Raw genomic sequence first — 42,705 nt, 5'->3', positions numbered from 1 at the left:
AGTCGAGAACGCTTGGGGAGCTCAGAATACAAATGATATCTCGACTGTCGCTCGATATGGAATGTGGGGCTGCGTTAATCAAATACTTACACAAAAATGCTAGTTCGAGCGAGAGTCGAGAACGCTTGGGGGCTTCACAATACAAATGGTATCTCGACTGTCGCTCGATATTGAATGTGGGGTTGCTTTAATCAAATACGTACCAAACATGCCAGTTCGAGCGGGAGTCGAGAACGCTTGAAGAGCTCAGAAAATGCATGATATCTCGACTGTCGCTCGATATTAAAAAAGGTTGTTTTAATCAAATACTTACACAAAAATGCTAGTTCGAGCGGGAGTCGAGAACGCTTAGGGGCTTAACAATACAAATGATATCTCGACTGCCGCTCGATATGAAATGTAGGAGGTTCTCTTTCAAACACTTAACTACCTGCCAGTTCGAGCGGGAGTCGAGAACGCTTATAAAAAACTAATTATTCTATAATTCTTTTAGGTACGTAATCCATAGATACAAATGCACTTGATGTATCATTTTGACATATTGAAAGCAGCCTTAATTTATCATAATCTCCACTAGCTAAGGCCAACTTCTTTTTTGAAGACCATTTTTTTATTCTTCTTTCAAAAGATTTGGCTTGAAAAACATCATTGAATTCTTGACTAAAAATTAAAGCTAAAGGTCTTCTTTTGTATGTAAATGCACTTTTATTTAAACCTTGTTGATGCTCTGTTAATCGCCTATCTAAGTTATTTGTAAATCCAGTGTATAGTTTACCGTAATGACATTTTAAGATATAGACATAAAATTGATAATACATAATGGTAACTTATGAAAATTTTTAATTAAAACATACGAACTTTTTAGATATCTCGACTCCCGCTCGATATTGAAATAAAGGGTGTTTTAATCAAATACGTCCCAAAAATGCTAGTTCGAGCGGGAGTCGAGAACGCCTTAGAGTTCAGAATACAAATGATATCTCGACTGTCGCTCGATATGGAATGTGGGAGGCTCTCTTTCTAATACTTAACCACCTGCCAGTTCGAGCGGGAGTCGAGAACGCTTGGAGAGCTCAGAATACAAATGGTATCTCGACTGTCGCTCGATATGGAATGTGGGACTGCTTTAATCAAATACTTACACAAAAATGCCAGTTCGAGCGGGAGTCGAGAACGCTTGGAGGGCTCAGAATACAAATGGTATCTCGACTGCCGCTCGATATGGAAATAGTGGTTTATCTTGAGCTCTGCTAAAAGACTCGGTATGTCAATAAAAATTGATTTAACCGCTCGCGCCAATGGGGTATGTTAAGCTGAAATGTGTTGGCCATTTTTGTACTATCTAATACGCCATAAGCAGGTCTTTTTGCTAGGGTTGGGTAATTAGACGTGCTGATTTTTTTTATATTTATACTTACTTTCAGGTGTTTAAAAATCTCAGTAGCAAAGTCAAACCAGGTGCAAACGCCCGAATTGCTAAAATGATATAGCCCATACAGTTTAGTATCACGCCTAATAATTTTTAGTACTACATCTGCCAAGTCTAGGGCATACGTAGGACTCCCCGCTTGGTCATTAACAACATTTATTTGATCCCCTTCTTTAGATACGCTTAACATGGTTTTTACAAAATTATTCCCATATTCTGAATACAGCCAAGACGTCCTTATGATAAAATATTTGTGAAGGGTCTTTATAATTTCTAATTCTCCTGCTCTTTTTGATTTGCCATAAACATTAATAGGGTTTGTTTTATCCGCTTCTGTATAGGGTTTCTGCTTTTTGCCATCAAAAACATAATCGGTAGATATGTGCATCAATGTTGTATGGTATTGTTTACATACGCTAGCAAGATTAGCCACTCCTTCAGCGTTTACGGCATAAGCCTTTTCTGGGTCAGATTCGGCTTTATCCACATGCGTATAAGCGGCGCAATTAATACAATACTCAAAGTGGTTTTCTCGAAAGGTGTTTTTGATGGACTGTAGATCGGTAATATCTAAAGTTTTTGAGCTGCAATATTGTATTGAAACTTCAGGAAAATTAGCTTCAATTTCTTTTATACACTGTGCTAATTGACTGTCTTTTCCAGTAACTAATACCGAAATCATAATACTAAATCTTTAAATTTTGGCAAGTTCAAATCTTTTTCAGAAAGCTTATAGTCCTTATTTATTTGCTTCCATTTTATGTCTAGTTTTGAATCGTTATAAATGATACCTCTTTCACTTTTTTTATTGTAATAATTATCACATTTATAGCTAAAAATAGTATCATTTTCTAAAACTAAAAAGCCATGGGCAAAACCTCTAGGAATAAACAATTGCCTTTTATTTTCTTCCGATAATTCTATTGAAAAATGATTACCAAAAGTTCTGGAGTTTGGTCTTAAATCTACAACGACATCCTGAACACGTCCTTTAATCACTCTAACTAATTTGGCCTGAGCATTTTCTCCCTCTTGAAAGTGTAATCCCCTTAATACACCTTTGGCGGATTTTGATACATTATCTTGCACAAAATTATTCTGAATACCTGTTCGTTGAGAAAATTCATTTTGATTAAAACTCTCATAAAAGTAGCCTCTTTCATCTTCGAAAATTTTAGGCTGAATAATAAAACAATCTTCTATGAGTGTGGGGTTTACTATCATTCTTAATTATTAACAAGGCTAAGTAAATGTTTACCATAACCGCTTTTTACAAGTGGCTCTGCCAATTTTCTTAGTTGGGTTTCATTAATGTATTTCATTTCAAAAGCAGCTTCTTCAATAGCACCAATTTTAAGTCCTTGTCGTTCTTCTATGACTTCAACAAATTGAGAGGCCTGCAAAAGGGATTTAAATGTTCCTGTGTCTAGCCAGGCGGTCCCTTTATCTAATATGCTTACTTTTAGTTTTCCCTCTCTCAAATAGGCTTTGTTTACATCTGTTATCTCTAACTCGCCTCTATAACTGGGCTTAATGTTTTTTGCTATTTCAATAATGGTATTGTCATAAAAATAAATGCCTGGTATGGCAAAATTAGATTTTGGAACTTTAGGTTTTTCCTCAATAGATATTGCTTTAAAATCATCATCAAACTCAACAACGCCGTACCTTTTTGGGTCGTTGACATGGTAGGCGTATACAATACCACCATCAGGATTATTGTTCTGTTGCAATAAATTAGCTAAACCTGTGCCATAAAAAATATTATCTCCAAGTATTAGAGCCACCTTATCATTTCCTATAAATTTTTCTCCTATTATAAAGGCTTCTGCCAAACCGTTTGGTGCATCTTGAACTGCATATTGAAATTTACATCCTAACGAACTTCCATCTCCTAGAAGTTTTTCGAAAAGTGGCAAATCTTGTGGTGTGGAAATAATTAATATCTCTCTAATACCCGACCGCATTAAGGTAGACAGCGGGTAGTAAATCATTGGTTTGTCGTAAATAGGCATCAATTGTTTACTTACCGCTAATGTAAGCGGGTACAAACGTGTTCCAGAACCTCCTGCTAGAATTATGCCTTTCATTTACGGTTTATATTTTTTCAAAAACCATGTAATTGTCTTCTCAATCCCGGTTTCAAAATTCTCTTCAGCCTGCCAGCCTAATTCATTTTCAATTTTAGAAGCATCGATAGCATATCTAAAATCATGTCCTGACCTATCTTTAACAAACGTAATTTGATTTTTGTAGGATTCATCTTTTGGCCTTAATCTATCTAAGATACTACAAATTTTATTGGCTATGTATAAATTATCTCGTTCATTTTTACCGCCTATATTATACGTTTCTCCAGACTTACCCTTGTGAAAAGCTAAGTCAATACCCTTGCAATGGTCTAAAACGTAAAGCCAATCGCGAATGTTTTTTCCGTCTCCATAAATAGGTATTTCTTCTCCTTTTAATGCTTTTCTAATAATGGTTGGGATTAATTTTTCATCGTGTTGTTTTGGGCCGTAGTTATTGCTGCAATTGGTGGTTACGACATTTATCCCGTAAGTATGAAAATAACTGCGTACAATAAAATCCGAGGCTGCTTTTGATGCACTATAGGGGCTGTTAGGCGCATAGGGCGTGGTTTCTGAAAACAGCCCTTTTTCTCCCAAAGACCCATAAACCTCATCTGTAGAAATATGATGAAACCTGTTGTTCTGCTTTCCTTTTTTGAATTGAAAAGGGGCTTTTATCCAATGGTGTTTTGCAGCATCTATAAGATTAAACGTACCCGTAATATTGGTGTCTATAAAAGCGCTAGGGTTGTTTATTGAATTGTCGACATGAGACTCCGCCGCAAAATGAATGACACCACAAAAATCATGTGTTTCAAATAGACTATTTACGAGCTTTTTATCGCATATATCGCCTTTAATAAAACTATAGTTTGCGTTGTTTGTTAATGTTTCTAAATTAGAAAGCGCCCCTGCATAGGTAAGCTTGTCTAAATTTACTATACTATAATTAGGGTATCTCTTTAATAGGTGTCCTATAAAGTTAGACCCTACAAACCCTAATCCTCCTGTAACTAAAAGTTTCAATACCTGTATTTATTATATAGCACCTTCTTTTTTAAGATACTTGCCTATCCTTAAAAATACAAAAACTAATCCCGATAAAAAGAAAAATAATACTGGAATCCAAAAAACGGCTTTCTTATACCAAGTATCCATCGAATACGATCTTGCTGGGAATTTTGATAGTACAGATACAATATTTTTTTGAGTTGCTTTTTTCATTTTTAAAGCTCTTCGTTGCTCTTCAAGTCCTAATTTTTGTTTGATTAAATTGGCTTCGTTTACAATTAGGTTGTTTTTTTGAGCATCTGCCATAAAAAGGTTTGTTCCTGCTCCAGGAGTAGATTCTTTATTTGATTCTTTTATTCTTATTTCTAAATATTTATTAACTAAAGTGTTTATTTCTGTTTTCTGTTCTAATAAAACCGCATCTTCACTAATAAGATTGCCTTGATTAGCTTCTAAAACACGCTTTAAGTAGTCATTGTCTGCTAATGCAATTGGTAGTTTTTGATTAATATTTTGAGGTATATTTTGACTTGAAGTGAAAATGGTCAGTTGATGTGTATTAAAATCAAAGCCTCTTGCCGAGTCGATATAATCTTCATAATTTGCATCAAGTCTAGATATAGAATCTAAATTTTGCTTGTACTCAGAAAACATTAATGCTGTGGTAATTGGATTGATATCTGGCGCTATAGAAAACCCTTCTAGTTTTGCAGCCTCTGAAACTGAAATACCTAATAATTCTGCTAGTTGTAAAGAATCTTTTAAGGTTGAGGCCAGTTGGTTTAAATTATTTACATTTTCATAAACTTGATAGCCAGAACTAAAATTTGTCTGTATATACATGTTAGCACCATAAATCTTTGCTGAAGATTTATCTAAAAAAAGGCCCATAACAAAACCTAATACAAGGGCTACAGCATAAAATTTTGCGCGCTTATAAAAATGGGCAACTATTAAGATTAAAATACTAAAAAAACTTGTAAAAATTGAAGCTATAAAATTGAAAAAGCGCTGAAACACACGAGCAATCATTTTAAACAATTGTCCTAAATCTACTTCTTCGTTGGTATTTATATTTGTTTTGTTTTCGTTATTTTTACTCATTACTTTTGGTATCGCATTATGTATTTATAAAATTTTAGACCATTAAAAAATAGTCCTAAGAGCAATAGCCCTAAAAGCGGGAGTATTATTTTAAATTTCTTATACCAAATATTTTCCAAAAGTCCTTTTTCTTTGAAAGCCGCAATAATATCAAATAACTGATCGTCAGTAACCAACTCTTTTCTAATATCACTTAATTGATTGAGTATTTTTAATTCTTGATTTAAAAGCACATCTTCTTTGGTATCTGTTTTTTCAATTTGTAATCCAAAAGTGTTTTCAAACCTAGTAGATATATTATTTTTATCAGCTTCTTTTTGTAAAACGTCCAGATAAGTAGCTTTTAGTTTTTGTGTTTCTAGAAGCGAACTTTTTAAATTTTCTTCTTCTAATAAAAGAACACTATCGCGCTTTCTCTTTTTAATTTCAGAATACTTATTCTGTAAAGATGTTTTTAATCCTTCTTCTAGTTTTTTGAATATCTTGTAATCTTTAGAACGTGCTTTTAATAAATAAATTCCTGCATTGTAAATATTTCTATCTTCTATATAATCTTCAAATTCAATTTTTCCTTTTGTAACACTGTCTAAAGGCTTTAAAAAGGCATCAAAATCTTGTATTTGCTCATTTTTGGATTCTGGTCCTATTTCTATATCAAAACTTAAAATAGATTCTGCTTCTGCTTGGGTGACATTAAATTGAGAGCTTAATTCCTCAAGGTCTTCGAGCTTAATAAGCGAGTTATAATAATCTACATTATTAATTAACTCGTACTTTGAATCAAAATATGGTTTTACAAACATCTCAGCAAAATAGACTTTGTCCTTACGCTTGTCCAAGACATATCCTAATACAAGGGCAACTATTGCAACAATACTTATAATTTTAATATTAGAAAATATATCCTTTAAAAAATAAACAAATATCAAGCCTATGGCTGTAAATATTGATTTTATAAAATTGAAAAACCGCTGAAACAAGTTCCCAATCATTTTAAATAATTGCCCTAAATCTACTTCTTCGTTTTGCGGTGTGTGTTTTAAATTTTTGCTCATAACCTATGGATTAAAAATTTGTTCTACTATTTTTTTTGTTATCACATATGTCGGCTTTACACCAGTTGTTCCTAAACCGCCTGAGGCTAAGGTACTTCCTGTTTCAAGAGGATTATCGCTTGCGTAATACGCATAACGCACTTTTACATCTTCATTAATACTTCCTCTTACTTTGGCCGCCGCTTGTATGGCCTTTTGGTAATGTGCGCCTTCCATTTCTAGCCCAATAACATTCCATGTCGATTTTTTAAAGAATTTTAATATTTCTTTATTTTGTAATGATGTGCCCAAAACGGTAATCATGGCACCTTCATAAACAGCAACCCCACAATCTACCATATCTGTTTTACTTAATTCATTTTTAAATGGATAATTGTCTGCTGTGCCCTCAAAAATATGAGCCGAAGGAATCATGACGTCACCTTTACCGCCTTGTAAAATACCTGCTTTGCCCATTATGGATATAGACTTTACATCTAAATGCACTTTTTCTCCTTTTACAGAAACTGGCTTTAATAGCTCGTCCATGGTTTCATAAGCTTGCTCACCAAAAGCGTAGTCCATGACTATAATTACAGCTTTTTCTTCTACTTTATCAACGTTATATTCTAAACTCGTTTTACTGAAATCTATTTTATCTGTATCAAAAATCTGTACATTTATATTTGTTCCAGAAGTATCTTTAATATAAAGCATTCCATTTTTAAACGCTGTCGTCTCTACCTTTTTTTGCATCTCAGCGTTCTGGGATTGACTTAAATCTTCGTAAATATCAAAGATATCTTTCTTTACTTTAGGTGTTTTTATCGCCATCTCGGCAAATAAAGAATTCATGACACTATGCATATTAGCGCTGATTACATGGATAGGTCTTGCTAATAAATTATTCTTTTTTAGGACAGACTTAATATTATCTGCCCAAATTTCGCCATGAATATGATGTCCAAGACGCTCTCTAAGAACAGGGCTAAATGTTACTGTTCTTTTGTTATTATTTACAGTTTCTTCAATAGCTAATTTACCTAACCAATACACTATACTTAAAAAGCGCTCGGGCTGGTTTCCTGTTGCAAAATCTCCATAAGTCTGCACTATTTCATTAAACGTTCTTCCTAAAATATTCGCTGTATGAGTAATTGCAATTTCGCGTTCTTTTGGGGTTAACTTTTTATTCTTAGTAACTGCAGCCTCTAACTTTGCCCAGTCGCGGATTGTTGTGCCTTTATCTTCAATTAATACGCGTTTACTTATTTTATGAGATTCTACGAATAAGAATGTAAGGTGTGTTAAAATATCATAGATTTCTGAACGTCCACGTGTAATTTCTATATTCATTTGCTCCTCGTCAATGCGGTAGCAATTTCGTCTTCGTTTTGGTGGAATTATCGCTTTAAAATGCGAGTCTCCATAACCCTCATCACTAGTTAAATTGATAAATGTACACTCTTCAATACCTTGAGGGAGTCTGTCAATAACATATAAAAGCCCTTCTAGTTCTGCTTTTTCATCAGCAATAGACCCATAAATTTCTGGTCTTAAAAGCAATAAAGCTTCACGAAGTGTTTCACCAGAAACACCCATAGGCTTATAAAAGCCACGGTTAAACAGATGACGCATGGTTATGTACATACGCTCAATAGCGTTAGAACTTTGTTGCGCTCTTGTTCTTTTATGTGTGTTTTTTGTGTTATTCATACTCGGATCTAGCCTGCAAATATAAACTATTTCACGAATTTCCCTTCATGTAAAACATCGGCAATTTTGCGGTCGTTCCCTAATCTTGGGATTTTATTTTGCCCTCCTAATTTGCCAATAGATTTCATGTAATTTTTAAATCCTTCTGTTTTAATTATTGAAATTTTTAAAGGCTGAAGAATATTCCCAACGATTAAGTCTTTGTAATAGCTGTTTTGATTTTGAAGGGATTTGTCAATAATCTCAGTAAAAACTTCTATACTTGGTGGTTCAGTCCCAAATTCAACTAACCATTCGTGGTAAGGCAAGCCTTCTTCTGGATTGATTTGTGGTGCTACTGTAAATTCGTTTATAGACGCACCTGTTTGAGATAGCGCCTCGTTCATGGCCTGCTCTACTTCTTTTCCTATAACATGCTCTCCAAAAGCAGAAATAAAATGTTTAATGCGTCCAGAAACAATAACGCGATACGGTTCTGTACTCGTAAATTGAACCGTGTCACCAATATTGTAAGCCCAAAGTCCTGCGTTTGATGAGATAATCATAACATAGTTGATTCCAACTTTTATATCCTTAATGGTAATACGTATGGGGTTGTCTTCAAAAAAATGTTCAGCCTCAATAAATTCGTAAAAAATACCAGAGTTCAGCTGTAATAGCATACCTTTTTCATTCTGTTTGTCTTGAAAAGCAAAAAACCCTTCACTAGCTGGATACAACTCGATACTATCGACTTTTCTGCCTATAAGATTTTCAAACTTTGCACGGTAAGGTTCGTAATTGACGCCTCCAAAAATGAAGAGATTGAAGTTTTTGAAAATATCTCCGACTTTTTTATCTGTCTTTTCAATAAGCTTTTCAAAATACATTTGCACCCATGAGGGAATACCAGAAATTATTGTCATATTTTCAGGTAAGGTTTCTTGGACAATAGCATCAACTTTAGTTTCCCAATCTTCAATACAATTAGTTTCCCAGCTTGGCAATCTGTTTTTTTGTAAATATTTTGGCACGTAATGCGCTACAATTCCCGAAAGTCGACCAAGTTGAATGCCTTTCTGCTCCTTTAAAATAGGACTGCCTTGAAGAAATATCATCTTACCATCTACAAACCTCGTTTTTCCTGTTTCATTGATATACATTAAAATTGCATTCCTAGCCGCTTCAACATGACTTGGCATACTCTCACTTGTAATCGGGATATATTTTGCACCAGAGGTTGTTCCTGATGTTTTTGCAAAATAGATAGGCTTGCCTTTCCAAAGTACATTTTCTTTGCCTTCAACAACTCTATCAACGTAGGGCTTTAAGGCTTCGTAATCTCTTACAGGAACTCGTTTTATAAAATCTTCATGAGTATTAATACTTATAAAATCATGGTCTTTTCCAAAGGTTGTTCCTGCGGCATCTACGATGAGTTTCTGAAATACTTTTTCTTGGGTCTCAACAGGGTTTGAAGCCCACTTTTTTATTTGCCATGCTACAAAGCTGGCAAATGGTTTTGCTAAAATTGATTTTAAAGATGCCATTATTGAAAATCAATAAAGTTTGTAGGGTTAATTGGATAGCCTTTACTCCAAAGCTCAAAGTGCAAATGAGGTCCAGTACTTAACTCGCCTGTATTTCCTGATAGAGCAATCACTTCACCTGCTTTTACCAAATCGCCCTGCGCTTTTGTTACGGAGCCATTGTGCTTATATACAGAAATTAGCTCATTGTTATGTTCTAAAATTATAACATAACCTGTTGAAACAGTCCACTCTGCAAAAATAACGATACCGTCTGCAGTTGCTTTTACGGGTGTAGTTTCAGGAATTACAACATCGACTGCAAAATGCTTTTCTTCAATATTATAACCTTCTGAAATTGTTCCGTTTACTGGTGGAAATAGTACAAAATTTGAACTATTGGTCTCCGAGTCAAATAAGTTGTATTTATCCTCTTTATCCGCTTTTGCTCTAAGCAGAGAGTCTTCTTTATTCGGAAAAACAGTTTCTATATCTTCTGCTTTTGCAGCTGCTATGATTGAGTCTTTATTAAATTCTGCGCTGGTTATATCTCCTGTAAGTACCTTTTTTATTGAAGCATAGTAGCGGTGATTAAATAATAACTGTTGCTGCAAAGAATCAGCTTTATAGGTCAGCTCCGTTGCTTTTTTCTTTAGTGACGTTGAAGAATACCCTGGTATGTACTCTCGTAATGGCGTGTAAGCGATTAAAATCGTAGTAAAACTGACCAAGACAATTCCTGATAATGCTAGTAAAACAAACACATTAAGGCGATTTAGTTTAATAGCATAACGCTCCTCAAAGGTATCTTCGTTTAATACGACTAAACGGTATTTGTGAAGTAACTTTTTTTTAAATTGTTTTTTCTTTTTTTCTTTTTGGGTCATAGGTTAAACAAAAGTAAATAAAAACGAGGTATAAGAGACTGTTATTAAATCCTAAAATTATAGCAATAACGTTGTAATTAAAGTTTAATTACTAACTTTGTAGTCTAATTTAATTATTATGATTTTAAATATTATTCCTTTAGTTGTAGGTCCTTGGCAATGGGTTATTATTGGATTAGCCATTATTCTATTGTTTGGTGGAAAGAAAATTCCTGAATTAATGAAAGGCTTGGGTAGTGGTATAAAAGAATTTAAAGACGCAAGTAAAGACAATTCTAAAGAAGAAAAAGAATAAAATTTCTTTTGATATAAAACAAAAAAGCCAACTCAATAAGTTGGCTTTTTTGTTTTATTGTTTTTAGATAAGTTATAAATTATTTAATCTTAATCGATTTTATAATCGCCTCAAGCTCAAAAACATACTCTCGCTTATCCAAAGATGGCGCGTAAACGTAACCTTCTGCTACTAAATACCTATTGTTAACCTTGTCTTCAATGGCATAATTTACAAAAGGCCCTGCCATATATGCGCCTTCGACCTCCCAAACGCCGCGAGTTTCAAAAGCTTTTTTATTGTCTATAATCGCTTCATAGATTGATGGTGAGTAAGCATCTTCTGTTTTCATGATAATGTCTTCTTCTCCGGGTATCCCTTCGGCAAGCATTTTATCACGCATGTTAACAATATCAATAACTGTGCTGTCATTTTTTCGTATAGAATCTAAAGGATAGCTATAGAACACCAAGTCCATCGTCATGCTGTTGGTTAAACTTTTTCTTACCCAGTAAAAATCGTCTTCACTTTTGGCAATTCTATATGCTGAAGGAATATCTATCGTAAAGCCTAAAGCGTTTTCCATAGCTTCATCTTTAAGTAAGGACTTATTAATGCGTCTCAGTTTTTCAAATACCTCACGCTTGGTAAAAGCATCAATAATTTTTGCAGAATTCTCAGTTATTTGATCTACAATATCTTGATCAGTTTTTCCCTTTACCACAACAACAGTTTGCGGCTTGGCATACACGTTTTCTTTGACAACAATACCTGTGCTATCCGTTTTTTCAAGCTTTAAAATAATTCTGCTTTTTGTTGCAAACCCACTAAAAACAGGTGTTGGTATTTGTTTTAACGAAAACATTGGCTCGTCCTGTGGTAAGCCTTTAGCTGGAGCTGCCAATGTGCGCCTAACAGCTTCACCAACCTTATCTTCCCAAAGGATATTATCAACAACTACAGAAATAGAATTAATATTTCCTGAAGATTCCGTCAGATAACGGACGTTATCTTTTTTGTCATTACAACTAAGTATTAATAGCAAACAAAAAAAGGATAGTAATCTTTTCATTTTTCTTAAATTTTGAATTGGTTTATTGGGACACCACAAGAGTCATTCCAATTTTTAGTTTATTACTCCTAATATCGTTCCAATCTTTTAAATTCTGAAGAGAAACACCAGAAAATTTTTGAGCAATACTCCAAAGAGAATCTCCAGACTTCACTTTATAAGTCTTTTTTCCAGCAGTACTCACCGCTTTTTTAGTCGATGATTTTGAGCTAGAAGAAGGCATTGCGGTTGGATTCCTTGGATAAATAGTGAGTCGTTGTCCGATTTTGAGATTATGACTCCGTAGACCATTCCAGCGTTTTATGCTGCTTACACGTACGCCATATTTACGAGCAATTTTACCTAAATAATCACCGCTACGTACCCGATACCTTACTTTTGTGTCATTTTCAAAAAATTGAGGCAAGGGTTTTTCGCGTTTATCAAACTCGGCTTTAGCAAAGGCATATATTTTATCTTCATTAGCCACAAAACTTCCAATTGCATATCGGGGCAAACGCAATGTATAATTTTTACCTTCAACAAGAGGAATAATGTCTAACTTATAGGATGGATTTAAGTACTGTAATTCTTCAATATTTACATCTGTAACTTCAGCGACTTGGTCTAAAGTAATCATCTGTTTTACACGAATAGTATCGGTCTCTATATACTGATGTTTTGGGCGCTCTGGCTTAAAACCGTGTTCGTGGGCATATTCAAAAATATACATGGTAGCTAAAAAAGCTGGTAAGTATCCTGCTGTTTCACGTGGGAGGTTTTGTCGTATGTTCCAATAATTAGTGTAACCTCCAGAACGACGAATGGCTTTGGACACATTTCCTGGTCCCGAATTATAAGATGCTAATGCCAAATCCCAATCGCCAAAAATCTTATACAATCTGGCTAAGTACTTTGCTGCGGCATCGGTGGATTTTATAGGATCGCGACGTTCGTCGACATAACTACTTACATTAAGCCCATACTCCTTTCCTGTACCAAACATAAATTGCCATAAACCCGTTGCACCAACTCGTGAACGTGCTCTTGGCTTTAAGGCAGACTCTACGATAGCGAGATATTTGACCTCAAGCGGAATATCTTCTTTGTCTAAGGCTTCTTCAAACATGGGGAAGTAAAAATGACTTAAGCCCATAAGGCGTTCCATAGAAGTCCTCCTGTTTTTTAAATAACGCTTTATAACACTTTCTAAAGATGGATTATATTCCACATTAAAAGGCGTTCTGGCATTTAAGCGTTCTAACCTTGCTTTTAAAGTGTCGGTGGATAATTCTGGATAGTCTACGGGTTTGTAGTCCAGCTCTTGTACAGATTTGTAAATCGTATCAAATAACGAATTACTGTACAATTCTTCGAGCCACTTTTTATCTAGCTTGGCTGCCATTTCATTATCTAAAAGTGAGTCTATTTTAGTCGAATCTACAACAGCAGTGATTTTTTTATCGTTTCCTGTTTGTCCATCAACTGTAGTGGGTCTGGTTGGCTTATAATACGTCTGCCCCTCAATAATGGTATCAACAACGTCTGTTTTTGCTTTTTTAAAATCTTTTTCGGTGACACGTTTTTTATTTATTTTAGAAATAGAATCCTGAGCAAAAAGACAAGCGCTAAAAAGCACAACTAAAGTAAATAAAAGATGATTTTTAAAACGCATAAATCTATAATTGTAACAATGCTAACGAAAAGCAGCGTTAAAATCGTGTTTTAATTCGAAAAATAATAGAAATCTATTCTAAAATAGCTGCAATCCCGGGCAATGTTTTTCCTTCTAAACTTTCCAACATTGCTCCACCGCCTGTACTGACATAGCTTACTTTATTTTCAAAACCAAATTGCTTTACTGCTGCTACAGAGTCACCACCTCCAACAAGTGAAAACGCACCATTTTTAGTAGCTTCTGCAATAGAGTTTCCTAACTCAATGGTTCCTTTGGCAAAGGTTTCCATTTCAAAAACACCTAAAGGCCCATTCCATAAAATGGTTTTGCACTGCATCACCACATCGTGAAAGTTTGCTTTAGATTTTGGTCCTGCATCTAGACCTTGCCAACCGTCTGGTATCATTGTAACATCCACAACTTGTGTTTCTGCATCGTTACTAAATGCATTAGCAGCCAACACATCTACAGGCAAGTGTATTTTTACATTTTTAGCCTCGGCTTGCTTTAGTATTTCTAGTGCCAATTTCATTTTATCGTCCTCACAAATAGAGTCTCCTATACTTCCGCCTTGGGCTTTAATAAAGGTAAAGGTCATTCCTCCGCCTATAATCAGATGGTCTACTTTATCAAGAATATTTTCTATAATGGTAATTTTTGAAGAGACTTTTGCACCACCAAGTACAGCAAGTACAGGTTTTTCTCCAGTTTTCAAGACTTTATCAATACTTTCTATTTCTTGAGCCAACAGATTTCCAAAACATTTGTTTTCAGGGAAAAACTCTGCGACTACAGTCGTTGAGGCGTGAGCGCGATGTGCTGTGCCAAAGGCATCGTTAACATAAATATCTCCTAGTTTTGAAAGCTTTTCTGCAAAAGCTTTATCTCCTGCTTTTTCTTCATCATGAAAACGTAAATTCTCAAGCAATAAGATTTCTCCTGGCTCTAAACTGCTTGCTAGCTCTTCAACCTCATCACCAATACAATCATTAGCAACTTTAACTTCAACACCAATAATATCCTCAACCGAACTTACGATATGACGTAAAGAAAATTCATCCTGAATACCTTTTGGACGCCCCAAATGAGACATCAAAACACAACTACCGCCATTTTCTAATATTTTGATTATAGTTGGTTTAGCAGATTGGATTCGCGTTGCATCAGTTACTTGGAAATTTTTATCCAAAGGCACATTAAAATCTACACGGATTAGGGCTTGTTTATCTTTAAAATTGAAGTCGTTTATTGTTTTCATCTTAAATATTTATGTCTCACAAATATAAGTCCATAATATATGTCTTACAAACACTAAATGTGTGCATTTTTGAAAAAGAAATACAATACTGAAATCTCTAAAAAGTAAAGTTTTGAAACGATAAAATATTGCATAGATTTGCTTATATGCAATTTTCAGAAATCTTAGGACAAAGTCATATAAAATCGCACTTAACCAAGAGCGCAGATGCAGGTCGTATTCCGCACGCGCAGTTATTTGTTGGCCCAGAAGGTTCGGGCACTTTACCAATGGCAATTGCTTATGCTCAATATGTATTGTGTAAGAATATAAACTCTGAAAATACAGATGGAAATCAAGCTTGCAACTTAAAGTTTAAAAACTTATCGCATCCTGATTTGCATTTTGCCTTTCCTGTAACTACGAATGATAAGATAAAACGTCATCCGGTTTCTAAACATTTTTTAGAAGAATGGCGGCAGTTGATTGCACAACAACCTTATGGTAATTTATTTGACTGGTACAAAATGCTTGGCGTAGATAATAAACAAGGCCAAATTGGTGTTGACGAAGCTCAAGATATTGTAAAGTCCTTGAGTTTAAAAGCTTACGAAGGTGGTTATAAAGTCATGCTAATTTGGATGGCAGAAAAGATGAATACTGCTGCATCAAACAAGCTTCTGAAGCTTATTGAAGAGCCACCAGAAAAGACCATATTTATACTAATTGCTGAAGATGAAGAACAAATTATTGGTACCATTCGTTCCCGTTGCCAAGTCTTAGGTTTTCCAAGATTACCAGAGGTTATAATTGCTGAAGCTTTGGTAAAAAAATATAATATTGAACAAGGTGTTGCCGATAAGATAGCCCAACAATCTAATGGAAATTTTAATAAAGCTTGTGATCTTATCTATCACGATAGTGAGGACATTGAGTTCGAAAAATGGTTTATCGCTTGGGTACGCTCTGCGTTTAAAGCTAAAGGTAATAAATCTGTTATTAGAGAACTTATTGCATGGTCTGAGGGTATTGCCAAAACAGGGCGGGAAACTCAAAAACAATTTTTACATTTCTGTATTAACTATTTTAGACAAGCCATGCTCCTCAATTATAAAGCTAATGAATTGGTGTATCTAGAACCAAAATCCGAAAGCTTTAAACTAGAAAAATTCGCACCTTTTGTTCACGATAGTAATATCATGGAGATTACAGAAGAATTGCAAAATGCTATTTATCATATTGAACGCAACGGAAATTCTAAAATAATCCTGACCGATTTATCTATTAAATTGACGAGGTTATTGCATAAAAAAAGCCAAGCAAAGGCTTGACTTTTAAATGTTTATGTTTTATTTCTTATTTTTCTTCTGTCGCTTCTTCTTCTTCTGCGTTATACTCAGCATTAAGAGCTTCAATAACAATTTTTGTAAGATCACTTGATTCTTGTCCATACATAACACTACCAGCTTCGTTTTTCCCTAAGATAAATGCATAGCCGTTTTTCTTGCCGTAATCTGTAACAAAAGCCTTAACCTTACTAACTACAGAGTCAATTTCTTTATTAAAACCTTGTTGAAGGACTTGTTGGTCTTGTTGAAATTGTTGCGTGAGCTGCTGGTTTCTCTGTCCAAGTTCGTTATACTTTTCTTGGGCTTTCTTTTGAGACATTTTGTTAGAAGCTAACTGAAAAGCTTTGACCTCAACCTGAAAATCTCTGTTAATACTATCCATTCTTTTAGTGAATGCTTCGTTACGTACTTTGTAACGTTCTTCAATATCCATTTTCATTTCGTATTTATCAATAACCTCTCCGTTATCTATAAAACTTATTTTCTGTTGTTGTTGGCAAGAAGAAAATAACACAACAATAGCTAGTACTCTAAATATGTTTTTCATAATTATTTTGAAATTAAATTTTGGCAAATGTATAAAAGTTAAGGAGTATATTTCACTTTTTATTTAGTATTGATATTATTTATCATAACAATTTTTAATATAATTTTTGTTAATTGAAAATGAACCGTTATTGTTTGCTTTAAATTAACGATAAAAAATTACCTTTCCATGGTATCTTTATATAAAAATGACGCTCTTAAAACGCTTTATTTTGCGTTTTGGTGCTTTTTAAAGATATAAATCAGAGAGGAATACTCTCCTGAACGCTTTGCTTTAAAATTAGAACTCAATCCAATCCAAAATGCCTTAATCGGATTCATAAAACCACGCTTGTATTTTTCTGAAAGTAAACTGACATAAAACGAATCAAAAATCATTGGTAGTGTTTTTTGAAAATCAAAACTAAAAGTTTCAACCAAATTTTTAATTCCATCTTGAGAGAAGTGCCACAAATGTCTCGGTACATCATAAGCTGCCCAAGACGATTTATAATACTTTGCGTCGTAACTTTTATAATTAGGTACAGCGATAACTAAATGTCCTTTTGGTTTTAATAAACGATTAAAAATTTCAATATGCTCCTCTAAATTAGGCAGGTGTTCTAAAACATGCCAAAGCGTTATAACATCAAAACTATTGGGTTCAAATTCTAATAGTTTTGAGGTATCAAAAACTGAATTATTAGTTTTTGTATTTGCAGTTTTACGAGCATCAGCGTTTGGCTCTATTCCTGAAACATTCCAATTATTTTCTTTTGCAATCTTTAAAAAATCGCCTGTTCCACACCCTACATCAAGTAGGTTTCTTTTATTAGATAAAAAAGAATTTATCAAGTTTAGTTTGCGTTTTAAAGCAATCTTTCTAATTAAATGATAGACTTGCTCCAAAAGATTTCTTTTGGTATCTGTATGAGAAATGTAGTCTTCACTTTTGTAATATTCTTGTAACTTCTCTGAATCTGGTTGCGGAAAAGTTTCGAGGATATCATTGTATTGATTGTAAACCAAATCAAATTCTTCTCCTGAAACGGAGTAATCTTTTAAGGTAATAAATGTTTGAGGTTTAACCATGGTTTTGAGTTGCTTCAAATCTAGATATTAATTTTAAAAATCTGGGGCTGTTGTCGCGTTGAATAAAAACTGGAACTAAATGTAAAATAGTATTTAGAATTAATAACCAAAACATATTATGGCTAGTCATAAAACAAAAAGCAATTCCTAAAAAATGAACAAATAAAAGTGCGTTGGCGAACTCTGCTTCTCGTGTATGCTTTTCTCTTTTTTTTAATCTTTCAATGTTTTTTAAAACCCTTCCATTAGATTTATCACTAATACGATTCCAACCCATAAATCTTAGAAACCATCTAAAAACATTCACGCCAAAGTAAGTGTAAACCTTTCCATTATTCTCGTAAGGTTTTATATTATAATAGCTACTGTCATATTTCAATTTTAACCAAGGCAATGTAATAGCATACCAAAACATGAGAACAAAATGTAGGTCAAAAGCAAACAAAAAACTGTTAACAGTAAATCGTTTTTCAACCTGTAAGAACCCATAGATAGCTAAAAAGGAAACCCAAAGGGTTGCAATTGGCCAAAGGGATGTTTTGATAAAATTATTCATTTTGAATTTAGTTGTTCCACGTGGAACATCAATAATCTATCTTCCCATGTAAACCAATAAAACTGAAATGTCTGCTGGTGAAACACCACTAATCCTTGAAGCCTGAGAAACCGTTACAGGTTGTATTTCATTTAATTTTCCTCGCGCCTCTAAACTCATGGATTGTAGTTTTGAATAATCGAAATTAGGAGGAATCTTCACATTTTCTAAACGCTGAAGCTTATCTGCGTTGTTCTTTTCCTTTTCGATATACCCCGCATATTTAACTTGTATTTCTGCCTGCTCCAATACTTCTGTGCCTAGATTATTTTCTAAAACATATCTGTTTACAGATTCTACTTTTCGCATGTCATCAATTGTAATATTTGGCCTAGCAAAGAGCTTAAACATTTTATCTTGTTGCTTCACTTTTGCGGAATTCTTCTCTTCTAAAACAGGGTTAATTTCGTCTGGCTTTACACTTGTATCTTTAAAAAACTGAACAAAATTATCTGACTTAGATTGCTTCTCTTCCATGCGCTTAAGACGTTTTTCGGAAGCTAAGCCGAGCTCATGTCCTTTTGGCGTTAACCTAAAATCTGCATTATCCTGTCTAAGTAAAGTTCTATATTCGGCTCTTGATGTAAACATGCGGTAAGGCTCTTCTGTTCCCTTTGTAATTAAGTCGTCTATTAAAACACCTATATACGCTTCATCTCTCCTTAAGGTAAATTCTTCTTGTTCTTGCACCTGAAGACTAGCGTTAATACCTGCCATCAAGCCCTGAGAAGCCGCTTCTTCATAACCTGTTGTGCCGTTAATTTGACCTGCAAAGAACAGTCCGTTGATTAGCTTAGTTTCTAAAGTGTGCTTTAATTGCGTCGGCGGAAAATAGTCGTATTCTATAGCGTAGCCTGGTCTGAAAAATTTTACATTCTCAAAACCAGCAACAGAACGTAAGGCTTTAAATTGCACATCTTCTGGAAGAGACGTTGAGAATCCATTAACATAGACTTCAACGGTATTCCAGCCTTCAGGTTCTACAAATAATTGGTGTCTGTCCTTATCAGCAAAACGGTTAATCTTATCTTCTATAGATGGGCAATATCGCGGGCCAACACTCTTGATTCTTCCATTAAACATTGGCGACCTGTCAAAACCTTCACGAAGTAAATCATGAACCTCTTGACTTGTATGTGTCATGTGGCAAGAACGTTGATTTTGAAGCGGCGTCGTAGTGTCTAAATATGAAAATTTATCAGGATTACTGTCGCCAGGCTGTTCAATCATTTTAGAAAAATCTAAAGACCGTCCATCAACTCTTGGCGGCGTCCCGGTCTTCATTCTTCCAGAGTCAAAGCCTAAATCAACAAGTTGTTCCGTAATTCCCGTAGCGGCTCTTTCACCTGCTCTACCACCACCAAAATTCTTTTCGCCTATATGTATTAAACCATTTAAAAAAGTACCGTTGGTTAAAACAACCGTCTTCGCTTTTATTTCAATTCCTAGAGATGTTTTTACACCTACTACTTTGCCTTTTTCAACTATAAGGCTAGACACCATTTCTTGATAAAAATCTAAATTCTTGGTCTTCTCTAAAAGCAAACGCCAATCTTCTGCAAAACGCATACGGTCACTTTGCACTCGTGGGCTCCACATAGCGGGACCTTTAGATTTGTTTAGCATCTTAAACTGAATTGCAGAAGTATCAGAAACAATTCCGCTATATCCTCCTAGCGCATCAATTTCTCTTACGATTTGCCCTTTTGCAATTCCACCCATAGCTGGATTGCAAGACATCTGTGCAATGTTCTGAAGATTCATTGTAATCAATAATGTTTGGCTTCCCATATTGGCAGCAGCAGCAGCAGCTTCACTACCCGCATGACCAGCGCCAACAACTATAACATCATAAACAGCATTAAACATATACTATATCTGTTAGTGTTCCACGTGGAACATTTTTAGGTTTAAATTTTTTAAGTTTGCAAATATACGCTGAAAATGTGATAATTATAACCGATGGCTTAGGTAGTAGTCTTCTTTTGAGCGCATGATTGTAGCGTCGCGATCGGACTTGTCTTTATAACCACAGTAATGTAAAACGCCGTGAGCCATAACTCTTAATAGCTCATCTAAAAAATCTACTTCATAATCTTTAGCGTTATCTCTAACCCTATCAACGGATATGTATATGTCTCCGTGTAGCTCTTTTCCTCCAGAATAATCGAAACTGATAATATCCGTAAACGTATCGTGATTGAGAAATTCAACGTTTATTTTATGAAGGTATTCATCAGAACAAAAGATGTAATTAATCTCGCCTTCCTTGTAATTTTCTTCTTCGATTAAGTTGGAAATCCAAGTGGCTGTTTGATCTTCAGAATTGAGCTTAAAATCGACCTCGTAGTTAAAACTAATCATTGGAGTTTTTAAAATAATCTTGGAGTTTCTTTTTGAATTGAGAACGTAAAGGTAAAGCTTGTCTGTTTAATATTTCTAGGGTATTAAAATAGTCTTTGGCTTTGATAATCTGACTTTTTGAATTGGTGTTATACTCTTTTCTATTCGTTTTAGATTCACGTTTTTCATCTTCACCTTGAGTAAAAGTAGCATTTTCCAATTTAAGTAATTGGTGTTGTAAATCCATCATTTTTTGGAGTGTTTGATTTGTAAATCCTTTATTAATTAAATCTAGCTCCACGTCTTCCATCTGCTTTATTAAATCACCTGCGTTGCCTTGACTACCCTCTTTGCCAATTTTATCTTGCAGGGCTTGCCTTAAGCGTTGCTGTTGCTGATATATCTTATAAAGCTCTCTGTTAAACTCTTCATTTCCGCCTTCTCCATAACCTTCTTTTTTATTATCTCCTTCATCGTTTGTTTCCTTACCGTTTTTGCCATTCTGTCCGTTTTTGCCTTCAGACCCTTTGCTTTCTTTTCCATTGTTACCCTGTTGTCCTTCTCCACCATTCTCTCCCTGCTCTCCTTCTTTACCCTTATTTCCTAGCTCCCCTTCTTTTCCTTCTTGTCCTGGCTTTTTTGCTTTTTCACCTTTTTCTCCTTCTTCGCCTTCTTTTTTACCTGGCTTTTCCCCTTCTTTAAGTTTCTCCATAGCCTCCTCCATCTTTTTATTGAGTTCTTCTTGACTCATTATAATATCTTGAAGTTGCATTTCTCCTTCGCCTCCTTGACCGGGCTCCATGTTCATAGACATTTCCATATTATCAAGGATGTTACTTAACATATCTGAAAGTGTATTTGTCGCGGTTATAGTGTATTGTTGTGATGAGACACCTTGATATATTCTATTTTCGGTAAGTTGTCCTAAGCTTTTATCGATATTAAAATACACATCAGTGATTTGAGCATTTATTTTTTCTGAGATCTTAGGGTTTCTCAAAGACAAAGCAAAAAGACTGTCGTCTACATGTTGAAAATGCTCTTTTAGATTACTTTGCTTTACAATGTATTTACCATATTGATTGTGATTAATGCCAATCTCATTAAATCGATTCATTAGACCTTCTTGATCAAAGGAAAACAAAATAAGATTGTCTAATATTTGACGTAACGTCTCAGCATCTTCTTCCATTTTATCTCCGCCACCACCGCCAGACATCATCGATTGCTTCATCATTTCAGACATCTGCTTCATTTTTTTAGCAGCAGCCTTTTGCTTGTTCTTTGCCTTTTGCATTTGCTGAGGCGTCATTGGCTTTTGTTCTTCTTTCTTCTCCACCGATTCTTTTTCCTTAGCTTTATTTTGCTCATCGCTATTGAGGTTTTCTTTGGCTTCTTTTTGATCTTCTTTTATACTTTCTTCAGTAAGTTTGTCTCGCTCTATATCTTCTGGTTTTCTGAGTTTGCGATTCTCACTCATCAAATCTTCTATCGATTTTTGAATATCCTTAAACTCTTTATTTAATTTTTCTTGGGCTTCTTTTGTGTTTTCTTTTAGGTCCTTTTCAGAAAGCTCTTCTTGTTTTTTTGAAATATCTTCGAGTTGCTTCTGTATTTTCTCTAGCTTTTTAGTAACGTAGAAGCGCTTTGTTAATTCTAACAATTGCTGCATGCTCCGCTTTTTATTTTTGTTTTGCTTAGCTAATTCTTCAAGCTTTTGACTAAATTCTTCCTTGTTTATCTTCTCTGTCATTTTTTCGAGCTCTTCAAGAAGTTTTTCGTCTTTCTTTAGCTGCTCTTCATTTTCTTTTAGACGCTCTTTTAGGTCTTGTTTAAATTCGTCTTTCTTTCCATCTTCTTTTTCTTTTTGAAACTCTTCTAAATTATCTTGAAGTTTTTTATTGAAGTTTTTCATCATCTCTTCTTGTTGCTTCTGACGTTTGAGAAAGTTTTCAAATTTCTTTTTATCATTGAAGCTTAATGCTTCCTTTTCTTTTTGGGTTTTAGATAATTCTTCAAGCTTTTTGTCTTGTTCTTTAAGCTTTTCAAACGTTTTACTTATGTTTTTAATCGTTTCGCTTTGTTCCTTGAGTTGCTTCGCTTCTTCTTCCTGTTTTGTTCGTTTTCGGTAACTAAACACAGTGCTTTTTATAGTCTTGAAATTATGTAAAGCATCATTATCAAAAACTTCAAAATATAACTCGTAAGCCACACCTTCTTCAATATTCAATTGGTCTGGGAATGCGCTAACAAACTCTGAAAAATTTGATTTTGATATAGTTATTAGCTCTATTTTTTTTTCAGACTCCTTTTCTAAAGGATAGTAGACCAATTGGAGTTTTCGTAATCCGTAATCGTCACTGGCTTGTCCGTAAAAATATAGGCTTTGTTGGTCTAAAGAATCCTTTTCAACCTTAATGTCTAACTCTGGGTAAGCATCTTTAACTACATTTATGGAAAAGGCTAAGCTTTCATAATCTACAAGGTTTGCATTACTAGTATTTATGCTATAACTAAAATTGTTATAAAGCCGTTTTGCAGCTTCAAAACTCCCCGTGTCTCCCTGTACAAAATTTAGGGTGTCTTTGGCGTAAATATTAACTTGAGACGTGGATTTTGTGTTAACTTTCCAGATTACTTTTGTGCCTTCGGGCATTGTAGCACTTCCTGTACTTTTTAATATTTCGTCTTTTTTATTGGTGTGGCTTGGATAATCTAAAACCATATCAAAACCTACCAATGTTGGCACATTGACCACGCTTAACTCGTAGTTTTTAGATAATACATCGTTGGCTTTTAGTGTAAAGATGGTATTTTCTTTTGGTTGACTAAACACATACTGAAATTCTCCAGCAGCATTCTCCTGTAGAAAATAGGTTTGGTCATTATAATCAATCTGAACTTGGTCCGGAATAACATTACCAACCGTTTTTACAATTAAGGTAAAGTCATTGTTTTCTATAGCCTGAAGCTTATCATTGACCACAAAAAACTGAAACGGTGCTGGTGGCTCATAAGCGGTTTGGTAATTAACGACTCGCTCGTAACCATCGCTAAACCAATTGATTTTACCAGTAACAAATGATAATAGTAAAATTATCACTGGTATTGCGGCATATCTTAAGTATTTGAGACTCGATTTAAAATTTATCGCTGTTTGAAAAGGAATTGGCTGTAATTCTGCAGATTTTTGCTCAATACTTGCCAATAATAAGTCTGACTGATGTTCGCTTTGATTAAGCTGAAGGACGTTCAATAATTTATCATCAACTTCAGGAAAGTGATTGCCTATTAATTTTGACGCGGTTTCAAAATCTATGCCTTTTCTAATATTGAATAACTTAGCAAGTGGAATGATGATAAACTTCGTAAACAAGGTAGCTTCAACCATGATAAACAACCAAAACAGTGCGGTTCTTAAAGTTGGACTTAACCATAAAAAGTATTCAACCAGTAGGGTAATCATAAAATACAACACACCAATGGCAAAAAACAAAATAGCTCCTTTTAGCAATTCGTTAGTGTAGAATTTCTTTATAAATTGCTGTATTTTGGCTTGTATGGTTTTAAAATTGCTCACAATCACTTCAATAACTTACTAAACTACAATTTTATTTTTATTACTATTTATTTAAATTTGATAAGTTTCTGTTAATTTAAGGCGTTTCGATGTTAATTAACATCTTTAGCAGAACTAAAAACCCCTATTGTGATGAAGGACCTTAAATATTTAGCTGCATTCCTCATTCCTATAACTGCCTTTTTGGCTGTTAATTTGCAAGGCTACTGGGCTTGGTTTACACCTGTTTTTGCCTTTGTTTGTATCCCTGTTTTAGAACTTATTTTTCCTGTTAGCACCGATAATTTTTCAGAAGAAGAGGTCGAAAGTAGATTAACACGTAAGGTTTTTGATTGGTTGTTATACCTCAACTTACCCGTCGTTTTTGGAATTCTTGGTTACGGATTATTTACCGTTTTAAATACAAGCCTAGAGACTTATGAATTCGTCGGTCTTGTTTTTTCTGTAGGAATTGTTTTGGGAGTTAATGGTATTAACGTAGCACACGAACTTGGCCACCGCCAAACTACAAAAGAACGTTTTATTGGCAAGGCTTTACTTCTGCCATCATATTACATGCACTTTTTTATTGAACATAATTACGGCCACCATTTGCATGCAGCAACTCCAGAAGACCCAGCAACAGCAAGGTATAACCAGTCTGTTTATTCTTTCTGGCTAACCTCAACAATTCGTCAATATTTTGGCGCTTGGTGCATTCAGAAAAAATTATTGAAGAATATTAATGACTCATTCTTCTCCTTAAATAATGACATGTTTTGGTACCTTACTCTTCAATTAGGGTATTTAACTCTTGTATTTGCTGTGTGTTCAATCACGGGATTATGGTTTGCGCTTCTTTCTGGTATTGTTGGCTTTGTTCTGCTTGAAACCGTTAATTATATTGAGCATTATGGTTTAATGAGGATGAAAACCAAAACTGGACGTTACGAGCGTATTAGAGAAATACACTCTTGGAACTCTAACCACGTTATCGGGCGCATTGTCTTGTACGAATTAACTCGCCATAGCGACCACCACTACAAGTCTTCAAAGAAATATCAAGTTTTAGACTGCCATGACAAGAGTCCACAGATGCCTTACGGATATCCAACCTCCATGGTCATTGCCTTGTTGCCGCCACTTTGGTTTAAAATTATGAATAAGCGTGTGCCAAAAGAGATGATACTAAGTTAACCTAAATTTAGGTTCTAGATATTTATACTTCAAACCATTGGTAAATTAACAATTGCGTCTGATTTTCTTACATTTACAAACTATTATTCAATCAATCAAATATGAAAACCTTTACTAAGTATATTTCTTGTTGTTTTTTAATTGTCTTTTTTTCTTGTGTCAACGAACCTGTAGATTTAAGTACACCAAATGGTGAAAACCCAACACCTATTCCTGTAAATTTTGAAGAAAATTTTGGTTCGCAAGTTACTGCTGACTTCTTTGGAAGAATTGTTGATGAAGACAAAATGCCTCTCGAAGGTGTATCAATCATAGTTGGTTCTACAACGACAACCACAGATGCATTTGGTGTTTTTTCTATTAAAGACGCTAATGCCTTTGAAAACTTTGCTTACATCACTGCAAGAAAAGCTGGCTATATAGACGGTTCTAGGAGTTTAGTACCGTCAATTACTGAAGTAAATCAAGTTGAAATCATGTTATTGAAAGAAGATATTACTGCAACTATTTCATCTGGTGTAATAGCTGAAGTCAATTTAGGAAATGGTGCCTCTGTTACTTTTGATGGTAACTTTCAGACAGCAAACGGCGCTGAGTATAATGGCGATGTTAAGGTTGTTCTAAAGCATTTAAATCCTGACGATAGTGATATGACAATGATGATGCCTGGAATGCTATATGCTCAAAATTTAAATGGAAACCCAGTAGCTCTAGAAACTTACGGTATGGTAGCGGTCGAGTTATTTTCAATTGGAGATGAATCGCTTCAGCTTGCTGATAATAGTACTGCGCAGATTAAAATCCCATTAGCAAATAACACTATAAATCCGCCTGCAATAATGCCATTATGGAATTTTGACGATGAAAAAGGCTATTGGATTGAAGAAGGTGAAGCGACTTTAGAGGGTAATTTTTACATTGGTAATGTTAGTCACTTTTCGTTTTGGAACTATGATTTTCCTTATCCAGCCGTAAACCTATGCATCACTTTACGTGATGTCAACGGAAGCCCTTTATCCTTCAATGATTTTTCTATTAAAATAAATAATGAAAGCACTACTGGGTCTGGTTACACAGACAAATCAGGTACTGATTGTGGTTTGGTGCCTAAAGATAAAGAATTGACTATTACTGTTTTTAATAATATTTGCCCTGAAGAAAATTTTACTACAACAATAGGTCCTTTTTCTTTCGATTTGAACACAACTGTTGTTGTAGATTGGATTAATGACATTAATTTTAATGGGGAATTTCTTAATTGTGATGGGGAAATTGTTCAAAATGGTTATTTACAACTCTCCTTAGGCGATAATGGTAATACTGAAATAATTTCTATACAAAACGGAATTATTGATTATAATTTCAATAATTGTGGAGATGAAACTAATTATTCTGTAGTATTCGTGGACTTGGAAAATAATCAAAGTTCGGAAATTATTACTGGTTTTATTAACGTTGATACTTCGATTATCGAATTAGGAACAATTACATCGTGTAATATCTTAACTGATAGCGATAATGACAGTATTCTTGATATCAATGAAGATGTGAATAACGATGGTAACCTTGAAAATGACGATACAGATAATGATGGTTTACCAAATTATCTAGACCCCGATGATGATGGAGACGGAGTCAACACCATAGGCGAAAACTACAATGGTGATAATGACCCAAGAAATGACGATACAGATGGTGATGGCACTATGGATTATTTAGATAATAATGACTTTAATCTTTCTGATTTAGATTTATTAGGAGACGGATGTAATCAAGTATTCTATTTATTAGAAGATTTATATCAGGCAGAAAACACATCATACTCATTTTTTGAAAGTATGGATGATGCATTATCAGAAAACAATGCTATGCAGATGACCTATCTTTTAAGCTTTGAAGATGCTGTTTTAAACCCCTCAATCACTGTAAGAGCAGAGAATAGTTTAAGTCAAAGAATTGGGTTTTCATCAATTACCTTATTTGTATCATCAGCCGATGATGATAACGACGGTTTAACGAATTGTGAAGAAATCACTGGCGTTGATGACCCAATCACTATTTTAATTACAGAAGGGGTTAGTAATCCTAACGACCCCAATGACCCAAACAATCAAGGTAATAATAATCCAAATACAGAAATAATATCCGCTTGTGATTTTGGCGGGTCTGGCATTGCTAACTTTGACTTAATTTCTATGGACTCTTTTTATTTAAATAGTCAAAGCGGGACAATTTCTTATCATATAACAGAAGCCGAAGCGGTATCAAACATTAATGCTTTATCTTCTCCTTATTCTTATTCATTTGGAGAACCAAATATCTTATCAGTAAGAGTTGAAGACACAAACGGAGATTTTACAATATCCTCTCTTGAGCTTCAACTAATAGAATCTCCTGCTGTTTTTTCAAATTTATCGATTACTGAATGTGATGGTAACTCGGATGGGTTTGCTGTTTTTAATCTAAATTCATTAAATGAACAGATTATTAATGATAACCTAATAATGGATGTTACTATAACATATCATTTAACTCAAGATGATGCTAGCAATAACAATAATCCAATACAAAACTCTAGTGCTTATCAAAATTTGAATAGTCCAGATACTGTATATGTAAGGGTTGAAAATTTGAGTGGATGTTACACGTCCGTTCCTATTCAACTAATTGTAGATTCTGGCTGTTAGGCAACACAAAATATAATTTCACCAAAGCCTCTTTAATTAAAGGAGCTTTTTTTGTGGGCTTCAATTATCAAACTATCTTTGCGCTTTAATTTATAGCTATGTCTAAAAACGTTCGTGTGCGCTTTGCACCAAGTCCAACAGGTCCTTTACATATTGGTGGTTTAAGAACCGCGCTATTCAACTATTTATTTGCTAAAAAACATGGTGGTGATTTTGTGCTACGTATAGAAGATACCGACCAAAACCGTTATGTCGAAGGTGCAGAAAACTATATTGTAGATGCATTAAACTGGTGTAATATTCCTTTTGATGAAGGACCAGGGAAAAATGAAAAATTTGGGCCATACAGACAAAGTGAACGTAAGCATTTATATAAACAATATGCTGACCAATTAATCGCAGAAGGTAAAGCCTATTATGCTTTTGATACAGCTGAAGCGTTAGATACGGAGCGAAAAAACCACGAATCCGAATGCAAAACCTTTATGTATAACTGGCATAATCGCGAAAAAGGACGTTTAGTAAACTCTTTGGTTTTAACTTCTGAAGAAACACTGGCTAAAATTAATGCTGGTGAAAATTATGTGGTTAGATTTAAGTCACCTCAAGACGAAACGCTTCATCTTAAAGATATTATTCGAGGAGATATTAAAATAGACACCAATGTTTTAGACGATAAAATTTTATTTAAAAGTGATGGTATGCCAACCTATCACCTAGCTAACATTGTAGATGACCATTTGATGGAAATTACTCATGTTATACGTGGTGAAGAATGGTTACCGTCTTTGGCTTTACATAAATTATTATACAATGCTTTTGGTTGGGAAGCCCCTGAATTTGCACATTTACCTTTAATTTTAAAACCAACTGGAAAAGGAAAATTAAGTAAACGTGATGGCGATAAATTAGGTTTTCCTGTTTTTCCTTTAGAATATACAGCTACAGACGGCACAGTGTCTCGAGGTTATAAAGAAGATGGTTATTTCCCTGAAGCCGTGGTTAACTTTTTGGCATTTTTAGGCTGGAACCCAGGAACTGAACAAGAGTTGTTTTCTCTTGAAAACTTGATTTCAGAGTTTGATTTAGAGCGTGTAAACAAAGCCGGAGCTCGTTTTGACCCAGACAAAACAAAATGGTTTAACCACCAATACATGCAACAACAGTTAGATTTGGATTTGGCTAAAAAATTTAAAGCAACTCGACCAGAACTAACAGAGATTGATGTCAACTATATTGCTTTAGTTGTTGGTTTAATAAAAGAGCGTGCAACGTTTGTACAAGACTTTTGGGATTTGAGTCACTACTTCTTCTCTGCTCCCACAAGTTATGACGACAAAGCTTCTAAAAAAGCACTAAAAGAAGGAACCGCCGAATTAATGCAAAAAACTATTGAAATTATTACGACTACAAAAGAGTTTACAATTCAAAACCTTCAAACTAATTTAAAAAGTTGGATCACTGATAACGAAATAGGCTTTGGGAAAGTGATGATGCCTTTACGATTAGCCCTTGTTGGTGCGCTCCAAGGTCCTGATGTGTTTGAAATTATGTTTATGATTGGGAAAAACGAAACTGTAAAACGAATTGATGATTTAATAAAGTCTATCTAGAAAATAAGCATCGCTGAAAATACTAACGTATTTTGATTACCCTTAAAATCTACCTCTTAAGCTAAATTCTGGTCATTACGTTTATTCAAAATATTTGTGAGGCTATAAATATATTGCGCTCTAAGCTTAAAAGTTTCAAAACCTAAAGATACGCCAATAGTTCCATTAATATTAAATCGAGACACCTCAGAAATATCGTTTGCTGTAATCTTATTTTTAGCCATCTACTATATAATTTTCTTTCATTTCATCTTGTAAATCTAAGTAGCTATTGTATTGTAACATTAGACCAGCATCAATAGAAAAATACTTTTTAATGATTTTTATGTGACCTATAAGTGCAATTTGTGCTGTGAATATTTTATAGTTTAAAAACTCTGCGGTAGTACCTCCTAAGAAAAGGTAGTGCTGCGAGTTTTAATTGATTTTTCGCAAGCTGAATGTTATAACTCACATTATACCATCGGTGTGGCAAATCTACCGTGGTAGAAAATCCTGCTAACCAACCGTTTCCGGATTCTGTTGCTAAATCATCCGTGTCTATTTTAAATGGTGTTAGTCCTGGTAAATCCCTATTCCGTTTTGTATGCGATAGTTTTGTGCTGTACTCATTGTAACAAAAAGCGTACTAATAGCGACAAATATTTGAAATGATTTTATTTTCATAGCTGTTGAGGGCTTTCTGAAACAAACCTAATAAAAACTTAGATCAATCAATTTTATTTTACATTTATGTCGCCTGCTCTTAAAATATACTTAAATTTAGTTTCATTTCGTATTTCATTAACCATTAAAACATAAAATATGTCTTATTACTTTTACCCTATTATTCTAATTGGTGTAGTTGTTTTATTGTCTGCCTTCTTTATCGTGAAGCAACAAACCGCTACTGTTATTGAACGTTTTGGACGCTATCAAAGCATTCGTCAATCTGGTTTACAGATGAAAATTCCGTTAGTGGACCGCATTGCGGGTAGACTAAGCTTGAAAATTCAACAATTGGATGTTTTAATCGAAACAAAAACTTTAGATGATGTATTTGTGAAAATTAAAGTTTCTGTTCAATATCTTGTTATCAGAGATAAAGTTTATGACGCTTTTTACAAGTTAGAATATCCGCATGACCAGATTACCTCATTTGTATTTGATGTAGTCCGTGCTGAAGTTCCTAAAATGAAATTAGATGATGTCTTTGTTAAAAAAGATGATATTGCTATAGCAGTAAAACGCGAACTTCAAGAGTATATGTCTGAATATGGATACGACATTATCAAAACATTAGTAACTGATATTGATCCAGATGCACAAGTAAAAGCTGCAATGAACAGAATTAATGCTGCGGATCGTGAAAAAACAGCTGCACAATTTGAGGGTGATGCTGCGCGTATCCTAATTGTAGAAAAAGCAAAAGCAGAAGCAGAAAGTAAACGTTTACAAGGTCAGGGTATTGCAGACCAGCGTCGTGAAATTGCTCGCGGACTTGAAGAATCTGTTGAGGTGTTGAATAAAGTGGGAATTAATTCTCAAGAAGCTTCTGCGCTTATCGTTGTAACACAACATTACGACACCTTACAATCTATAGGCCAAGAAACAAATAGCAATCTTATTTTATTACCAAATTCACCTCAAGCCGGAAGTAATATGTTAAATGATATGGTGGCTAGCTTTACAGCAAGCAACCAAATTGGTGAGGCTATGAAAAATGCAAAAAACAATAAAAAAGAAGAATAATTTTATCTAATTTTTTATATATAAAACCTCGAAGTTATCCTTCGAGGGTTCTATTTTTATTACAGGTAATTTAAACCCATCCACATAGGATTGCTCCCATAATTGTAAGTACAAGTGTCCAGTAGCCAACGTTTATAAAAATATGCTTCCATGATTTTCTTTCAAACAAGCCGTTGGTACCCATAATTGGTAATACAATGAATATTCCAGCTAATAAACCGTGTAATGCGCCGTGTTTATAAGTTCTAAAATTAGTGCCATAGTCGTCCATAAACGCTTGAAAAGATGGTAAGATGCCTTCAACTGTTGGATCGCCGCCAATCATTTGTACTGCACCTGTTTGGTGAATGGTTAAAAACTGTAAAAAAAAGGATAATAAAACCGAAAAAATGAGTGATAAAACAAAAATAACAGCCATATTTCCGCTTTTCATCTTTTCTTCAGTCATGCCAGATTCTCGCATCCAAACGTTTCCAAAAAGCGCTGGATTATACCATAAGAATCCTATAACTAGAGGTACAAGACCAGCAACCGCTATTGCTAAATAATTAAATTCCATTTGATTTGATTTTTAGTTAGTAATATTTAAAAATACAAAAAAACCTCTAAGAGCATTCCTAGAGGTTTTTTTAATATATCATTTTTAGAAAACTTCTTACGCTATTTCATTTGCTTCAGCAACTAATATTTCGTTTTTATCATCTTTTGCTTTGGCTATAAAATCGTCAATATTAGCATTGCGTTGTAAGCCATTTTTAAGCTGTTCTTTTAACGCAATCAAAACTGCGACACGTGTGCCTACTTTTTTTACTGCAGTACCAAATAACGCTTCTAACTCTTCGTAAGCAACGTTTTTGGCTAAGACTTGTATTTCTGCTTTTGCTTTTAATTGTTTTTCTTCAGGCAAATTAGTGTACTTTTTTCCTAATTGTTGGATAACACTAATAGCCTTACGCTTTTGCTGAGGTTGGTTTTGTTGTTGATTTTGGTTTTGTTGTGGCTTTTGCTTTGACCAACTATCTCGTAAACCAACAGTTTTATTAAACACCAAAGCGCCTGGTTTAGAATCGTTATCTACATTGAAATATCCTAAACGTTGAAACTGAAACCGCTCTCCTACTTCTGCATCTGCTAAGCTTGGTTCTAAATATCCGATTTTTACTTTCAGAGAATTTGGGTTTATGAACTCCATAAAATCCTTGTCATTATGACTATCAGGAGCTTCGTCCATAAATAAGCGGTCGTATTCTCTAATCTCTGCTGGAATTGCGTGTTTTACAGAAACCCAGTGCAATGTTCCTTTGACGCGTTTTTCTGTATCTGTAGAGTACGTACAGTGAATTTCTGTGACATTACCTTCTTTGTCCTTTACAACATTATTTGCTTGTATGATATAAGCATTTTTTAGGCGGACTTCTCCTCCTAGTTTTAGTCTAAAAAACTTGTTACTCGCTTGTTCTTTAAAATCTGCTTTTTCAATATAGATTTCTCTTGAGAAAGGAACTTGACGCGAACCTGCTTTATCATCTTCAGGATTATTTTCTGCATCTAACCACTCCTCGTTTCCTTCAGGATAATTGGTAATTATAACTTTTACTGGATCTAAAACCGCCATCACACGGTTTGCAGATTTATTTAAGTCTTCACGTACACAAAATTCTAAAAGCGAAACATCAATTATGTTTTCACGCTTTGCAACACCTACTTTTTCTATAAACTGACGTATAGAATTTGGTGTATAACCTCGACGGCGCAAACCAGAAATAGTTGGCATGCGTGGATCGTCCCAACCTGTTACGATACCTTCTTCTACCAAACGCAATAGTTTACGCTTACTCATGATTGTATAACTAAGATTTAGCCTCGCAAATTCTCTTTGCTTTGGAGGTATTGGTAACTCTTCTTTTGCATAGTCATACACTTGTTCTTTAAACCAATTGTAAAGTTTTCTGTGTGGTTTAAATTCTAAGGAACATAAAGAATGTGAAATCTGCTCAATATAGTCACTTTCGCCGTGCGTCCAGTCATACATTGGGTAAATGCACCAATCATTACTTGTTCTGTGATGATGTGCGAATAAGATTCGGTACATTATTGGGTCGCGCATCAACATATTTGGGTCTTCCATATCAATCTTTGCACGAAGGACATGTTCTCCTTGTTTAAATTTACCGTCTTTCATACCTTGGAAAAGCTCCAAATTTTCTTCAACAGTTCTATTTCTATAAGGTGAATTGGTACCGACTTGTGTAGGCGTTCCTTTTTGTTCGGCCATGGCTTCTGAAGATTGTGAATCTACATAGGCGTTGCCATCTTTAATCATTAAAACAGCCCAGTCATATAGTTTTTGAAAGTAATCTGAAGAGTATAATTCATTCTCCCACTTATATCCAAGCCACTCGATATCTCTTTTAATAGCATCAACATACTCTTGCTCTTCTTTTGCTGGATTCGTATCATCAAAACGAAGATTAACAGGTGCATTATACTTTTCACCCAAACCAAAACTAATACCTATAGCTTTTGTGTGGCCAATGTGTAAATAACCATTAGGTTCTGGAGGAAAACGAAATCGAAGATTTTCCTTCGGGAGACCGTTGGCTAAATCTTCTTCTATGATATGCTCAATAAAATTGAGTGATTTTGATTCTTCTAACATTGCAAAAAATTAAAGTGTAAAATTACATAAAAATGTAACAAAAGCCTTTGTTTTTCTACTTATAGCTTGAACCTAAACAACCAAAAATTATGAGTTATATCTGTCCAAAATGTGATAATACCACCTACGACGTTGGAGAAATGCGTGCAACTGGTGGCACATTGTCTAAAATATTTGATGTCCAGAATAAAAAATTTACTTCTGTCACTTGTAAAAAATGCTCTTACACTGAGTTTTTTAAAGCAAAAACTAGCGCCTTGAGTAATATTTTTGATTTGTTTACCAACTAAGCTTCTCGATACAAATTTCTTTCAGAAATTCACTCGAAGTGACGTAGAGTAATATTATTTTTGCTTTATGGGAATAATAAAAGTCGAAAATATCCGTGTGTTTGCTCATCATGGTTGTCTACCTGAAGAAACTAAAATCGGAAGTGATTATCGTGTAGATTTAGAAGTAAAGGCTAACTTAAAAACCTCGGCAAAGACTGATGAACTATCTGATACAGTTGACTACGTGTTTTTAAATAAGGTAGTTAGAGAGGAAATGGCACAACCTTCAAAACTCCTAGAAACTGTAGCTAAACGGATTTTGAACCGAATATTTTCTGAAGATCAGATGGTTTCTAAAGCCACAGTAAGTGTGAGCAAAGTAAACCCACCAATAGCTGGAGACGTGGAAATGGTTACTATTAAAATGACCGAAAAGCGAAAAAAGCATACTAAGTAGTGTAAAACTGTAAATATTTTTATATTTGCCAACGCATATTAGGTGTCGTGGCCGAGTGGCTAGGCAGTGGTCTGCAACACCATCTACAGCGGTTCGAATCCGCTCGACACCTCAAAAAAACCTTCAGCAAATGTTGAAGGTTTTTTATTTAATATTTTTAACAATGCTTTTATGGCTGTGAATAAATATCTTCGAATTGTATGAATACAAAAGAAATAATATCAAAACTATATAACCTTAAATAATTAATCTTTTACTGGATTAATCTTTTCAATCTGTTTCTTGCTCTTCTCATATACATCAGGAAATAAACCTTGGGTAAGTAAAATAATACCAAAAACTAGGATTGCTAAAGCCACAATTTTCTTTGTTTTATAAATTCTACGTGGCGTTAACTTTGTGCGCAATCTTTTTGCGGCTGCAATCTTAAATAAATCTACAATGAAATAAGTAATAAGCATTGTGGTAATAAAGACAAGAGTTCCATTCTCTGATTCAGTTAAAGATGTCCCAATAACTATAAAACCAAGCCAACCTAAGAGAACACCTATGTTGATAAAGTTAAGTAAGAATCCTTTTATAAAAAGCTTTCCATAACCTTTTTTTATTTCGACTTTATGGTATTCTCTAACAATGGCGCGGAATGATTTAGAGGTTTTAACGAAAGAAATAACACCGTAAGCCACCAAGAGCACACCTCCAAAAACAAGGAAACTAGGGTCATCTTTTATTTTTTCAACGATTTTATTGGTGCTATAAAAGGCTGCTGCTATAAAAACAATATCTGCAAGTATGACTCCGAAATCAAAAATTAGTGCACTTGTAAATCCTTTTGTTGCACTTGTTTCTAACAGTACAAAAAATACTGGCCCTATGGTAAACGCCAAGATTATCCCAAACGGAATTGCTGTTAATATATCGTCGAACATGTAAACGTCACTAGTTTACACAAATGTAGTAAAGAAAATAGGAATTCTAGGTTAATGTTTTAGAAGAGATTCTTCGTTTTACACTTCGACAAGCTCAGTGCAACACTCTGAATGACATAAAAAATTACATGCGTTTTACACGACCTCCAAGTACAGTTTTTTCGTCTATTTCTTTTGGGTCACCGTAAATGTAAACATCGCCACCTGCTCTTACTCTCACCTCTACAAACTCTGAAGCATTTACTCTAGCTTCTCCAGCTGCGTTAATTGATACTTCAGTATTTTCTGTTTTAAACTCTTCGCCATCAAATTTACCAACAGTATAAATGCTTATGTCTAGATTCTTTGATGTTCCTGTAAGATTAATAATTCCTCCAGTGACAGCTCTCACGTTTGTATATGTTGATTTTACATCCGCTGTGATTTTTCCACCTTCTTGAGCTTTAAACTTTATATCAAATTGGTCTATTGTGCCGTCGATTTTTATTTTTGCACCTTCATTAGCGTCAATGACATCTACTGATGTATAATATAAAAGAATTTCTATGTCATTTCCATCATAAGACTCTTCTAATTCCATACGTATTTTTAGTGTTCCATTTTTATTTAAAACCTGAACATTTCTTCTGTTAGCGCCTTCGATTACAACTTGGTTTTTATCAGATTTAATCATTTTTACATTTATTAAATCAAATACTTTTACTTCAGTAAATTCTCCTACTTCTTTAACGATTGGGCTCTGAGCAGAAAGAGTTGTTGTAATTACTAAAGCGATAATGGTTATTAAATTTTTCATTAATGGATAATTTTTTTAATTATACGTTTACTAATAACAAAGATTATGCTAAACTATAATTGTTACAGTTTTTATTTGAAACGAATAATTTTTTTACTAAAAAACCAAGTTAATTGCACTTCTTTCCTTGATTGCTTTTCAATTATTTTACGTCTTGGTGATAGAATAGCCGCAGCTACAGCTGAGATGATTCCTGAGATGGGACCTTCAGTAAGATTAAAAACCCCTCTTACTCCAAAGAAGACAATTAAAAATATAACGAGGAATATAAGAATAGAAATAAGAATAGTTTTAGTATTAGAATTCATAGTGCTATACTAAAATTTTTACAGCTGTACCAGTTACCGAAACCATAGGATAATTAGTAGTGGTTAACTCTATTTCTATCTTAATACCAACAATCGCGTTAGCACCAAGCGCTTTTGCGTTTTCAGTTAATGTTTTGAATGCTCTTTCCTTAACAGCATCAACGCTACTTTGAATTTTTTTATAATATTTTGAAGTACTAAAACCAGAAGATAACGTTTCATCATTAATAGCTACACCTGTAACTATGCCTAGATAATCAGCAATTTTAAATCCTTCAATTGTATTGGTTGTTGTTAATATCATAGTTTTTTTGTTTTTAGATAAGCAGTCCATAAATCATGGGGGTTATTAACAGATAAATCTACCTTACCACAAGACCCACATATTTGTGCCTTTAAAGCTCCTTTTTCAAATTTATTAAAAAGAACTCTATCTGTTGTTTTTATTTCTACTGATAAATCATTTTTAGCATTTCCGTGACCAAAGTCAACAATTCTCATGTCGTGGATGAGTTTTGAAGAACCACAGGCTGAACAAGTTTCTGATTTCATGTTTTATAGAAGTTTAAGTTTCTATATATGTAAGAGATATAGTCTATTTGTTACAGTAATTTAATCCTCAGGTTTACCAACCATAAAGAAATCAAGATGCTTCTTCACTAAATCAGCACTTTTAACTTTTACAATTACTTCATCTCCAAGTTGATACGTCTTATCTGTTTTTTTACCAACCATTGCATATTGGTCTTGGTCAAAATAATAGTGGTCATCTCTCATATCACGAACAGAGACCATACCTTCGCATTTATTAGAGATAATTTCTACATAAATTCCCCAATCGGTTACACCAGAAATAACGCCTAAAAACTCCTCGTTTTCATGGTCTTGCATAAACCTAATTTGCATGTATTTAATAGAATCACGTTCTGCTTTAGTTGATAGATTTTCCATATCACTACTATGACGGCATTTTTCTTCGTAAATCTCTTCGTTTGCAGATTTACCGCCATCTAAATAGTGTTGTAATAATCGGTGCGCCATTACATCTGGATAACGTCGTATTGGTGATGTAAAATGACTATAATAGTCAAAAGAAAGCCCATAATGTCCAATATTATTTGTTGTGTATTCTGCCTTAGACATTGTGCGAATGGTTAAGGTATCTACAAGATTTTGTTCTTTTTTACCAACGACGTCTTTTAGTAAATTATTTAAAGATGATGCGACACTATTTCTATCTTTTAAATTGAGTTTATGTCCAAAACGTCCAACAACAGTTTGAAGTTGAGCTAGTTTAGCTTCGTCTGGCTCGTCATGCACACGATAAACAAACGTCTTTTTTGGTTTTTGTTTTCCTATAAATTCAGACACCTTTCGGTTAGCTAATAACATAAATTCTTCAATGAGTTTATTCGCATCTTTAGTGGTTTTAAAGAATACTCCTATTGGATTAGCGTCTTGGTCTAAGTTGAATTTTACTTCAACCTTATCAAAAGAAATAGCACCATCGCGCATACGTTGTGAACGCATTTTTTTTGCTAAACGGTCTAAAACTAAAACGGCTTCAGCAATTTCTGGTTTTGTTTTGTATGTTTCTCTGGTTAAGGAAACTTCTGAAGGAATTTGGGTATTTAATTGAGACGCTTGTATTGAACTCAAACTAACTTTAGTGTTATTTTCAATAATAGCTTGTGCTTCTTCATAGGCAAAACGCGCATCAGAATAAGTTACTGTTCTTCCAAACCATTGGTCTTTTATTTCGCATTTATTATTCATTTGAAACACTGCAGAAAACGTATATTTTTCTTCATGTGGTCTTAATGAACATGCACCATTTGATAAACGTTCTGGTAGCATAGGCACAACTCTATCTACTAAATAAATGGAGGTTGCACGTTCGTAAGCTTCGTCATCTAAAACGGTATCTGGTTGTACATAATGAGAAACATCTGCAATATGAATTCCTATTTCGAATAAGCCATTTTCAAGAACTTTAAAAGATAAAGCATCATCAAAATCTTTAGCATCTTTTGGATCAATAGTAAAGGTTAAATCTTTACGCATATCTCGACGCTTATTAATCTCGTCTTCTTTTATAGTAATATCAATGTTATTAGCGTATTCTTCTACTTCATGAGGGAATTCTGCTGGTAGACCATATTCTGCTAAGATGGCGTGTATTTCTGTACTGTGTTCTCCTGGTTTTCCTAAAACTTTAAGGACTTTTCCGTAAGGTGAATCTGCTTTTTCTGGCCAATCGGATAGTTCTACTAGGACTTTATCTCCATCTTGAGCTTTATTAATCTTATTTATTGGCACAAAAATATCTTTGTACATCTTGTTACTATCTGGAACTACAAAAGCAAAATTCTTTTTGTCTTGTATTTGTATGGTTCCAACATATTCAGACTTTGCTCGCTTTAGAATATTGGTTATTTCTCCTTCTTGCTTTCCGCGATGTTTACGTTTGTAAGCGTAAAATTCCACTTCATCACCGTGTAAAGCTTTATTTGTATTATTTGAAGCTATGAAAATATCTTGTTCAAAATCATCACTGATTACATAACCATTTCCTCTAGAAGATGCGTCGAATTTACCAACATGGTATTCTGCTGTAACTACAGCTCTAAATTTACCTCTATCGACTTGTTCTATATCACCTTTAGAAGTGAGTTTAGCTAAAGTTTTTATAATTTGGTTACGGCTACTAGCATCATTTACACCAAGTATAGCCGCTATTTGTTTATAATTAAATGATTTGTTTCGTTCTTTTTTTAGTATACTTAAGATTGTATTTGTAAGGTTAGAAATTCCTTTTTTGGATTTCTTTGTTCTTCTTTTTATCATTTATAAATTTGTCATTTCATTTTCCTGAAAAGTATCAGGAATTCTTTCTAATTTGACTTAATATCAGGTGAAGAATTATATTAAGTTTAAGACAAAGCTAAGGTATTAATATTTAATAGTGTTATTTTGATGTAAAAGACGAGTAAAATTACAGGTCTTTTTGCACTAATTATGCTATTATATCATTTGTTAATTGATTGTCCTTTTTTAATCATAAATTGAAAAATATAATGATTTCTCTGTCATTTAGAGCGTGGTCACAGAGCGTAGTCACAGAGCGTAGTCGAAGTGTAGTCGAAAAATCTTAAGTGTTGTTTTACAAGACATTTCGACTTTAGTTTATGCTGAGTATAGTTAAAGTACTCAATGTGACAGAATGAGTTTAAAATTTTAATTAGTACTCATTACGGACATTCAATTTATTTATATTAAAAAAAAACATAGCTATATTAATTGAATCTAATATTTACAGGATTCTAATTTTTTTAGAGTTATCCACATTTATACTATACATATCATTTTTCTTTTAAAATTTAAAAAATATAATGATGGTTATTATAGGGTGTTAATAGCGGTATAACTTTTTAAGGGCTTTGTTGTAAAAACGACTTACTGTTTTCTATTAACAAGTTATTAGAGATGTAAGGCTTTATAAATCAAAGAGTTTATTAAAACTATACACAGTTGTTAATAAGCTAAATTAACTTCTATTTTTTAATAAGTTAATATAATTTAAACGTTAGTATCAACGCTATTTAGTCTGAAAAGTTAACTATAAATAAACACTAACTTTTTTGGTAAATAAGATTTAATTCTTGGTTGTAAATTTTATTGAGAAAATAAAATTTTACTTCTAAATACTTGTTAACACTTATTAACAAGTAATCAATAACTCTGTTAACCAGTTTGAAATAATTGTAACTTTGTGTTATTATAAATATTATTTAAGATTATGACAATTTCTATAGGAAACGATCACGCAGGGCCAGATTACAAAGCCGCAATTGTAAAGCATCTTGAAGCTAAAGGAATCACTGTAAAAAATTATGGTACAGATGCTTTTGATAGTGTGGATTATCCAGATTTTGTACATCCAGTAGCAAAAGATGTAAATGATGCTAAAGTAGATTTTGGAATATTAATATGTGGTAGTGCCAATGGCGTTGCTATGACAGCAAATAAATATCCAAATGTACGTGCAGGTATTTGTTGGATAAATGAAATTACAGAATTGACACGCCAGCATAATAATGCTAATATTATTTGTATCCCCGCACGTTACACTGCAATTCCGCAAGCTATAAAAATGGTGGATACTTTTTTAAATACTGAATTTGAAGGTGGACGTCATCAAAATAGAGTTGATAAAATAGCAATGAATTGCTAAAATGGGTCACGGTCATTCTCATAATCATCATAATTCAAAAGGCCGTAATCTTCTCATTTCTATTGTCTTAAATATTTCTATTACAGTTGCTCAAGTTATTGGCGGTATACTTTCTGGAAGTTTAGCACTTTTAAGTGATGCTCTTCACAATTTTAGTGATGTAATTTCACTTATCATCAGTTTTGTTGCTAATAAATTAGCAAAACAAAAAGCATCAGTAAAACGGACTTTTGGTTATAAGCGAGCTGAAATTTTAGCAGCTTTTATTAATGCTTCAACTTTAGTAATTGTTGCTGTTTTACTCATTTTTGAAGCTATTAAACGTTTTAAAAATCCTGAAGAAATAGAATCTAACTTAGTTATCTGGTTGTCTTTTATTGCAATTTTAGGTAATGGTTTTAGTGTGTTATTACTAAAAAAAAGCGCTAACGATAATATGAATATGAAAAGCGCTTACCTTCATCTATTAACCGATATGATGGCAAGTGTTGCGGTTTTAGTTGGTGGACTTTTAATGAAGTTTTATCAGGTTTATTGGGTAGATAGTGCGCTCACTTTAGCTATTGCTATTTACCTCATTATCATGGGATGGGATCTACTTAAAAGTTCTACTAAAGTATTAATGCTTTTCACCCCAGAAGATTTACAAATTGATAATATTATAAAAGATATTCAAAATTTTGATAAGATAAAAAACGTACATCATCTGCATATTTGGCAATTGAATGAAGAAGAAATTCATTTAGAAGCTCACATTGACTTTAATGAGGATATAAAACTATCAGAATTTGACATCGTTCTTAACAAAATAGAAGAGTTAATACACCATAAATATAATATTAACCATGTCAACATTCAGCCAGAGTATAGTAAAAGGGATAGTAAATCTGTAATTGTACAAGACTGAAATGTTTATTTCGTAGGTAAAGTTTGCATTTTATACCTATTTTGATGTGTGTGAGATTTTGTTATTTATTTTGGGATGAGTTATACTTATAGAGACAAGCCTAGGGCAAACGCATCTAAAAAAGTTTATTTTTCGGATATAAATCACTGATATTCAGTTGGTTTTTAAGATTAAATTTTGTATATTATATTGATAATCAATATTTTATGTACTTTGAAAACAACAAACAAATTAGTTTCTATTTTTAGTCAAGTAGACGATCCTAGACGTGATTTAACAAAGCTTCACAAGTTAAATGACATCCTTCTTATTGGTATTATATCAGTTATTTGTGGAGCAGATTCTTGGAATGAAATGGAACTCTATGCTCAAGAAAAAGAAGATTTTTTAAGAACTTTTTTGGAATTACCTAATGGTATTCCTTCTCATGACACGCTTAATCGTGTATTTT

Annotated in this window: 39 protein-coding genes and 1 tRNA gene; 12 read left to right on the top strand and 28 right to left on the bottom strand. The window is 33.9% G+C overall.

The features are described 5' to 3' along the window. Nucleotides 1–473: 473 nt before the first annotated feature. From HKP48_RS05720 to HKP48_RS05675, 10 genes are all read right to left on the bottom strand, one after another. Nucleotides 474–818 (bottom strand): GIY-YIG nuclease family protein, encoded by a 345-nt coding sequence (locus HKP48_RS05720; protein ID WP_296343745.1) that lies wholly within the window; start codon nucleotides 816–818, stop codon nucleotides 474–476. Between the two features lie 432 nt (nucleotides 819–1,250). Beyond that, nucleotides 1,251–2,111 carry a dTDP-4-dehydrorhamnose reductase gene (gene rfbD / locus HKP48_RS05715; protein WP_296343743.1) on the bottom strand — a complete coding sequence of 287 codons (861 nt, stop codon included), beginning with the start codon at nucleotides 2,109–2,111 and terminating at the stop codon, nucleotides 1,251–1,253. After that, the gene (gene rfbC, locus HKP48_RS05710) at nucleotides 2,108–2,653 is read right to left on the bottom strand and encodes a dTDP-4-dehydrorhamnose 3,5-epimerase (RefSeq protein ID WP_296343741.1); all 546 of its coding nucleotides are present in this window, start codon (nucleotides 2,651–2,653) and stop codon (nucleotides 2,108–2,110) included. The genes rfbD and rfbC overlap by 4 nt, the downstream gene beginning before the upstream one ends. 2 nt (nucleotides 2,654–2,655) lie before the next feature. Then, entirely contained in the window at nucleotides 2,656–3,519 is an 864-nt protein-coding gene (gene rfbA, locus HKP48_RS05705; RefSeq protein ID WP_296343739.1) for a glucose-1-phosphate thymidylyltransferase RfbA, read from the bottom strand. Next, entirely contained in the window at nucleotides 3,520–4,527 is a 1,008-nt protein-coding gene (gene rfbB / locus HKP48_RS05700) for a dTDP-glucose 4,6-dehydratase (RefSeq protein ID WP_296343737.1), read from the bottom strand. It lies immediately after the preceding gene. Nucleotides 4,528–4,539: 12 nt separating this feature from the next. Continuing rightward, the gene (locus HKP48_RS05695) at nucleotides 4,540–5,616 is read right to left on the bottom strand and encodes a hypothetical protein (RefSeq protein ID WP_296343735.1); all 1,077 of its coding nucleotides are present in this window, start codon (nucleotides 5,614–5,616) and stop codon (nucleotides 4,540–4,542) included. Next, complete coding sequence (locus HKP48_RS05690) at nucleotides 5,616–6,671, bottom strand: hypothetical protein (protein WP_296343732.1); 1,056 nt, start codon at nucleotides 6,669–6,671, stop codon at nucleotides 5,616–5,618. The genes HKP48_RS05695 and HKP48_RS05690 overlap by 1 nt, the downstream gene beginning before the upstream one ends. A gap of 3 nt (nucleotides 6,672–6,674) precedes the next feature. After that, entirely contained in the window at nucleotides 6,675–8,366 is a 1,692-nt protein-coding gene (locus HKP48_RS05685) for a hypothetical protein (RefSeq protein WP_296343729.1), read from the bottom strand. 26 nt (nucleotides 8,367–8,392) lie between these two features. Continuing rightward, nucleotides 8,393–9,895 (bottom strand): GH3 auxin-responsive promoter family protein, encoded by a 1,503-nt coding sequence (locus HKP48_RS05680; RefSeq protein WP_296343727.1) that lies wholly within the window; start codon nucleotides 9,893–9,895, stop codon nucleotides 8,393–8,395. Then, nucleotides 9,895–10,761: a M23 family metallopeptidase gene (locus HKP48_RS05675; protein WP_296343725.1), complete on the bottom strand. Its 867-nt coding sequence runs from the start codon at nucleotides 10,759–10,761 to the stop codon at nucleotides 9,895–9,897. The genes HKP48_RS05680 and HKP48_RS05675 overlap by 1 nt, the downstream gene beginning before the upstream one ends. A 118-nt stretch (nucleotides 10,762–10,879) precedes the next feature. On the opposite strand from HKP48_RS05675, the gene HKP48_RS05670 reads away from it, so the two are divergent. Beyond that, nucleotides 10,880–11,056 (top strand): twin-arginine translocase TatA/TatE family subunit, encoded by a 177-nt coding sequence (locus HKP48_RS05670; RefSeq protein WP_296343724.1) that lies wholly within the window; start codon nucleotides 10,880–10,882, stop codon nucleotides 11,054–11,056. Between the two features lie 79 nt (nucleotides 11,057–11,135). Here HKP48_RS05670 and HKP48_RS05665 read toward each other — a convergent pair whose 3' ends face one another. The 3 genes from HKP48_RS05665 to HKP48_RS05655 all read right to left on the bottom strand — a co-directional run bounded on the left by HKP48_RS05665 (nucleotide 11,136) and on the right by HKP48_RS05655 (nucleotide 15,022). Then, complete coding sequence (locus HKP48_RS05665; RefSeq protein WP_296343722.1) at nucleotides 11,136–12,107, bottom strand: DUF4837 family protein; 972 nt, start codon at nucleotides 12,105–12,107, stop codon at nucleotides 11,136–11,138. Between the two features lie 22 nt (nucleotides 12,108–12,129). After that, the gene (locus HKP48_RS05660; RefSeq protein ID WP_296343720.1) at nucleotides 12,130–13,761 is read right to left on the bottom strand and encodes a LysM peptidoglycan-binding domain-containing protein; all 1,632 of its coding nucleotides are present in this window, start codon (nucleotides 13,759–13,761) and stop codon (nucleotides 12,130–12,132) included. A gap of 73 nt (nucleotides 13,762–13,834) precedes the next feature. Then, nucleotides 13,835–15,022, bottom strand: a complete 1,188-nt coding sequence (locus tag HKP48_RS05655; protein ID WP_296343718.1) for a phosphoglycerate kinase — start codon at nucleotides 15,020–15,022, stop codon at nucleotides 13,835–13,837. 146 nt (nucleotides 15,023–15,168) lie between these two features. On the opposite strand from HKP48_RS05655, the gene HKP48_RS05650 reads away from it, so the two are divergent. Then, nucleotides 15,169–16,332, top strand: a complete 1,164-nt coding sequence (locus HKP48_RS05650; RefSeq protein ID WP_296343717.1) for a DNA polymerase III subunit delta' — start codon at nucleotides 15,169–15,171, stop codon at nucleotides 16,330–16,332. Between the two features lie 25 nt (nucleotides 16,333–16,357). Here the strand turns inward: HKP48_RS05650 and HKP48_RS05645 are convergent, their stop codons facing one another. From HKP48_RS05645 to HKP48_RS05620, 6 genes are all read right to left on the bottom strand, one after another. Continuing rightward, the gene (locus tag HKP48_RS05645) at nucleotides 16,358–16,897 is read right to left on the bottom strand and encodes an OmpH family outer membrane protein (protein ID WP_296343715.1); all 540 of its coding nucleotides are present in this window, start codon (nucleotides 16,895–16,897) and stop codon (nucleotides 16,358–16,360) included. Nucleotides 16,898–17,103: 206 nt separating this feature from the next. After that, nucleotides 17,104–17,967, bottom strand: coding sequence for a class I SAM-dependent methyltransferase (locus tag HKP48_RS05640; RefSeq protein WP_296343712.1), 864 nt, complete (start codon nucleotides 17,965–17,967; stop codon nucleotides 17,104–17,106). Next, nucleotides 17,960–18,523 (bottom strand): hypothetical protein, encoded by a 564-nt coding sequence (locus HKP48_RS05635; RefSeq protein ID WP_296343710.1) that lies wholly within the window; start codon nucleotides 18,521–18,523, stop codon nucleotides 17,960–17,962. The genes HKP48_RS05640 and HKP48_RS05635 overlap by 8 nt, the downstream gene beginning before the upstream one ends. A 36-nt stretch (nucleotides 18,524–18,559) precedes the next feature. Continuing rightward, on the bottom strand, nucleotides 18,560–20,431 hold the full coding sequence (gene mnmG / locus HKP48_RS05630; protein ID WP_296343708.1) for a tRNA uridine-5-carboxymethylaminomethyl(34) synthesis enzyme MnmG: 1,872 nt from the start codon (nucleotides 20,429–20,431) through the stop codon (nucleotides 18,560–18,562). Between the two features lie 84 nt (nucleotides 20,432–20,515). Further along, entirely contained in the window at nucleotides 20,516–20,926 is a 411-nt protein-coding gene (ybeY, locus tag HKP48_RS05625) for an rRNA maturation RNase YbeY (RefSeq protein ID WP_296343705.1), read from the bottom strand. Beyond that, entirely contained in the window at nucleotides 20,919–24,485 is a 3,567-nt protein-coding gene (locus tag HKP48_RS05620; RefSeq protein WP_296343704.1) for a DUF4175 family protein, read from the bottom strand. The genes ybeY and HKP48_RS05620 overlap by 8 nt, the downstream gene beginning before the upstream one ends. 132 nt (nucleotides 24,486–24,617) lie before the next feature. Between HKP48_RS05620 and HKP48_RS05615 the strand changes: the two genes are divergently transcribed. The 3 genes from HKP48_RS05615 to gltX all read left to right on the top strand — a co-directional run bounded on the left by HKP48_RS05615 (nucleotide 24,618) and on the right by gltX (nucleotide 29,961). Next, a complete protein-coding gene (locus HKP48_RS05615) occupies nucleotides 24,618–25,661 on the top strand; it encodes an alkane 1-monooxygenase (protein ID WP_296343702.1) in 1,044 nt (347 codons plus the stop codon). Between the two features lie 101 nt (nucleotides 25,662–25,762). After that, nucleotides 25,763–28,348, top strand: a complete 2,586-nt coding sequence (locus tag HKP48_RS05610) for a hypothetical protein (protein ID WP_296343700.1) — start codon at nucleotides 25,763–25,765, stop codon at nucleotides 28,346–28,348. Between the two features lie 98 nt (nucleotides 28,349–28,446). After that, the gene (gene gltX, locus HKP48_RS05605) at nucleotides 28,447–29,961 is read left to right on the top strand and encodes a glutamate--tRNA ligase (protein ID WP_296343699.1); all 1,515 of its coding nucleotides are present in this window, start codon (nucleotides 28,447–28,449) and stop codon (nucleotides 29,959–29,961) included. A gap of 56 nt (nucleotides 29,962–30,017) precedes the next feature. Here the strand turns inward: gltX and HKP48_RS05600 are convergent, their stop codons facing one another. Then, nucleotides 30,018–30,185 carry a hypothetical protein gene (locus HKP48_RS05600; protein ID WP_296343697.1) on the bottom strand — a complete coding sequence of 56 codons (168 nt, stop codon included), beginning with the start codon at nucleotides 30,183–30,185 and terminating at the stop codon, nucleotides 30,018–30,020. Between the two features lie 580 nt (nucleotides 30,186–30,765). Between HKP48_RS05600 and HKP48_RS05595 the strand changes: the two genes are divergently transcribed. Further along, nucleotides 30,766–31,692: an SPFH domain-containing protein gene (locus HKP48_RS05595; protein ID WP_296343695.1), complete on the top strand. Its 927-nt coding sequence runs from the start codon at nucleotides 30,766–30,768 to the stop codon at nucleotides 31,690–31,692. 70 nt (nucleotides 31,693–31,762) lie between these two features. Here HKP48_RS05595 and HKP48_RS05590 read toward each other — a convergent pair whose 3' ends face one another. Further along, a complete protein-coding gene (locus HKP48_RS05590) occupies nucleotides 31,763–32,251 on the bottom strand; it encodes a DUF1761 domain-containing protein (protein WP_296343693.1) in 489 nt (162 codons plus the stop codon). A gap of 96 nt (nucleotides 32,252–32,347) precedes the next feature. Beyond that, nucleotides 32,348–34,351 (bottom strand): glutamine--tRNA ligase/YqeY domain fusion protein, encoded by a 2,004-nt coding sequence (locus HKP48_RS05585; protein WP_296343691.1) that lies wholly within the window; start codon nucleotides 34,349–34,351, stop codon nucleotides 32,348–32,350. Nucleotides 34,352–34,440: 89 nt separating this feature from the next. Between HKP48_RS05585 and HKP48_RS05580 the strand changes: the two genes are divergently transcribed. The 3 genes from HKP48_RS05580 (at nucleotide 34,441) to HKP48_RS05570 (ending at nucleotide 35,192) form a co-directional block, all read left to right on the top strand. After that, on the top strand, nucleotides 34,441–34,641 hold the full coding sequence (locus tag HKP48_RS05580; RefSeq protein WP_296343689.1) for a zinc ribbon domain-containing protein: 201 nt from the start codon (nucleotides 34,441–34,443) through the stop codon (nucleotides 34,639–34,641). Between the two features lie 67 nt (nucleotides 34,642–34,708). Then, nucleotides 34,709–35,080: a dihydroneopterin aldolase gene (gene folB / locus HKP48_RS05575; protein WP_296343687.1), complete on the top strand. Its 372-nt coding sequence runs from the start codon at nucleotides 34,709–34,711 to the stop codon at nucleotides 35,078–35,080. Nucleotides 35,081–35,121: 41 nt separating this feature from the next. Further along, nucleotides 35,122–35,192 (top strand) — tRNA-Cys (locus HKP48_RS05570). A gap of 133 nt (nucleotides 35,193–35,325) precedes the next feature. On the opposite strand, the gene HKP48_RS05565 is transcribed toward HKP48_RS05570, so the two are convergent. From HKP48_RS05565 to HKP48_RS05540, 6 genes are all read right to left on the bottom strand, one after another. Next, entirely contained in the window at nucleotides 35,326–36,009 is a 684-nt protein-coding gene (locus HKP48_RS05565) for a LysE family transporter (RefSeq protein ID WP_296343685.1), read from the bottom strand. Between the two features lie 124 nt (nucleotides 36,010–36,133). Further along, entirely contained in the window at nucleotides 36,134–36,805 is a 672-nt protein-coding gene (locus HKP48_RS05560) for a head GIN domain-containing protein (RefSeq protein WP_296343684.1), read from the bottom strand. Nucleotides 36,806–36,876: 71 nt separating this feature from the next. Continuing rightward, a complete protein-coding gene (locus tag HKP48_RS05555; RefSeq protein ID WP_296343683.1) occupies nucleotides 36,877–37,113 on the bottom strand; it encodes a hypothetical protein in 237 nt (78 codons plus the stop codon). Between the two features lie 4 nt (nucleotides 37,114–37,117). Then, the gene (locus tag HKP48_RS05550; protein WP_296343681.1) at nucleotides 37,118–37,417 is read right to left on the bottom strand and encodes a heavy metal-binding domain-containing protein; all 300 of its coding nucleotides are present in this window, start codon (nucleotides 37,415–37,417) and stop codon (nucleotides 37,118–37,120) included. Further along, nucleotides 37,414–37,665, bottom strand: coding sequence for a hypothetical protein (locus HKP48_RS05545; protein WP_296343679.1), 252 nt, complete (start codon nucleotides 37,663–37,665; stop codon nucleotides 37,414–37,416). Before HKP48_RS05545 ends, HKP48_RS05550 begins: the two co-directional genes overlap by 4 nt. 60 nt (nucleotides 37,666–37,725) lie before the next feature. Beyond that, the gene (locus tag HKP48_RS05540; protein ID WP_296343677.1) at nucleotides 37,726–39,960 is read right to left on the bottom strand and encodes an RNB domain-containing ribonuclease; all 2,235 of its coding nucleotides are present in this window, start codon (nucleotides 39,958–39,960) and stop codon (nucleotides 37,726–37,728) included. Between the two features lie 952 nt (nucleotides 39,961–40,912). On the opposite strand from HKP48_RS05540, the gene rpiB reads away from it, so the two are divergent. From rpiB to HKP48_RS05525, 3 genes are all read left to right on the top strand, one after another. After that, a complete protein-coding gene (rpiB, locus tag HKP48_RS05535; protein WP_296343674.1) occupies nucleotides 40,913–41,347 on the top strand; it encodes a ribose 5-phosphate isomerase B in 435 nt (144 codons plus the stop codon). A 1-nt stretch (nucleotide 41,348) separates the two neighbouring features. Further along, complete coding sequence (locus HKP48_RS05530) at nucleotides 41,349–42,254, top strand: cation diffusion facilitator family transporter (protein ID WP_296343672.1); 906 nt, start codon at nucleotides 41,349–41,351, stop codon at nucleotides 42,252–42,254. 213 nt (nucleotides 42,255–42,467) lie between these two features. Next, nucleotides 42,468–42,705, top strand: a 238-nt coding sequence (locus HKP48_RS05525) for a transposase family protein (protein WP_296343670.1), incomplete at its 3' end; no start/stop codon positions are given.

The sequence above is a fragment of the Winogradskyella sp. genome (assembly GCF_013042245.1).
GTDB lineage: Bacteria > Bacteroidota > Bacteroidia > Flavobacteriales > Flavobacteriaceae > Winogradskyella.
Note: the sequence above shows the minus strand (reverse complement) of the source record. Positions and strands in the feature narration are given on the sequence as shown.

Coding starts and splice junctions, on each gene's coding strand:
- HKP48_RS05560 (WP_296343684.1), bottom strand. CDS start 36,805: ATGAAAAATTTAATAACCATTATCGCTTTAGTAATTACAACAACTCTT.
- HKP48_RS05635 (WP_296343710.1), bottom strand. CDS start 18,523: ATGAATAATTTTATCAAAACATCCCTTTGGCCAATTGCAACCCTTTGG.
- HKP48_RS05660 (WP_296343720.1), bottom strand. CDS start 13,761: ATGCGTTTTAAAAATCATCTTTTATTTACTTTAGTTGTGCTTTTTAGC.
- HKP48_RS05640 (WP_296343712.1), bottom strand. CDS start 17,967: ATGGTTAAACCTCAAACATTTATTACCTTAAAAGATTACTCCGTTTCA.
- rfbD (WP_296343743.1), bottom strand. CDS start 2,111: ATGATTTCGGTATTAGTTACTGGAAAAGACAGTCAATTAGCACAGTGT.
- HKP48_RS05695 (WP_296343735.1), bottom strand. CDS start 5,616: ATGAGTAAAAATAACGAAAACAAAACAAATATAAATACCAACGAAGAA.
- HKP48_RS05565 (WP_296343685.1), bottom strand. CDS start 36,009: ATGTTCGACGATATATTAACAGCAATTCCGTTTGGGATAATCTTGGCG.
- HKP48_RS05610 (WP_296343700.1), top strand. CDS start 25,763: ATGAAAACCTTTACTAAGTATATTTCTTGTTGTTTTTTAATTGTCTTT.
- rfbA (WP_296343739.1), bottom strand. CDS start 3,519: ATGAAAGGCATAATTCTAGCAGGAGGTTCTGGAACACGTTTGTACCCG.
- HKP48_RS05590 (WP_296343693.1), bottom strand. CDS start 32,251: ATGGAATTTAATTATTTAGCAATAGCGGTTGCTGGTCTTGTACCTCTA.
- HKP48_RS05670 (WP_296343724.1), top strand. CDS start 10,880: ATGATTTTAAATATTATTCCTTTAGTTGTAGGTCCTTGGCAATGGGTT.
- HKP48_RS05595 (WP_296343695.1), top strand. CDS start 30,766: ATGTCTTATTACTTTTACCCTATTATTCTAATTGGTGTAGTTGTTTTA.
- HKP48_RS05645 (WP_296343715.1), bottom strand. CDS start 16,897: ATGAAAAACATATTTAGAGTACTAGCTATTGTTGTGTTATTTTCTTCT.
- folB (WP_296343687.1), top strand. CDS start 34,709: ATGGGAATAATAAAAGTCGAAAATATCCGTGTGTTTGCTCATCATGGT.
- gltX (WP_296343699.1), top strand. CDS start 28,447: ATGTCTAAAAACGTTCGTGTGCGCTTTGCACCAAGTCCAACAGGTCCT.
- HKP48_RS05540 (WP_296343677.1), bottom strand. CDS start 39,960: ATGATAAAAAGAAGAACAAAGAAATCCAAAAAAGGAATTTCTAACCTT.
- HKP48_RS05655 (WP_296343718.1), bottom strand. CDS start 15,022: ATGAAAACAATAAACGACTTCAATTTTAAAGATAAACAAGCCCTAATC.
- HKP48_RS05675 (WP_296343725.1), bottom strand. CDS start 10,761: ATGACCCAAAAAGAAAAAAAGAAAAAACAATTTAAAAAAAAGTTACTT.
- HKP48_RS05720 (WP_296343745.1), bottom strand. CDS start 818: ATGTATTATCAATTTTATGTCTATATCTTAAAATGTCATTACGGTAAA.
- HKP48_RS05600 (WP_296343697.1), bottom strand. CDS start 30,185: ATGGCTAAAAATAAGATTACAGCAAACGATATTTCTGAGGTGTCTCGA.
- HKP48_RS05585 (WP_296343691.1), bottom strand. CDS start 34,351: ATGTTAGAAGAATCAAAATCACTCAATTTTATTGAGCATATCATAGAA.
- HKP48_RS05580 (WP_296343689.1), top strand. CDS start 34,441: ATGAGTTATATCTGTCCAAAATGTGATAATACCACCTACGACGTTGGA.
- HKP48_RS05550 (WP_296343681.1), bottom strand. CDS start 37,417: ATGATATTAACAACAACCAATACAATTGAAGGATTTAAAATTGCTGAT.
- HKP48_RS05680 (WP_296343727.1), bottom strand. CDS start 9,895: ATGGCATCTTTAAAATCAATTTTAGCAAAACCATTTGCCAGCTTTGTA.
- HKP48_RS05665 (WP_296343722.1), bottom strand. CDS start 12,107: ATGAAAAGATTACTATCCTTTTTTTGTTTGCTATTAATACTTAGTTGT.
- mnmG (WP_296343708.1), bottom strand. CDS start 20,431: ATGTTTAATGCTGTTTATGATGTTATAGTTGTTGGCGCTGGTCATGCG.
- HKP48_RS05530 (WP_296343672.1), top strand. CDS start 41,349: ATGGGTCACGGTCATTCTCATAATCATCATAATTCAAAAGGCCGTAAT.
- HKP48_RS05690 (WP_296343732.1), bottom strand. CDS start 6,671: ATGAGCAAAAATTTAAAACACACACCGCAAAACGAAGAAGTAGATTTA.
- HKP48_RS05545 (WP_296343679.1), bottom strand. CDS start 37,665: ATGAAATCAGAAACTTGTTCAGCCTGTGGTTCTTCAAAACTCATCCAC.
- HKP48_RS05615 (WP_296343702.1), top strand. CDS start 24,618: ATGAAGGACCTTAAATATTTAGCTGCATTCCTCATTCCTATAACTGCC.
- rfbC (WP_296343741.1), bottom strand. CDS start 2,653: ATGATAGTAAACCCCACACTCATAGAAGATTGTTTTATTATTCAGCCT.
- rpiB (WP_296343674.1), top strand. CDS start 40,913: ATGACAATTTCTATAGGAAACGATCACGCAGGGCCAGATTACAAAGCC.
- ybeY (WP_296343705.1), bottom strand. CDS start 20,926: ATGATTAGTTTTAACTACGAGGTCGATTTTAAGCTCAATTCTGAAGAT.
- HKP48_RS05555 (WP_296343683.1), bottom strand. CDS start 37,113: ATGAATTCTAATACTAAAACTATTCTTATTTCTATTCTTATATTCCTC.
- HKP48_RS05685 (WP_296343729.1), bottom strand. CDS start 8,366: ATGAATAACACAAAAAACACACATAAAAGAACAAGAGCGCAACAAAGT.
- HKP48_RS05650 (WP_296343717.1), top strand. CDS start 15,169: ATGCAATTTTCAGAAATCTTAGGACAAAGTCATATAAAATCGCACTTA.